Raw genomic sequence first — 43,352 nt, forward strand, 5'->3', positions numbered from 1 at the left:
GGCAATATTGGGTGACTTCATTACCGGCATTGTCAGAACCTTTTGCAACGACGGTCAGTTAGCCGTCCACGCGTCATTAGCCGGGGGGCGTAAGACCATGGGGTTTTCTCTGGGCTATGCAATGAGTCTTTTTGGCCGTCCTCAGGATTGTTTGACGCATGTTCTGGTGAGTGCCCCTTATGAAGAAGTGCCGGATTTTTATTATCCAACACCGGCGACGGTGATGCGTACCGATAGAAATAAAAATCGCCATTACGATTTATCCCGGGCTCAGGTTACCCTGGCTGAAATTCCTCTGGTATTAATGCGTGAGGAAATGCCGACCGACCTTATGCGGCGCCAGGACCTGAGCTATACCGAGACCATTGAACGGGTTAACCAGGCATTGCAACTCAATCAGAATACAGCTTCCATTAAGTTGAATTATGATCATCTGACGGTAATTTGTAATGAACGGCCCGTTGTGATGAAGCCAGATTGCTTTGCGTTTTATAGCTTTATCGCTCATGACACAGTTGCCTATCCGGAAGAGGGCATGGAGCCGCCACTCGAAGGTATGAGTATGGCGAATATTCAGCAATGGCTGCAACAATGGGCAAACTCATTGTTACCGCCAGCACAGCGTGCTCAGGCAGGGGATAATGCTGAAAGTGTTATCGAAACGGTGGATGATTATCTCAGCAGAATGCCGGATGTCTCAACCCCTGCCTCCTTACTTAAAAATACCTCGGATAACGGCATTTTAATTGCCGGAGATGCTGATGCCGCCAACTTATGTAAAAAACTGAAACATCTCTGGGATCGGTTATTGCGGGAAACCAATGACCAGTTGAAAGACGCTCTCGGGCAACGTCTGGCGGAGCATTATCAGATAAAAACAGTCAGTAAACTGAGAATTTCAGGCGGCAAACGACCCCTCGAATGTAAAGGTTTAATGTTATTACCGGAACATATTGATCTATAAATAGAATACAGCTTTATCGGGCTGTGCTGGCTCTTTAAAAATTAAGATTGGCATGAATACTGCTGTATTCAGCAAATTGCTCATTGTTTAAAACAACCGTTTTACATAATTTTTGACCCTATGAAATCAAACGGTTAAAATCGTCTCCTGTCTTCACAGACACGCCCTGCCAAAAGGGATTAAGACGAGTATATCATAGTGTATTGCGCTTTTAAAAGGGTCTTCACAGACACGCCCTGCCAAAAGGGATTAAGACGAAATCAGTCATACGATTACTCCTTTTTCTGATGTCTTCACAGACACGCCCTGCCAAAAGGGATTAAGACCTAAGTTAAATCAGACCATCAACGGGGCACTATAGTCTTCACAGACACGCCCTGCCAAAAGGGATTAAGACCTAAACCCGCTGTATCATTCTATGGCAATATGGTCTTCACAGACACGCCCTGCCAAAAGGGATTAAGACTTAGGAATGAGTTGATTACGCAGATAGTGATAAGGTCTTCACAGACACGCCCTGCCAAAAGGGATTAAGACACGCCCCGGTTGGCACTGCTGCCGACAAGGTGCGTCTTCACAGACACGCCCTGCCAAAAGGGATTAAGACATGCTCTTCTCTGCACGTACGTTCTCGTTGATTGGTCTTCACAGACACGCCCTGCCAAAAGGGATTAAGACTTTTCCCGGTTATTAACCACCTGATGACGCGTAAGTCTTCACAGACACGCCCTGCCAAAAGGGATTAAGACTCCCCAGCTGAGTTCTTCTTGGCGCTCTGCATACGTCTTCACAGACACGCCCTGCCAAAAGGGATTAAGACATCATTCCACACGTACAAATCCCATGCACAATACGTCTTCACAGACACGCCCTGCCAAAAGGGATTAAGACACAACAATTACACCAGTCGCCCCGGCGGCAATTGTCTTCACAGACACGCCCTGCCAAAAGGGATTAAGACTATTAGAATTTATCATTCTCCCAGACGTACCCAGGTCTTCACAGACACGCCCTGCCAAAAGGGATTAAGACGCAGTCAAAGGACTGTTGAGTAAACGCACTGACGTCTTCACAGACACGCCCTGCCAAAAGGGATTAAGACGTCAACTAAAAATAGTGGTTGACAGATTAAAAAGTCTTCACAGACACGCCCTGCCAAAAGGGATTAAGACAATACAAAGAGTACGCTGAAGATGAACTTAGTAAGTCTTCACAGACACGCCCTGCCAAAAGGGATTAAGACTTGTCCAAACCTTCGAATGCTGCGTCCAAGTCGGGTCTTCACAGACACGCCCTGCCAAAAGGGATGTCGCGACAAATTTGTCGGAACGGCGGTAGTTATCCAGCATGTTACTTTATGGTCATCGGGTCATTGATATTGTCAGTGACAATTTTTCTAGGAGGAATTTCCGGATGAAAGTTGGTGATCATCTTGTGGTAGACCAAGGGGGTTACAAGCATCACGGTATCTACGTTGGTGGTAAAGACGTTATTCATTACACCGGTGTTGGCAGTGAGTTGGGGGGTATGATTGACATAACCACAGTAGAGCAATTCTCTGATGGAAAACTAGTCAAGGTGGTTGAACACTGGCCGCGAGTATATGACGCTGCAGAAAGTGTCTATCGGGCCAGTAGCCGCATTGGGGAAAACCGTTACAACCTCATATGGAATAACTGTGAACATTTTGTTCTCTGGTGTATTCAGGGAGTACCAGTAAGCCACCAGGTAAATAAAGTGGTGGGCGCAGCCGTGGTTGCCGGGCGAATATTGTCTGTGGCAAAGAGCGCGGAAACCGTATCTACAGTAGCATCTGCAGCGGGTGGTGCGATTGGCTCGGGTACAGGAGTTGCCTCCTCAGGCTTGGCGGCGGGGCTGACAGCCGTAGGCAGTACCTCATTATTACCTGTAATTGGGGTTGCCGTTGCCTGTGGCGCTGCCGGTTATGGTGCCGTAAAACTCGTGCAATGGCTTTGGGGAGATTAAGTCGTGTCTGGATTAGAGTTTTGTGGGTTATTCACTCTTAGCTTGGTGTCTATCAAATCGGGGTAAAACTAATTCAAGGTGCATGCGGATAAGTGAATAATATTCCATATAAATAAAATTTATTCTTTTTAATTCAATCTATTATTTACTTGATAGTTTGTGTCAGACGACTTTCCCTCACCTTACCACAGGACTTCACTCCAATTCACCACAATCTGCACAGCCAAGCTGTTTTATTTACACTTTATCAATACACTAATAGTGTATAATATTGATGTATCTAAAGCGTACATGAAGACACGTTATGCAAGAGAAATATGACATCAATGAACTGGCAGTGCTGGTGGATCTCCCTATCAGAACCATCAGATTTTATCTGCAGAAAGGGGTGATAAGTGCGCCTCATGGTACTGGCCGGGGCGCGTGGTATGACGTGGAACACTTGGAACAGTTACTCAAGATCAAACGTTGGCAAAGTGCTGGTTTGTCTTTAGAGCGTATTCAGGAATTGCTTAAAGCTACAGATGAACCCGAATTACCAGAATTAAGAGTGAAAGCCGGTGATCTGCGTGTCATCAGTCATCTCTACCTGGGACAAGGGTTGACGTTAATGATTGACCCAAGTGCTGCCGGTGTGAGCAGTGAGCAATTAAGGCTGTTAGCGCAAGCGCTGATGAGTACCTACGAACAGGTAATGCAAATAGCATCAACTGACAAGAATGGTGGGTTGGAAAATGACTAATTATGCGATGAATCACATGATGGAAGATGATCGAAAGGGATTTGGCTTTGATTGTGATGTTGTTTTGAAGCGAAGCATCAGTTGATGCGCAATTGAATGGTGCCATCAGTGAAGTAAAGCTGATGCATGAATTTGTTAATCGTGAAACTTGCCCGATTGAAGCTGTGTTCTCCTTTGCATTACCAATGGATGCCGTCATTCTTGGGTTGACCATGACTGTGGGAGAACGGAAGCTTATTGGTGAGATTGTTCAGAAAAAAGCGGGTACCGATAAATACGAAGATGCCATCGCGCAAGGTGATAGTGCGGTGCTGCTGGAGCAGATAAACGATGGGCTATATAGCCTGAACGTCGGCAATCTGTTACCGGATGATGAAGTATCCGTAATTATCCAATATGCCCAGATATTAAATTGGCAAGATAGAAAACTGAGATTTTATTTCCCTTGTACCATCGGGCAGCGTTACGGCAATCAGTATGCGTCAGGATTTCAGCCGCATCAGCAAATTGAACATTCACTGGATAATGGCGCTCGTTTGAATTTTAACCTGACTATCCATGGCGAGTTAGCATCATCACTGGTTAAATGTCTCAGTCATTCTTTAGTTCGTTATAAGGATGCGCATTCCTTCAGTTTATCGGGGACCAACCTGATCCCCGACCGGGATATCATCATTACGTTGGAAGCAATGCAATCGTATATCGGTGAAGTCCTGTTTGAACACAGTGATTTTGGTATACAGTACTGTGCCAACCTGTTGCTGCCTGAACCGGAAAGTTGTAGCGATGCGCCTCAATGCTTTCAGTTTGTCATTGATTGCTCTGGCTCGATGGATGGAGATTCCATTGAACAGGTTCGTAAAGCATTAGTGGCTATCAAAACGCTGCTCAGGCCTTCAGACTGGTTTAACATCGTATCGTTTGGTTCTCATGCTCGCAGTCTGTTCCCCTCTCCGGTCCCCGCTGATGGTCGACATCTTGCGCAGCTGGATTCCTTCCTTAGGCAATTAAGTGCCAATATGGGCGGCACCGAAATTGGTGATGCGCTGACCCTTGCCAGAAAAGCCGGGCGTCATCCTGAACTGGCAACACAAATGCTGCTGATTACTGATGGCGAAGTGTGGAATACCGAGACGATAGTCGACGAGGCAAAAAAAGCACAGATAAGGCTGTTTAGTGTCGGGGTGGGGTCTTCTGTCAATGAAGCATTCTTAAGCAATTTATCACAGAGTACTGCGGCTACAGCGATCTTTGTCTCTCCGAACGAGTCAATGGCTGATGCGATTGTGGGTCACTTTAAACGTAGTCGCCAGACCGAAATAAAAAACATTAAAGTCAAATGGCCAATGCCAGTTGAAGAGCAAGCCAATCGAAATTTATGTTTTACCGGCGATGGCTATCAACGTTATGCAAAGCCTAAGATGTCAGCTAGTTCATTACAGAATGAATGTGTGACAATTGAAATCAACCATCTGCAGGATCGGAAATGCATATTGATCCCTGTCAGGGAGTTTCAGGGAATTGGCGCTGGAACTCTGTCCAGGTTAGCGGCATATCAACGGTTATCAACGAGTCAGTCCCCAGAACATGTCGCCATTGAGTTCGGTTTACTGTGTGAACAAACCAGTTGTGTATTGGTAGCCGTTCGTGACAACAAAGCTAAAGGGTTACCAGCGTTACGTCCCATCAGGCACACTCGCCCTGCAGGCGAGGCCGGGTTTGGTTCAGTCGCGGTACAACCCGCTTTATACTCCATATCACCTCAATATTTCTGCTCCGAATTAGATTGTGGTGAAGCGCCATCATGTATACCGAATGAACCATTATCTCGGGTGTTTGATCTTGTGGATACCGTCGATAGTGATGTTAATGAGGGTTTAGTAGCGATAGATGAATGGTTAGCGATATTGAACCAAGCGGCAATATCTAATTCCCTTCAACTGAATTTTGAATATCTGAAAAATCTCGGAATGGATTTTAAGGATATTCTGATGATTGATATGGACTTTTATCCCGAAATATCTGAGCACCGTTTGGTATTCGAAATTTTGCAGATATTTTTAGATGTGACCAATGCGGGAAGAGCAGGTCGAGCATTGAGGCATTGGCTGCAGCAGCAAGACATAACCGATGATATTTCTTCTGATATTGCTGAAGATATACGTCGAGTTCTGACAGATTGCTTGTCTGTTAGTTAACGGGTAAAGGGCCGCTAACTAAAACCATATTGCGATTGCTTATACCTATTGGGTGCTGTTTACGACAGGATTATTGGGATAACCCCACTGGATAACGGGGTTATCCAGCTTAAATTCGATTACCGTTGATACCGATTAGTTGTACTTGTACTTTGCTTAGTCGTATCACGCTGGCGTAACTGATTGCATATTTTTTATTGGAAGTCTTGAAATGTTATTCACTTTCAATGAGTTATACTGAGACTTCACCAATCTCAGTGTTTTTGAGAATGGCGGTGCTCTCATAGAGGTTAGTCGCAGCAATACAAACTGTTAGCCACACATCTGATGGTTTACAGTCTTCATCTAATTCTGCTGCAGTTTGAGCACGAGCTAATTCAAAATATTTCTCTGTTGCTTCTTCAGTTAAGGTAATGACCAGTTTCTGTCCCATTTTGTCTTCCTTTTCAATGGAAAATGTGGATGTTGTTGTGCTTAGTTAACTTAGGCCTACCACTGGATAAATTGGATCACCCCATAGGGTTTTGGGATTGTCCATCATAATGCCGATCACTGTGGGCACCAGACATGCCATCACTTCGGTGCAGTCTCGCATTGCATCGCGGTTGGTTGAACTTTGCCAGGTAGCGCCACCATGGATCAACTGATTGCGTAAGGTATAAAGGCGGTTGCAGATAATCGCCAGCACCTTGTCTGTTTCCCGGTTGGTCATCGCTGCATGAGCCGCAGTTTTGGCAGACTTAAATTTATCCCGCCAGTCGGCTTCATCAATGCGTTGGTTATGGAAGTCCCAGAATGGTTGAAACACATACTGATTATCCAATAATACGCGGATGGGACCGCTGAATTTCTGCCACACCAGCTTTTCCAGTTGCTTATTGGTGTCCAGCGCGACAATTTTTGACAAAAAATCCCGGAAAGACTGTTTTTCACCTTGGCGGTATTCGCTGTCCACATCAAAACCATAGGCAGAGTTAAACGCAATCCAGTAAAAAATAAACGCACTGTCAGCATCCGCTAGGCGATGCTGCTCGGCATTGTTGAGCCAACTGAGACTGCGATGTACACGTAACGACAGGTTGATAGGGTAGTTATCCCGCTCGGCACGATGACGGGTTTTCAGCGTTTGATACATATCCATATTTGATTATCCCTGTTGAGCCTATGGATAACGATACCCAAGGAAATTAGCCAAGTACAACTGCAAAATGAAATTTTAAAAAAATGTCAATTACGCGACGTAAGTTGTCGCATTGTGCTGTTATCTTGTTCACATCAAAGGAAGGTCGGCTGCATCAATTGTACTGCAGCGATAAATTGGATTAACCCTCTTACAGGAAACGCTATGTCGGCTGCGAATGTCACTAATACCCTTTATCGCCAATGGTTGTTACTGCAACACGTGCCCCAGATAGGTGAGGGTGCCAGTAATGCGGAGCTCAGGCAGTTCCTGATGGATGAAGGTCTGGATGTGACATTGAGAACTGTGCAGCGCGATATGGAGAGTATCTGCCAGCGTTTCCCCATTTATTCCACCATTGAAACCAAACCACTTCGTTGGCGTTGGATGGATAACCGCAAAATCGACATTCAGGGTGTCAGTATCAATGAAGCACTGTCGCTGATGCTGGTGGAAAGCACCATGCGGCAGTTACTGCCAGGCTCGGTGCTCAAATGTTTGCGCCCCAGCTTTGAGCATGCCCGTCAGGTATTGCAGGCGATGAAATCACAAAGTGATGTCGCCGGATGGTTTGAGAAGGTGGGCAGTGTGCCCCCAGGAATGAGCCAGAAACCGCCGCTAATTGATGAAACCGTGTTGTCGCTGGTGCAGGATGCGTTGTTAAAAGACCAGACTCTTCAGGTGCAATACCAGGCCGCCCACCAGCCCATAGCCAAAGTTTATCAACTGTTACCGTTAGCGTTGGTGCAGCGCGGGGTGATGCTATACCTGGTTGCCCAAGTGATGGGGGAAACCGCCATCAAGTTGTTTGCCATGCATCGTATTAAAGGTGTAACGACGAGTGAACTCCACCAGCAACGACCGGCCACATTTACTCTCAGCAGTTATCTGCAAAGTGGGGCGATGCAATTTTCTAACGGTCAGCAGGTGCAACTGCAAGCGAGAGTGTCCGCCATGTTGGCAGACCATCTAAGTGAAGCGCCCTTGTCTGACGATATGCAGCTAACCGTTATTGATGACGAACATTTTCACCTGCAGGCAACCGTTCATGACAGCTGGCAACTGAGCTGGTGGCTGTTGTCGTATTCAGACCAAATTGAAGTGCTGGCACCAGAAACACTGCGGCAAAGCACGAAAGCCAAACTCCAGGCCGCACTGGCGCAGTATCAGTAGCACGTCGGCATTACTTAATTTAAAAGGAAGTGACCCTATGAATTTTAAAATGGATAAAGCCCAAGGCGCATTAGTCGGGCTGGCGCTAGGGGATGCGTTAGGGACAACGTTGGAATTCCAATTGCGGCCAACATCACCGGTAGTTACTGATATCGTCGGCGGCGGCCCGTTTCGTCTCAAGGCGGGACAATGGACTGATGACACCTCTATGATGTTATGTCTGGCGGACAGCCTCATTAAGTTTGGTGCCAGTAACCCACAAGATCAGATGCAGCGTTATGTTGCCTGGCGAGATGAGGGCTATAACTCCTGCACTGGTAGTTGCTTTGATATTGGCGCTACCGTCTCAGGTGCTTTGCGCCGGTTTGAGGCGGATAGAATTGCACTGGCTGGCAGTGATGCACCTAACAGCGCGGGCAATGGCAGTCTGATGCGCATTGCGCCAGTGGCATTATTGAGTCATTACGACTCGTTGCAATCGGCACTAGAAATGGCAGCAGAAGTCAGCCGCACAACTCATGCCGAGCAGCGCTGCATTGATGCCTGTCAGTACATGACCTACTTGCTGCATGTCTTGCTCAATACTGAAGAGCCGGTGGATAAGAAAGAATTGCTGACAAGTGTTGACCCTGCCTTTAAGTCGCTGATGAGCGATATGCACCCCGAAACGCTTAAGGTGATCACTGGCAGTTACTTCGATAAAAGTCGGGACCAGATAAGCAGCTCAGGCTATGTCATCGATTCACTGGAAGCGGCCTTATGGTGCTTCTGGAATAGCGAGACGTTTGAATGCGGTGCCATCATGGCTGCCAATCTCGGGGATGATGCCGATACTGTCGCCGCTATCTACGGCCAGTTGGCGGGAGCATTTTACGGTTATAACAACCTGCCACGTGATTGGCTAAACAAGCTGGCCGGGCAGGAAGAGATTTGTCTGCGAGCCTACCTGTTAATTGCCCGTCAGAATAATCTGGTCATCAGGCGCTTTATCGCCGATTGCCAGACCGATACCGGTATAGCTGGCAACTTTTATCACGCAGCTTATGCAAACGGACTCATGCTGACGGGCTGGGACTGGCAACGCTGGATTGGGCAGCACCAACATCTTAAGGAACCACGTCATATCGCCACCAGCACCATCGAAGAGTGCTTGTGTCTTATCACCAGCATTAATCGAGCGGAACGGTTTAATGAGGGACTGCTGGAGCATTTTGCCAGTAACGGTGTGTTACCGGCGATTCTAAAGCGCTTAGGGGAACTGTGTTCCAATGATGACAAACGCCGCTATCTGTTTATCGGTGACATTCATGGTCAGGTCCAAAAGTTGGATGCTCTGTTGGAGCAACGTGGTGCCGATGATGAAGAGTGTGATGACACCTTTTACGTGTTTATTGGCGACCTTATTGACAACAACGTGGGGGACAACATCAACCAGTTACGCACGCTGGAACGGGTAAAAGCGCTGGTGGATGCGGGCAGAGCCGAGTGCCTGATGGGAAACCATGAGCTGAACGCCATTGGCTGGGCATTACGTCACCCAACTACCCATGAACCGCTACGGCCACATACTGAAGATAACCGCAAACAACATGGCGCATTTCTGGATGAGGTAGGTGAAGACTCTGCATTGCATCAGTCGTGGATAGCCTGGTTCAAACGGCGGCCACTGTTTGCTGATTTTGCAGAAATTCGCGCAATTCATGCCTGCTGGGATAATGACGCGATTGCCCGGTTAAAGCCCTATCTCAATCCAGATTACAGTCTTAAAGCGGAATACTGGCTGGACGCCTTTGATAAACAGCAAGAACTCTATCACCTGCTGGAAACCCTGCTGAAAGGACCGGAATTAGACTTGCCAGAAGGCAGTAGTTTCAAGGATAAAACCGGCAAAGAACGTCGGCAAATCCGGGTGCGCTGGTGGGCAGATAAAGCCGAAAACTACCGCCAGTTAGCCCAAGTGCCGAAAGGCGCGGAAAGCTGCGTATCAGACATTCCGCTACCCAGAGCTCATACCGCACACAAACTGACCGCGCCGGTAGTGGTGGGGCATTACACCTTGAGTGGTTACCCGGCCATTCTGTCCGATAACGTGGTATGTGTGGATTATAACGCTGCCAAAGGTGACGAACCGTTAGTGGCTTATGAGTGGGTATCCGGTGAGTCTACGGCATTAACTGACACCGATATCACCTTTGTGGGTCAGCAGTCATTGGAATTATTTCCGCTACAAGGGGCAAATGCGTTACTGCAAAGCCATCTGCAAGCCCTGCGACAATCGCTTGAAGTAAACGATGACCTTTTCATGCTGGTGGATGATTTCCTGTGGCAGAAATGGGATCCCATCGGTGTCAATATCATTCAGGAATGCAGAGACGAATATGAAGCGTATGTCGAAGAAACGGCCTTATTAGCCGCCGCTGGCAATGTGGAAATTCTGTCAGTCTGGATATGGACACTGGAACTGGAGTTGATGGGAAATTCATGGGACCACTATGAGCATAGGGCGCAAGCGGGGCGCTTGGCGTTACAGTTGGTAGATTTGGTTGCCCAGGTTAATCCATCGATACCTAGAGAGAAGTAATTCTGAGGCTTAAGTTATCAGAAGGAGTTCGCCATGTTTGATTTGAAAACGATTGAGCTGTCAGCGGAAGCGATAGCGAGTGCAGAGAATCAAGGGTCCAATGGAGGTAGAAAGCCATTGCTGTGGCTGGAGCGAGGGGCGGAAGATGATGCTTATGAATACGGGGTTTACTTGGTTAACAATACCGGTGAGACATTGGATTACGTCGATTTTGGCACCATCACTGCCGTAAAAGTAGATGATGATGCTTATGTCAGTGGCAATAGTGGGAGACGCTATGAGAATGTCCCGCAGGGGACCGGCGTTAAAGTGGAACAAATACACATCGTGTATGACAGTGATTATCTCATCACTATCGACCTGCGAGTTAAGTCGGCATTGCTCGGAGAGCGGGAGTTTCGGCACTTCGTTAGCCGCGCCAACATGCACTATAAAGCGCTGCTCAGAGAAGAGTAAATGCTGCGCGTCATCAAATGTTACTGAGCCTAAGGATAATGAGTAATGTTAGACCGTGACCGTAGTAATGAGAATTCAGATGTACTCGTGTTTCCACCTGCGACAGATTGCATTTTCTGTGAAAAGACAATTGCTCAGGTTGGTGGCTACCGTTTAACAGCGACACCATTTATCGGGTTATATGTCACAACAAAAGCAGGCAGATCATTTTCAAAAAACCGACAAAATCAGCTAATCGATATCAATGAGTGCTTTCAAGCTCAACTTCGAGGCGATACAACACGATGGTCGCCACAAGTTATTCAAAAAATAAAAGAGCAAGTGACTGCAGGCTATCACCCCTGGTTTTGTCAGCGTTGCTGTGGCAGCCATACCTGCAAGCTATGCGGCTCGCCAATTAACTACCCCATGGGCTGTGAGCGTTTAACTGATGATGGGAAGCACTTACACATTCCGATCATGCCTTTTAACCCAGGCTGCAGTAACCCTCAATGTGAGAATTACAAGGAATGGTCGTTTACGGCTTGAACGTTTGCGGGTTCAAAATTAATCCACAATCTGAAGGAGGTTAACAATGGTAAACCAAGACGTGATGTTGCCACCGGCTGATACCTGTGTCGTCTGTGAAAAGCATCTTTCAGAGATTGGCGGGTATCGCTTGACGGCAGGAGGCTCAAAAGGGATTTTTATTTGTCATAAAGCGGATATGACCAAGAGATTAGGTGATGGAGTACTATCACTTAATTGCAATGCCGCACTGGAATTACGTTACTTCGGTGACGATAAATTCTGGACCAAAGATGTTCTGAAAAGAGCGGTGATTCAAGCTGAATCCGGTAAATACCCCTGGTTTTGCCAATGCTGTGGCGGTTATGCCTGTAAGGACTGTGGCGCACCGCTGTTTTATCCGCCAGGGACAGACGTCATTCATGATGATGGTAAACATCTGCATTGCGCTATTTTCCCAGTTCCTCGGAAATGCATTAATGCTGAGTGTGATAATTATAAAGTGCCTGGATAATGGTTTGACACGCTGGTGGATTGTTGAACCTGCGATTCATTAAAATATCAATTATATCTGTTGGTTAAGCCAAATGTTTGGTGATGATAACAAGAAGGTATAGAGTACCCATGCATCGGCTTCAGTACATGGCATTTAAGCGATTGTACTCGCGACAACTGAAAAACATGTACATTAAAAAGTCAGCAACCTGTGGTGCAGATGACTTTGCCCTCAGATTTGTGTGGCTACAAGCCTTATAAATAAAAAATGCCATTACATCTAATGGCTGATGGCACGAACCAAAACTTATTAAAACAGGAAGTAAACCATGACAAGTAGTCAACAACGCGCCGCCCTGCAACGCCAAATCTGGGCGATTGCCAATGATGTGCGCGGCGCTGTAGACGGTTGGGATTTTAAGCAATATGTACTAGGCACCCTGTTTTACCGCTTTATCAGCGAAAATTTTGCCAACTACATTGAAGGCGGTGACCATACTGTTAACTACGCAAACCTGTCTGATAGTGTCATCACCCCGGAAATCAAAGACGACGCCATTAAGACCAAGGGTTACTTTATGTATCCCAGTGACTTGTTTGTTAACATCGCGGCAGATGCCAATACCAACGCCAGCTTAAATACCGATTTAGCAGAGATATTTTCGGCCATTGAATCGTCTGCCAACGGTTACCCATCAGAGAGTGATATCAAGGGCCTGTTTGCCGATTTTGATACCACCAGCAACCGTCTCGGTAATACCGTAAAAGACAAAAATAGCCGTCTGGCGGCAGTGCTTAAGGGGGTCGCCGCGTTGGATTTTGGTGATTTTCAAGGGAGCCAGATTGACCTGTTCGGCGATGCCTACGAATTCCTTATCTCCAACTATGCCGCCAATGCCGGCAAATCCGGGGGGGAATTTTTTACCCCGCAGCATGTCTCTCGTTTAATTGCACAGTTGGCCATGCATAAGCAAACCAGTGTGAATAAAATCTACGACCCCGCTTGTGGTTCCGGTTCGCTGTTGCTGCAAGCCAAAAAACATTTCGACGCCCATATTATTGAAGACGGCTTTTTTGGTCAGGAGATCAACCACACCACCTACAACCTGGCGCGGATGAACATGTTTTTGCACAACATCAACTATGACAAGTTCAATATCCAGTTGGGTGATACCTTGCGGGCTCCGCATTTTGGTGATGACAAACCCTTTGATGCTATTGTCTCCAACCCACCTTATTCAGTGAAGTGGATTGGTTCTGAAGACCCGACACTGATCAACGATGAACGCTTCGCACCTGCTGGTGTGCTCGCCCCCAAATCCAAAGCCGACTTTGCCTTTGTGCTGCATGCGCTCAGTTACCTGTCCAGCAAAGGCCGTGCTGCCATCGTGTGCTTCCCCGGTATTTTTTATCGCGGTGGTGCCGAGCAGAAAATTCGGCAGTATCTGGTGGATAACAACTATGTGGAAACGGTGATTTCCCTTGCCCCTAATCTGTTCTTCGGCACCACCATCGCGGTCAACATTCTGGTATTGTCCAAACACAAAACCGACACGGCTACTCAGTTTATCGACGCCAGTGGTTTGTTTAAAAAAGAAACCAATAACAACATCCTTACTGACGAACACATCAAACAGATCATGGCGGTATTCGATAGCAAAGCGAACCTTGATCATTTCGCCCAATCCGTACCCTTTGAACAAGTGGCCGCCAACGACTACAACCTGTCGGTCAGTAGCTATGTGGAAGCGAAAGATAATCGTGAAGTCGTGGATATCACCCAGCTCAATGCCGAACTGAAAACCACCGTTGCCAGGATCACCCAACTGCGCCAAGACATTGATGCGATCGTGGCGCAAATAGAAGGGGACGGTAGCGAAGGCGAGGAGCAGGACGCATGAGCAACATAAGCTTTATGGAAAAACTGCTGGATGGGTTTGAAGTGGAGTGGGTGAATCTAGGTGCTGTGGCAGATATTGGCACCGGAAGCTCAAATCGTCAGGATGAAAATGAAAACGGAATCTACCCGTTTTATGTTCGCTCAAAGAATATCCTGAAGTCAGACACCTTTGAATTTGATGAGGTGGCGATAGTCATTCCGGGCGAAGGTGGGATTGGTGATATTTTTCACTATGTAGAAGGGAAGTACGCTCTACATCAGAGGGCCTATAGGATTCATATCACATCACGCAAAGTGAATACGAAGTTCTTGTATCACTTCATGTCATCTAGCTTTAAACAGTACATTTTGATGAAAAGTGTGGGGGCAACTACAACCTCGATTAGAAGGCCCATGCTGGAAGAATTTCAAATTCCCATCCCTTGCCCAGAAAATCCAAAAAGGTCGCTGGAAATTCAAGCCGAAATCGTCCGCATTCTGGACGCATTTACCGCCATGACCGCCGAGCTGACCGCCGAGCTTAATCTACGCAAAAAACAATACAACCACTATCGCGACCAGTTGTTGAGTTTTGAGGATGGAGAAGTGGAATGGAAGACGTTACTTGAAGCTTGCGATTACGTAGATTATCGAGGGAAAACACCGACGAAAACTCAGAAAGGAATCTTCTTGGTCACAGCTAAAAATATTCGGATGGGTTACATCGATTATGGTGCTTCACAAGAGTTTATCTCAGAGGATGATTATGCTGTTGTGATGAGAAGAGGATTGCCAAAGAAAGGTGATGTTCTGATTACTACTGAAGCCCCTTGTGGTTTTGTGGCCCAAGTTGATAGGGAGAATATTGCGTTGGCTCAGAGGGTTATCAAATACAGAAGTAAAGATAAACGCCTATCAAATGCGTTTTTGAAGCACTATTTATTGGGTGGCCAGTTTCAAGAAAAATTAATGAGAACAGCTACAGGGTCAACGGTTAAAGGAATCAAAGGTAGCAAATTACATCAATTAACTATCCCCATCCCCAGTGATGCTGAACAAGCCCGGATTGTCGCTATCCTCGACAAATTCGACGCACTAACCAACTCAATCAGCGAAGGCTTGCCCCACGAAATCGAGCTGCGCCAGAAGCAATACGAATATTACCGCGATTTGCTGCTGAGCTTCCCTAAACCCAAGGATGCTGCATAGTACACAAGGACGAATATTATGGTTGATTACACCAAGACCATCGCCGAATTGAACAACTTTATCGTATTGGATAAATACAATAAGGAATGGCAGGTTAATGAAAATTACCAGAGTGAAGCCGATTTAGAGCGCGAACTGATCCAGGATTTGCAAAATCAAGGCTATGAATATCTGCCCAAACTGAATAACTCAGAGGCCATGCTGGCCAATGTGCGCACACAGTTGCAAGGCCTCAATGATGTAGTGTTTACCGAGCCTGAATGGCAACGCTTTGTGGAAACCTATCTGGATAAACCCAGTGACAGCATCATCGATAAAACCCGCAAGATCCACGATGACTATATCTATGATTTTGTGTTTGACGATGGCCGCATTAAAAACATCTATTTGCTGGATAAAAACAATGTTGCCCGCAATAAAGTGCAGGTGATCAAACAGTTTGAGCAAACCGGCAGTCACGCCAACCGTTATGATGTCACTCTGTTGGTGAACGGCCTGCCATTGGTGCAGATTGAGCTTAAAAAGCGTGGTGTGGCGATACGAGAAGCCTTTAACCAGGTGCACCGTTACAGTAAAGAGAGCTTTAACAGCGCGCACTCGTTGTACAAGTATTTGCAGTTGTTTGTGATTTCCAATGGTACTGACAGCCGCTATTTTGCCAATACGACCAAGCGCAATAAAAACAGCTTTGATTTCACCATGAACTGGGCAAAATCTGATAACAGCCTGATCAAAGACCTGAAAGACTTTACTGCTACCTTCTTCCAAAAAAATACTTTGCTCAAGGTGTTGCTGCATTATTCAGTGTTTGATGTCAGCAACACTTTGTTAGTGATGCGTCCTTACCAGATAGCCGCAACCGAGCGTATTTTGTGGAAAGTGAGAAGCTCTTTTGAAGCAAAAAACTGGAGCAGCCCGGAAAGCGGTGGCTATATCTGGCACACCACTGGCTCCGGGAAAACCCTGACCAGCTTTAAAGCTGCACGTCTGGCGACTGAACTGGAGTTTATCGACAAAGTCTTTTTTGTCGTAGACAGAAAAGACCTCGACTACCAGACCATGAAGGAATACCAGCGGTTTTCACCCGATAGCGTCAACGGCTCTGACAGTACTGCCGGGCTTAAACGTAACCTGGATAAAGACGACAATAAAATCATTGTTACCACGATTCAGAAGCTTAACAATCTGATGAAAACGGAAAGTGACTTGCCAATATTTAACCGGCAAGTGGTGTTTATTTTTGATGAATGCCACCGTAGTCAGTTTGGTGAAGCGCAGAAAAACCTGCAGAAAAAATTTAAAAAGTTCTACCAGTTTGGTTTTACCGGTACGCCCATCTTCCCGCAAAACGCCTTGGGTGCCGAAACGACGGCCAGTGTGTTTGGCCGGGAATTACATGCCTATGTCATTACCGATGCAATTCGTGATGAAAAGGTGCTTAAGTTCAAGGTGGACTACAACGATGTACGTCCGAAGTTTAAAGCCATTGAAACCGAACAGGATGAGAGGCAACTCACTGCTGCAGAGAACAACGAAGCATTATTGCACCCGGAGCGTATCAGGGAAATATCCCAATACATTCTGAACAGCTTCCGTCAAAAAACGCACCGCCTGCAAACCGGGGCTACGGGCTTTAATGCCATGTTTGCCGTGAGCAGTGTCGATGCGGCCAAACTCTACTATGAAGCGTTGAATAAGCTACAGGCCGATAATGAAAAACCGCTGAAAATCGCCACTATCTTCTCGTACGCTGCCAATGAAGAACAGGATGCAATCGGTGATATTCAGGATGAAAGTTTTGATGTATCGGCCATGAACAGTAGCGCCAAAGAGTTTTTAAGTGCTGCGTTAGATGACTATAACGCTTCTTTTAAGACCAGCTTCAGTGTGGATAGTAAGGGCTTCCAAGATTATTATCGCGACCTTGCCATGCGGGTAAAGGGCGAGGACCGTCATGGTAAAAAGCTTAAGCCTGAAGAGAAGGTGGATTTTTTAATTGTGGTAGGGATGTTTCTAACCGGCTTCGACGCACCAACGCTGAATACGCTGTATGTTGATAAAAACCTGCGATACCACGGGTTGATGCAGGCATTTTCTCGCACCAATCGTATATATGATGCCATCAAAACCTTCGGCAATATTGTTACTTTTCGCGATTTAGAGCAGGCAACGGTCGATGCCATTACCCTGTTTGGCGATCGCAACACTAAAAATGTGGTGCTGGAAAAAAGCTATCAAGAATACATGGATGGCTTTACAGACCTCGTAACTGGTGAAGCCAGACGTGGGTTTATGGCGGTAGTCAGCGAGCTTGAACAGCGTTTCCCAGATCCCGCAGCAATTGAGACTGAGTCTGATAAAAAGGCTTTTACCAAACTGTTTGGTGAATATTTACGTATAGAAAACGTGCTGCAGAATTATGATGAATTTGCCAGCCTGAAGGCCCTGCAAAACGTCGACATGAATGACGAGGCAGCCGTTGAAGCATTTAAAGCCGAGCATTATTTGGATGACGAAAAACTGGCACAATTACAGACTATTCGTTTGCCAGCTGAGCGCAAGATCCAGGATTATCGCTCCACTTACAACGATATCCGCGACTGGCTGCGCCAGCAAAAGTCGGCAGATAATAAAAACCAATCAACAGTCGACTGGGATGATGTTGTTTTTGAAGTGGACTTGCTGAAGTCGCAAGAAATCAATCTGGATTACATTCTTGAGCTTATTTTTGAACACAATAAACAGAATAAAAGTAAAGCTGGCTTAATTGAAGAAGTCAGACGGTTAATCCGCGCAAGTCTTGGCAATCGTGCCAAAGAGAGCTTACTTGTTGATTTTATTAACCAGACTAACCTGGATGAAATCAGCGACAAGGCCAGTATTATCGAAGCATTCTTTTCTTTTGCTCAGGCAGAACAACAGCGCGAGGCTCGGGAGCTAATTAGTACAGAGAGCCTGAATGATGAAGCAGCGAAACGCTATATAACGACATCGTTAAAGCATGAATATGCCAGTGACAACGGCACGGAACTTAATGCTATTTTGCCTAAAATGAGTCCGCTAAACCCGCAATACCTGACCAAAAAACAAAGTGTTTTCCAAAAAATTGCAACGTTTGTTGAGAAGTTTAAAGGCGTAGGTGGACAAATATAGCTTTTGCCACGCCAGGTCTTGGCTGTTGTTAGTACAACGTGTCCAATTGAGAGCGACAAGTCCTTTAAGGGCTTGTCTAATTTATTAGAAACACAATAATGACCTTTCGTTTCATTATGTGCCATCGCTATTTCGCTAAACATAGCGATCCACTACATTGTAAAAGAGCTGGTGATCCACGCTAGTTGATCGCTAAATTCCGATATTAAGCGATCAACTAGGCGATCCACTTTAGCGTTATGATATGACAGTTAGCGCCATATAAAGCCTTTAAATTCAATATGTTTATATCATCAGTTTTTCGCTGATTATCCACGGGGACTATGATTCCATCTGAACAAGGTTGAAAAATAGCCAAATTTAGTTGAAACGGTTAACAATTTTATAATATTCAACACTTTGAAACATCAAGGCTGATGCAGGATACTGTGTCATTCATCCGCTAGCAGACTGATATCTACTGGAGATATCCATGTGTTTATTTGCTGTAACTGCAGTGATTCCTTTATCAAAGAAAAGCTGATTTCTACAGATAATTTCATCTTTGTAACGGTAGAAAATAGAGGCACCCGAGCCGCTATCGACAGCATCGTCAGTTTGGGACTCTTCCTCTTTTACCTCTTCGTCCTTTTCAACAGCTTCAACATCCTCAACACCTAAGGATTTTTGATATGCACGCTCAGCATCCACCAGCAATAGGTACGAGAACTCAACGTTGGCATAGCGTTGTTCTTTAGGGAGTATTCCCGCACAAAGATATGACGTGGCTGGTGGATTGAGCTCTTTAGTGCGTGATTTAGCAAAGTAGCTTAAGCGGTATATTGCAGGCTCAATCGACGCTTTATCTCCTCGTTCCAATTTATAGAAGGAATTGTCAACAAAGCTGCGGGTGCCTTGTGTTTCATCTTCCCAACGTTGGCCGACTTGTTTAAGAATGCTGTCCGGATAGTTTACTTTGTGACCGCTAAGTAACAGAGCAAGATGGTAATGCTCCTTTTTTGAAATTGTCTGTTCCCTTGCACAAAAGTAGCCGACTGTGCAGCTGTACTGTTCTGAAAGGGCTATTCTTAGGCGATTCAGAAAGGATTCAATCATCGTGTTATCAGGATTGAATTGGCTAGGATGTAAATCAATTCTGCACATCATCACTTTTGAATAACGGGCCAACATGGATTCCACTAACTCAAAGGTTTTCTTCAGCATGAACTTGCTGGAAGGTGTTGCGTAACTATCGTTATAAATGAGCCAAGAGTGCTCATTGTATAAATGCGACTGTGAGTTATCAGGTGTGATAAAAAACTGCTTGTTCATCAAAAGATACCATTCTCTATATTATTTAATATCCGCCTGGGTACGGCTTGGTTAGATACGAAAACCCCTGCCAGTTCTGGGCTATAGCCTCATCCGATTAAGTGCTTATGATGTCGACGTGTGCCAAACCGTGTCACGAGTAGGCCCAAAAAAGCAGGGAGAATTTCCCTGCTTTGGGGTTAGGTGTTATCTGCGATGCTGCGCCATCCAGTCGTCATAGTCCTGTTTATGCCACAGGGCAATTCCACCTTGTTTGAATGCCGGTTTCGGGAATATTCCGCTTTTAATCCAGCGGTGCAGGGTAGAGCGACTTACACTCAGGAGTCTCATAATCTCCGGCCGACGCATTACCCGTTTGTTGTCGATGTAGATATCTAATGGGTCCCGGTTAAATTTGATATTGCTCATTTCTCATTCCCCAACACAATTTCTCTGTTTCTTACCCATGCTACCAACTCGGATAATAACCACCCGACAGCAGTGCTATTAGCGTGTAGTTTGCGGCGTCTAGGAAATAGACCTTGGCGTTCAAGACTCCAGGCTGTTGTGCGAGATACTGAAGTAATGGCTTTACGCTCCGCTTCGCGGACAAAACGGTCTTCAGGTTGAATTGTTAATGGTATTGCCATGTTTCACCTCTGTTCATGTCGTCTGATGTTGTTCGGTATTGAACGAGGTGAATTGTTGCGTAGACTGATGCATCTGATTACCCCCTCAACGGTGTTGAGAGGGGAAGTGTATTCTAATATATTGTTTTTAATCTGTTTTTAGTTTTTCCATAATAAAGGCATCAGTGAATCTATCCTGTAGCAGTTTAAGCACTTCATTGGCATTTTTAGGACGTTTATCTCGTTTAGTATTTGCGGGAACAGTGGCTACCCATTTCTCAATCGTTTTGGTAGAAGGGTATCTTCGTGGATAAGGTAGTAACGCAGGTAATTCTTTGTGCTCTGGCTGTTTGGAAAATGATTCTAGAATAAATTCGATGGCTTTCATTGCGTGACTTTTTTTTACCACCAAAGAATCACTTCTGATGAGTAAATATTCCGCCATTTCAATGACAAGATTTTTAATAGGTGTAAATTTAGCGCTTTTTTTCAAGCCAGCCGATAAAGTGTTTTCTACAGTTGTTTTGTATCCTGCATTTGCATATCTATCTGTAATAGCTAAAGCATCATTACTGCCAGCGTAGTAACCCGCATATATGAGCAATTCAAATGCTTTATCAAGATGACCGTACAGCTCTTGGTAGTCCTCATTATCTTCAGGATATCTGTGATTAAGCAGGCGTAGTTGACGCCAAAATAAGTCAATATTATCGCATGCCACTTTTAATTGGCAGCGGTGGGCCGATGACTCTCTGTCCTTATAGAGTGCACCAGATTTAACGATAGATTGCATTCGCTCAAGTAATAATTGTACTAGCGCCAGACCTTTTATTTGTTCTGATTGTGCTTGATGCAGCGTAGTACCCTCATGTATGGGTTCCTTAACTCCTAACAACTTCAACTGATCAGGGACCAATTCCGGAAGCAACACCTTGTGGATGTCTTCCAGCCGGTTTTCTTGAGCCTTTTTAGGTATCACAGTCATTACAGTATTCACACCACGACTAGTCATTAAAAACTCCAATGTATGTTTCATGAAAAGTTTAATGCCGGAATTGACGGCGCGACAAGGTCAACTAGGGCCAATGAAAGGCTCGTAGATCACTAATTTGAAAGAGGAAGAATTTCGGGTCTTCGGGGGAGGAGTAGAACGATATGTGTGTAGCATGGTGTGTAGCAAGTTATAAAAAAGCCCAAAAGATTTTCATCAATTGGGCTTAATTATCAATACGTTATGAATTTATATTAATTCATGCCGTATTTTTTCAGTTTCTTACGCAGGGTGCCGCGGTTGATACCCAGCATGTTGGCGGCGCGAGTCTGGTTGCCACGGGTGTGCTGCATAATGATATCAAGCAGAGGGGCTTCGACTTCGCAAAGCACCATTTCATATACTTCTTGAGCTTCCTGACCATCCAGCTGCGAGAAGAAGTTGCTAACAGCGCGTTTTACGGCGTCGCGCAGCAGCTGTGGCTTGATGGTGCCGTTTGCGGTTTCAATTTTGCCTACGGTAAGCGGATGAGCTTCTGTGTGAGTTGTCTGATCAAACATTCGTTTCTGCTCTTATTTATCTAGTACACATTCATCAAAATAGTGTTCCACCATGGAACACTGTTCGGCAGCGCTTTCTAGCTGATTAAACTCAGCCCGAAATTGGCGCTGTTCTTCCTGGTTCAGATACCAACCTATATGCTTCCTGGCGAAGCGAATGCCTTTATATTCGCCATATAAATCATATAGTTTGGACAAATGCTCCAGCATCACTTGACGCTTTTCAGCATTGTCTACAGGTGCCGGCAAACTGCCGGTGTCCAGGTAATGCTGGATCTCTTTAAAAATCCACGGTCTTCCCTGCGCGCCCCGGCCTACCATCAAGGCATCCACGCCGGTGTAGTCCAGCACAAAGCGGGCTTTTTCCGGTGAGGTAATATCCCCATTGGCGATAACAGGTATCGAGACATTCTGTTTGATTGCCTTGATGGTGTCGTACTCGGCTTCCCCTTTAAACAGGTCTTGCCTGGTACGGCCATGTACCGCTAAGGCAGTAATGCCACTCTCTTCAGCAATCCGGGCGATTTGAACACCGTTCCTGTGTTCTGGGTCCCAACCCGTGCGAATCTTCAGCGTTACAGGTACATCCACTGCTGCTACCACCGCATCTAGGATGCGCTGCACCAGTTCTGGTGATTGCAGCAAGGCTGAGCCCGCGAGCTTCTTATTCACTTTTTTTGCTGGGCAGCCCATATTGATATCGATGATCTGGGCACCTTGCTCTACGTTGTAGCGGGCGGCCCAAGCCATGTCATCGGGATCTGCCCCGGCAATTTGTACCGAGCGTAAGCCTTCCTCGCCGGAATGGCTCATGCGCTGGCGACTTTTGTCCGTATCCCATAACTCAGGATTAGACGAAAGCATCTCTGACACTGCCATGGCAGCACCATAACGGAGGCAGAGATTACGGAAGGCTTGATCGGTGACACCTGCCATTGGTGCCACGATCAGCTGGTTTGTCAGTTGATAGGGGCCAATTTGCATTTCGCGGTTTCACCTAGCGCTTCAAAGGGGCGCCATAGTACGCCTTTTTGCTAGCCATGAAAAGGTCAATAAATAACCTAAAGCAAAACTTTTTTTCTTGACTTTTAGAACCTTCGAAGTCAGTGCTGGCGTGCCTTGGCGGCCTATTACAGCGATTTGCGTACTCCTGTCAAGCGGCTCCAGTCTTCTTTGTGAGCAGCGGCGTCCATGGTAAACCACTCGCTGTAGATTTCGCGAAGCTCTTCGGCTTGTTCATTCAGCAAACCTGATAACGCTAGCTTGCCTCCGGGCTTAACTAGCGATGCAATTTGGGGGGCCAGTTCCCGCAGTGGCCCGGCAAGAATGTTGGCCACTAGCACATCGGCTTGAATGCCTTGTGGCTGATCTTGCGGCAAGTACAGGCTAAGCCGGTCGATGACCTGATTGCGGGTGGCATTGTCACGGGAGGCGTCGATAGCCTGGTAATCGATATCGATACCAATAGCGGATTTAGCGCCGAGTTTCAGGGCGGCAACGGCGAGAATGCCGGAGCCACAGCCAAAGTCGATCACTTCCTTATCTTGCAGTTCTAGGCTGTCGAGCCATTGCAGACACAAGGCGGTGGTAGGGTGGGTACCCGTGCCGAAAGCTAGCCCTGGGTCAAGGATCACATTGACCGCATCAGGGTCTGGGATATCGCGCCAACTGGGGCAGATCCACAACCGTTGACCAAACTGGATGGGGTGAAAGTTATCCATCCATTCCCGTACCCAGTCTTTGTCTTCGATCTGTTCGATTTTGTAGTTGAACTGTTGTTGCAGAAACGGCAGTTGTCGTAACTCGTCCACGACAGGATTGAGGTCAGTACCGGCATCAAACAAGGCAACAACAACGGTGTCGGCCCACAGTGGTGTTTCACCCAGTTTGGGTTCAAATATGGGGGTATCTTTACCATCTTCAAAGGTAATCGACACACTGCCGAGTTCCATCAGCAGGTCGCTCAGTGCTTCAGCATGTTCACTGTTGCTGTGGATACGTAACTGGATCCAGGGCATGTAAGGCTTCTCTTTGGCTAGAAATAAACCCGCATATTGTAAGGCAAGGGTTTGCTGCCTTGCTAGCCGATATCGCGCAAGTTGTGTAGGCGTAAACTGAAAGTGACTTTCCAACCCCTGCCTGAGAAATGCCTGATATCCGTATTTGGCTTACGTTTTTGTCTGATAAATTCAAATAAGCGTTTGATTATTATAGGTTAAATGGTCTTACCATTCACTGTGGTGATAATCCGTATTTGTGATGCATGTCAGATTGATATCGCAGAATTATTGAACACGATCACGAAAGCAACTGATCACAGTTGGCAGGTAGGTGGGTTGCGATATGTTGGTACGCTCACGGATCTGACCTTAAATAACTTTAATAACTATGTTAACTAAATATCGTATCGGTGAGGGATGGCTTGGGTACCCACAAAGTCATCGCTGGTCGGCAATTGCAGACGTACTGCAGAGCGGCTCTGGCTTTATCTTAGGGCTGTTTCTACTGGCTCACCTGCATTTTGAATCCTCTATCCTACTGGGCAAGGCGGCGTTTTATCGCGTGGCGAATGTGCTGGAGGGCGGTTGGTTTACCAGCAGTGGCCATGGCTCGTCGTTGCTGACGCAGACGTTTTCAGTGTTCATATTGCTGGTAGTGATGGTACATGCGGCGACCGCACTCAGACGTTTCCCGGCACAGCGGCGGCAGTGGCAGGCACTGCGTAATCATAATCTTTTGATTAATCATCAGGATACGCGCTTGTGGTTTTGGCAGATGGTGACTGGGTTTTTGATGTTTTTCCTGGTACCGATGCACTTGGTGACCATGATTACCAACCCAGAAATCGGCCCACATCTGTCTGCGGCGCGCGTCTGGCACGACAATTACTGGCTGGTTTATATCCTGTTGCTACCAGCGGTAGTGATCCACGCCATGCTCGGGCTTTATCGGCTGGCACTCAAATGGGGCGTGAATTTCCATCGTGACGGATTGCGGCTACTGGCGAAGATTCTGATCGGTTATCTGTTGGTGTTGGGGCTGTGCAGCCTTACCGCTTACCTGTTGATTGGTAGTGGTCTCACGACGCCGGTAACACCGTTTATTCCTTGAAGATTTGACAACATAACCGATGCCGTAGTGCTGCAAATAATTGCGGCTAGGAAGGTTTTTCCCAACATCAATAACCGTACCCTAGTTAGCAGGTGCTAATGGGTCTGAAAGTAAGTAGAGCTCGGGATTTCAATAATCCCGAAAGGAGAGAGTGTGAAACTCATTTATACCGATGCACTGGTGGTGGGTGCTGGACTGGCCGGGTTGCGAGTGGCGATTGAAGCCAAGCAGCGCGGACTGGATACGCTGGTGCTGTCGTTAATTCCGCCAAAGCGTTCGCACTCGGCTGCCGCACAAGGGGGCATGCAGGCGAGTCTGGGCAATACTGTTAAAGGCGATGGCGATAATGAAGACATTCATTTTCAGGACACGGTAAAGGGCTCTGATTGGGGCTGTGACCAAATCGTGGCCCGGATGTTCGCTCATTGTGCCCCCAAAGCGGTGCGGCAGATGGCGAACTGGGGCGTACCTTGGACGCGGGTCACAGCGGGGCCGCGGCAGGTGGTCGTGAACGCCGAGCGGGTAACGCTGGAAGAAGCCCAAGCAGCACATGGGTTAATCAACGCCCGTGACTTTGGCGGCACCAAAAAATGGCGCACCTGCTATACCGCCGATGGCACAGGCCATTCATTACTTTATGCGGTTGATAACAAAGCCATCTCGTTAGATGTGCCGGTGCATGAACGCATAGAGGCGCTGAAAATTATTCACGATGGCAAACGCTGTTATGGGGTGATTGCTCGTTGCCTGATCACCGGGGAACTGCGGGCTTATATTGCCAAATGTACTACCATAGCCACCGGTGGTTATGGCCGTATCTATGAGGTTTCTACCAATGCGGTTATTTGCGAAGGGATAGGTCAGGCGTTGGCACTGGAAACTGGTGTGGCCACGTTGGGCAATATGGAAGCGGTGCAGTTCCATCCCACCGCAATTGTACCGGTAGGCATTCTTACCACCGAAGGTTGTCGCGGTGATGGCGGTATTTTGCGCGACAAAAATGGTCATCGTTTTATGCCAGATTATGAGCCAGAGAAAAAAGAGCTGGCCTCACGCGATGTGGTATCGCGCCGTATGACTGAACATATGCGCAAAGGCTTTGGGGTCGATAGCCCGTACGGCCCGCATCTGTGGCTGGATATCACTTTGCTTGGGCGTAAGCATGTGGAAACTAACCTGCGTGAAGTCAAAGAGATCTGTGAAAACTTCCTTGGTATCGATCCCGCCGATGCATGGATCCCGGTGCGGCCAACGCAGCACTATTCCATGGGCGGCATTCGTACTAAAGCCAGCGGTGAAAGTCCACAACTCAAAGGGCTGTTCAGCGTAGGGGAAGCCGCTTGCTGGGATATGCACGGCTTTAACCGCCTAGGGGGCAATTCACTGGCAGAAACCGTGGTTGGCGGCATGATTATCGGTAGTTATGTGGCAGATTTCTGTGAGCAGGAAGAATTACAGCTGGACACCCGGTTGGTGGAACAGTTTGCTAGCGAACTGCAACAGGAGATCAACACGCTACTGGCCACCGACGAAGGCGAAGATGCCTTTGATTTGAAACTGCAAATGCAGCGCACCATGATGGATTATGTAGGCATCTTCCGTAATGGGCCTGAACTACAAAAAGCCGTGGATGAGCTGAAATCACTGCTGGAACGCTCGCGGCATATTCACCTCAAGTGCAAAAAACGTCACGCGAATCCTGAACTCGCAGAAGCGCTGCGGGTACGGCGTATGCTCAAGGTCGCGCTCACCGTTGCCTGTGGTGCCCTGGCGCGTACTGAAAGCCGTGGCGCCCATGCCCGCGAAGATTACCCGCAGCGTAACGATAAAGATTGGCTCTGTCGCACCCTCTCCAGTTGGCCGGATGCCAATGCACTGGAACCCAGCCTGAGCTATGAAGCGTTGGATGTGATGCAGATGGAGCTACCGCCCGGTTACCGCGGATATGGTGCCGATAACGCGATTGCTCACCCCGATACCGCCAAACGGCAGCAACAAATCGCCGAGATCTTGCAGCAATTGGGCGACGATGCGTCTAGGCAACAAAAACAGCAGGCGCTGATGCCGTTTGAGTTACCCGAGCATCTGCAGCCACAAAATCAGCGTTTACATGAGCTTTTAGCCCGCGGAGAAAAATCATGAGCCGTAGTCTGACTTTTAGGATCTTTCGTTACGATCCGCAACTGCCTGACGATGCCCCCAAAATGGTGGATTACCAGTTGGATGAAACCCCAGGGATGACAGTTTTTATTGCGCTGAATCGGCTGCGGGCGGAACAAGACCCGTCATTGCAGTTTGATTTTGTTTGCCGCGCTGGCATATGTGGCAGTTGCGCCATGGTGATTAATGGCTTACCTACGCTGGCGTGCCGTACCTTAACCGCCAAATACTCAGATGCGGTGATCACCTTGATGCCGTTGCCGGGGTTTGAACTGATTGGCGACTTGTCGGTTAATACCGGTAAATTCATGCGCGAGTTGGCGGAGCGCTTGAAACTATGGCTGCATCCTAAAGCGCAGCAAGCCGATATTCACCATCTGGAACAACCGATGGAACCGGACGAAGCCGCCAAGTTGTATGAGCTGGAACGCTGCGTTGAGTGCGGTGTCTGTGTTTCTGCCTGCGCCACCGCGCAGATGCGCGACACCTTTGTCGGTGCGGTGGGCATGATGAAAATTGCTCGCTTTGAACTGGATAGCCGTGATGCCCGTACGGCAGATGATTTCTATCATGTGATTGGCACTCAGGATGGCGTATTTGGTTGCATGACCTTGCTCGGTTGTCAGGACAACTGCCCCAAAGATCTGCCACACATGCAGCAGATTGCCTATCTGCGCCGCAAAATGGCGGGAACACTGATAGCCAAAGCTAAAGTTTCATGATGTGTTTAAGCCGGGATATTTCCCGGCTTTTCTTTCCATAGTTTTTTGTTATTCCGTTTGCTACACGTAGCTCTCATCGCCATTTTCTGCGGGTAGATAACGGCCTGCAAGCCTGATGAATAAGCAAGATCCTATAAGTCATGCGACCAGATAGCCTTATTTGCTATAATGCGCCCTCGTTTTGAGGGGAGAACGGTTAATGGATGTTTCATACCTGTTGGATGGTCTGAATGACCGGCAGCGCCAAGCGGTGGCCGCATCGCAATCAAGTATGCTGGTGCTGGCGGGGGCGGGCAGTGGCAAGACGCGGGTGTTGACCCACCGCATTGCTTGGCTGATGCAGGTAGAAAACCAAAGCCCCTATTCGATTATGGCCGTCACCTTTACCAATAAGGCTGCCACCGAGATGCGTGAGCGTGTCGAGCGGCTGATTGGTCACAATATGAACCGCATGTGGATTGGCACTTTCCATGGCCTGGCCCATCGGCTATTACGTACCCATTGGCAAGAGGCGGGTCTGCCACAGAACTTCCAGATCCTTGACAGTGAAGACCAGCACCGTTTGATCAAACGTATCATCAAAAGCCTGAATCTTGATGAAAAACAGTACCCTCCGCGCATGGTGCAAGGTTATATCAATGGCAAAAAAGATGAGGGATTAAGACCGTCGGCCATTGATGCCGGGCCGTTCCCTCTGGAACAAAAGCTGCTGGAGTTGTACCGCGTCTACCAAGAATCTTGCGACCGTGCGGGGTTGGTGGACTTTGCTGAAATTTTGCTGCGGGCACACGAGTTATGGCTCAATAAACCGCATTTGTTAGCGCATTATCAGGAGCGTTTCCGCAATATTCTGGTGGATGAGTTTCAAGATACTAACGCCATTCAATACGCTTGGATCCGTTTGCTGGCCGGCGACACGGGCCATGTGATGATTGTCGGCGATGACGACCAGTCGATTTATGGCTGGCGTGGGGCGCAGGTAGAAAACCTACATCGTTTTCTCAAGGATTTTCCACAGGCGGAAACCATTCGTCTGGAACAGAACTATCGCTCTACCGGCAATATTTTGAAAGCTGCCAATGAATTAATTGCCAATAATCCGGGGCGTCTTGGTAAAGACTTGTGGACCGAAGATGCTGAAGGCGAGCCTATCTCGGTCTATTGTGCGTTTAATGAGTTGGATGAAGCCCGTTTTATCGTTGGTCGTATTGCTGACTGGCAGGATAAAGGCGGCAGTTTGGCCGATTGCGCCATACTCTACCGTTCCAATGCACAATCGCGGGTGCTGGAAGAAGCGTTACTGCATAAAGGGTTGGCTTATCGTATTTATGGTGGTCTGCGTTTCTTCGAACGCCAGGAAATTAAGGATGCCATGGGCTATTTGCGTTTGATGGCCAACCATGATGATGATGCCGCTTTTGAGCGAGTGGTGAATACGCCAGCCCGGGGCATTGGTGATCGCACCTTGGATATTATGCGCAGCACCGCGCGCCAGCACCAACTGACCTTGTGGCAGGCTGCCGGGCAGTTGCTGGAGCAGAAAATTCTTAGCGGTCGCGCCGCTAGCGCTGTGCGTAGTTTTATGGATCTGATTGTCGGTTTGGCGCACGATACTGAGGAGATGGCCCTGTATCGCAAAACCGACCACGTGATCCAGACTTCAGGCCTGAAGACGATGTATGAACAGGAAAAAGGTGAAAAGGCCCAAAGCCGGGTAGAAAACCTAGAAGAATTGGTGACTGCTGCACGGACATTTGAAGTGCCGGAAGAACTCATGGACATGGGCGAACTCAACGCCTTTTTATCTCATGCAGCGTTGGAAGCAGGTGAAGGACAGGCCGATGAGCATACAGACGCCGTGCAGTTAATGACGTTGCACTCGGCTAAAGGTCTGGAGTTCCCGGTGGTATTTATGGCAGGGGTCGAAGAAGGCATTTTCCCCAGCCAACTCACCTTGGAAGAGGGCGATCGTCTCGAGGAGGAGCGGCGACTGTGTTATGTCGGCATGACTCGTGCCATGGCGCAGCTCTATATCACCTATGCTGAATCGCGGCGCATATACGGTCGTGAGAATTACGCCAGACCATCGCGTTTCATTAAAGAGATCCCGCCACAGTGTGTACAGGAAGTCCGGTTAAAGGCACAGGTGTCTACCCCAGCATTGAATACGCGTTTCAGTCGTAGCCAGCCGTTTGATGATAGCGGTTTTCATCATGGTCAACGGGTGCTGCATGCTAAGTTTGGTGAAGGCACAGTCACCAACAGCGAAGGCAGCGGCGCTCAGGCCAGGGTGCAAGTCAATTTTGATGATTTTGGCAGCAAGTGGCTGGTCGTGGCCTACGCTAAGTTACAGGTGGTGTAATTCCCGGTTAAAAAGTTTATTTTGTGGTGTAAATCACATTCTGACTGCGCCATAATGCACAACGGTAGTATCAGGGCTGAGGTAATTGGAGAGAGCAGACCCATGAATATTAGGGAAAAATTTGACGCATATGCACGTCTTGCTCGTATTGATCGTCCAATCGGAACATTTCTGCTGCTATGGCCATGTTTGATGGCGTTGTGGCTGGCTGCGGGGGGATTACCTGACTTAAAAGTGCTGGTGGTCTTTATCCTTGGCGTGTTCATCATGCGTGCCTGTGGCTGCATTATCAATGATTATGCCGACCGTCACCTTGATATCCGGGTGGAACGCACTAAGTTGCGGCCTCTGGCCAGCGGCGAGGTTACCGTTAAAGAAGCACTGCTGTTATTTGTGGTGCTGGGGCTGGTGGCGTTCTGTTTGGTACTGATGCTCAATCCGTTGGTGGTGAAACTGTCCTATATCGGCATGGTACTCACCATCATTTATCCGTTTACCAAACGTTTTACCAATATGCCGCAGATGTTTCTGGGGGTTGTTTGGAGCTGGTCTATCCCGATGGCATATGCCGCCCAGACGGGGGCCGTGCCTGCCGAAGCCTGGTGGCTGTTTGCTGCTAACTGGTGCTGGACTATTGCTTACGACACCATGTATGCCATGGTAGATCGTGATGATGACCTGAAAGTTGGCATTAAATCGACGGCAATTCTGTTTGGCAAATATGATCGGCAGATCATTGGGTTATTTCAGTTGGCAGCATTAACCTGTTTTATGACCGCCGGTTTTGTCGCTGACCGTGGCTTGATGTATCTCGTCGGTTTGTTGGCATTTATCGGCTTCAGTCTGTATCAGCAGCGACTGATTTTTGGCCGCGAACGCGCGCCATGTCTGCAAGCGTTTCTCAACAATAATTGGGCTGGAATGGCACTGTTTTTGGCGTTAGGTATGGATTATCTGTTGGGTGTTGCTATCTAGATGCCGACAGCCTGATATTGAACATTGCCCGTTAATCAGGAGGCAGGGATGCAGTTATTAGGGGTAAAGTGGCCGCTAATTCAGGCGCCCATGGCCGGTGCTCAAGGAATCGAACTGGCGCTCGCGGTGGCAAGTGCGGGTGCCTTGGGGTCTTTGCCCTGTGCCATGTTAAATGCAACGCAGATCCAGCAAGCCGTGGCGCAGTTCCGCCAGCAAACCAAGGCTCCCATCAATCTCAATTTCTTTTGCCATACGCCTCCCATTGCGCAACTACAAAAGTTGCAGCAGTGGCAGCAGCGATTGCAACCATACTATTGGGAGTTGTCAGCCACTGCGGTGAATGCGGTTGCGGAACGCCGTCCATTTGATACCGCGATGGCTGAGGCGATTGCACCATTGCAGCCAGAAGTGGTCAGTTTTCATTTTGGTTTACCTGAGCCGTCATTATTGCAGCAGGTGAAATCCTGGGGCAGCAAGGTGATTGCCAGTGCCACCACTGTTGCCGAAGGTCTGTGGCTACAGGCGCAGGGCGTGGATGCTGTCATCGCTCAAGGGCTGGAAGCCGGTGGACATCGCGGGCACTTCCTCAATGATGATCTGTCTCTTCAATTGGGCACTTTTGCCTTATTACCGCAATTGGTGGCGGCGCTAAATGTCCCGGTGATTGCCGCGGGGGGAATTGTTGATGCCAAGAGCATTGCGGCAGCGGTGACGCTGGGGGCATCTGCGGTACAAGTAGGAACGGCTTATCTACTGTGTCCCGAAACCACTATCAGTCAGTTGCACCGTCAGGCTTTGGCGGATCCTCAACGCAACTCGCATACCGCACTTACACGAGTCTTTAGTGGGCGACCAGCCAGAGGCATAGTAAATCGCTTGATGCAGGAGCAGGCTACTGCGACCATCCCGGATTTTCCGCTGGCAGCAGGTGCCATCGCGCCGTTACGCAGCGCCGCAGAGCAACAAGGTAGCAGCGATTTCAGTCCGTTATGGGGTGGTCAGAATGCCAGTGGCTGCCGGGCGATTCCGGCGGCTGAACTGACCCGTCAGTTGGTAACTGGATTTCAGCAGTAACCCGCAACAACGCCTAATTCACCAGCGCCCCTAAATCTGCCGGGCGATAGTACACAGATTTTAACACCTTGCCGCGCCGCACGGTTTTACCCGCCATCACCACATCTTGGGCGCATTTGGCGATCAGGTAATCACCATTACGACTGCCACTGATGACGATCCCTTGTTTGGCGTAATGGGCAATGGTCTCTTGTAGTTCCTGTTCGGTGCGACAAACCTTGCTCATATTGCTGCTGTGTACTTCATCCCAGCAGGGAACAAAGTCGATACCGCGGTTGCTAGCCACCTGTAGCAATAGATCTACTAGATAGCTGATCTCCAGCCGCTGTTCCAATCCGGTCGCCCCTAGATGAACCAGTCGCCCCATCAGCACATAAACACTGTCAACGATGGCGTCGGCTTGTTCCACTTTGTCTTTAGCTTCGGCCAACTCCGTCAGTTCTTCACTGATCAAGGATGTATGTAGTTGATCCTGTTTATCATCTAATGAGTCAGGCACCGCCACTGGCAGATCAAAGGTGATGCGAAATTCGCGGATATCGCGATAGAGTTTGTCATACAGGGATTGTGTTAACAGGGTCAACTTCATGGGCTTTTTCCAACGGATATTTTCAGGCGATCATAGAAAATTGCGTCAGCTAACGCAAAACTCTGCATAAAAGCCGCTGCAATGGTTCGGCTGTTGTCAGGATTTCCGCTACCATAGCTATTTTGCTTAATTGACGGAAAGAATCATGTCTATTCAACGAATTAATCCCGGTAAACGTTGGTCTGATGTCACAATTTACCACGGTATTGCCCATTTTGTGGAAGTGGCCGAGAGTGAACCTTTAGGCGATATCCGTGAACAAGTTAGCGCTATCCTGGCGCAAGCAGATAACAAATTGCAGCGCATTGGCAGTGACCGTAGCCGCGTGTTAGCGGTGACGATTTATCTCACCGATTTTGCCAATGCTGCGGTATTGAATGAACTGTGGGAAGCTTGGTTTCCAGAAGGCTGTGCTCCTAGCCGGGTTTGCGTTAAGGCGGAACTGGCCGATCCGCAATACCTGTTGGAAATGGCCTTTGTGGCTGTGGCTGAGTGAGCCTCATTGCGTTGGAGAACGTCATCAATGTTTGTTGTATTGTTAAGCTATACCTGTGATATCAGTAAAGTGGAACAACATCTGGCCGCCCATATCGCCTATCTTGAGCAGCAGTATGCGGCTGGGGTGTTTCTGGCCTCTGGTCGCAAAGTACCGCGTACTGGTGGCGTGATTTTGGCGCAAGCGGATAGCCGAGAGCAGTTGCTGCAGATCCTGGCACAGGATCCTTTTCAACAACAGCAACTCGCAGATTATGAAGTGATTGAATTTATTCCCAGTAAAACCGCCGCAGCACTGGCGTTTTTACAACAGTAATCAGCTACTGTTGCTGCGGGAATAGCAGTTTACAGGGACGACTCAGACAGGCAGGGAGAACAATGGCTAAATATCGTATTTTAAGTCTGGATGGTGGTGGGTTGCGCGGGGTGATCAGTGCGCAGTTACTGCAACGACTCAACGAACATCCACAGATAGCCGGTTGGTTAGCACAAGTCGATTTGCTGGCGGGCACTTCAACCGGTGGCATTTTGGCGTTAGGGCTGGCCGCTGGTCGCACCCCCAAACAGATTGCCGATTTATATCTGCAACATGGCGCAGAAATCTTTGATGACAGTATCTGGGATAATATCCGCGACCTTGGCAAGACGATTGGTGCCGAATATGCCACCAAACCCTTAAAAAAGGTGCTTGATCAGACGTTTGGAGAGTTACGACTGGCAGAGTTGTCCCGCAAAGTTGCCATACCCACCTTCGATCTGGATAACGGCGCAACGACAGCATCCCGTAGCTGGAAGCCAAAGATTTTTCATAATTTTGGTGGCAGTGATTGTGATGCCGAGGCGCGGGTGGCCGATGTCGCGTTATACACTAGCGCCGCCCCAACCTATTTCCCCTCAGCGGATGGTTATATAGATGGCGGTGTGTATGCTAATAACCCGGCCATTGTCGGGCTGGTACAAGCAATTTCGCAACGCAATTTGCCACAGGAGCGCGCCGCACTTGACGAGGTGGTATTGCTGTCGGTTGGCACAGGTATCAGCCTCACTTATATCAAAGGTAAAACCTTGGACTGGGGCTATGCCCAGTGGATCAAACCGCTGATTAACATCCTGATGGACGGTGTCTCGGGTATTGCTGACTATCAGGCGCAGCAACTGCTGGGCGTGCGATACCAAAGGTTGCAGTTAGTGTTTGGCAAAGGAGAAACCATAGCACTGGATGCGGTAGACAAATTACCGCGGATGTTACAACTGGCAGAAAGTGCCGATATAGACGCTACTGTAGAGTGGCTTAAGCAGTACTGGCTAACATAAAACTCGGGCGCTTGGTTCCGTATTATTCAAGGTAAACGCACAATATTCGCTAGGGCCAAGCTATTTGAATTTTAGGATAATATCGATGGCAACATTCAAGCTTTATGGTGACCGACTGTCCGGCAACTGTTACAAAGTACAATTGTTATGTGCCTTACTGCATGTGAATTATGCATGGGTGTCGGTGAATATTCTGGCCGGAGACACCCGTGTCGCATCCTTCCTAGAGAAAAATCCCAACGGCAAAATTCCATTACTGGAACTTGACGATGGCCGTACGCTGTCAGAGTCCAATGCCATCATTAATTATCTGGCCTATGGCTCGGTGCTGTTGCCTACTGAGCCATTTGCGCTGGCGAAAGTACAGCAGTGGCAGTTTTTTGAACAGTACAGTCACGAACCCTATATTGCGGTTGCGCGCTTCATTGCCAAGTATCTTGGTTTGCCAGCAGAGCGTCGGGCGGAATATGACGCTAAACAGAAGGGCGGTCATAAGGCACTCGCTGTGATGGAACAGCAGTTGCAGCGTAGCCGCTATATGGCTGGCGACAAGCTGACCACCGCAGATATTAGTTTATTCGCCTACACCCATGTCGCGGATGAGGGCGGGTTCTCACTGGAACATTATCCAGCCATTGGTGCTTGGATTGACCGGATCAAAGCGTTACCAGACTTTATCGCAATGGGGGCATAGCGCTAGGCGATAAAAGCAGCGCTTGTCTTTATCGCTGTTATCAACGGCATCGGCCTGCGTCAATGACGGCTTTCCCAACGTGCTAAAAACAGTAGAATAGCCACTTCGCTAACGCTGGAGTTGTTCTCATGTACCAAGACTTTGCGGCAGAGCTGGCCTGGGCCAGCCTGCATATGACCCGTACCCGCGCTGCAGTCGCGGCGTTACCAGACCTGCATGGCGTCAGGCTCGCCTGTAATATGCACCTCGACCTGAAAATGGCACCACTGGTTGCCGGACTGCTTGATAAAGGCGCAGATGTGTTCCTGACCACCTGCAATCCGACAACGGTGCAAGACGATGTCGTCAAATATCTGGTGGCTAAAGGCGCTGCGGCGCATGCCTGGCGGGATATGAGCGATGCTGACTGGTCGGATTCTTTTGATAAAGCACTGGCTTGGCAACCTACGCACCTATGTGAGATGGGCGCTGATCTAACTACCCGCCTGCACCAGTCAGCTACTGGTCCGAAGATTGTGGCTGGGTTGGAAGCGACCGGCTCCGGCATTAACCGTCTTGGCGGTGTCCATCCGCGTTATCCTATTTTCAACTGGGACGATTTGCCGGTGAAAGAGGGATTACACAACCGTCACATGGTTGGACTCACGGCTTGGCATACTTTCTTTCAAACGACGCATCTCACTTTGCACGAGAAAACCGTCATCGTGATCGGCTACGGCCTCGTTGGGCAAGGTGTGGCCGCGGCCGCCAAAGCCTACGGTGGTCAAGTGCAAGTGGCTGAGTTAAACCCGGCCAGAGCGCTGCAAGCCAAATATGATGGCTGGCCGGTGGTAGATTTGGCAGATGCGGTTATACAGGCCGATGTGGTTGCCACCGCTACCGGGGCTTATGGTGTGTTAAGTGCCAAACATTTGCAGGCGATGAAAGACGGGGCGTTTATTCTTAACGTCGGCCATGTTTCACAGGAAATTGACGTGCCCTTCTTGAAGCAACATGCCCGTCACAGTCTACCGATGCCTTATATCGATGCCTATGAATTTGGTGGCAAAACCTTGTACCTGCTGGCGGATGGTTCAATGTTTAACCTTACCGCCGGTTATGGCGATAGCCTGAATGCGTTTGATGTCACACTGGCGGTGATGGCGTCCGGTATTGGTCATATCGTTGGCGCAGGCGCTGAGCACGCGGCTGGTTTGTATCTGTTGCCTGAATCCGCCTGGATGCCTGTGCTGTAACTGATTGTTTAGCGGTGTGATCAGCAAACGTTGTGGATGTAAAAGTGCGTGACCTGCTGCTCGAGTTTTGCCAAACTGAGGCACTATTAATAAGCAGCGGTCAGCACTGTTTGCAGTAGTGCTGATGACGACGGTCTTTGGTTTTTCCAGCGGAGGAATCACGATGAAGTTTGCCCTGATAGCAGGTTTTACGCTCCTGTATACGAGTCTAGTGATTGCTGCCGAGCCGCCGCAGGATGATAACGCGCTGGATTCCAGTAATTGCGCCCGTATCGATCAGTTATGGCAACAGGATGGCAAAGTTGGCATCGGTCCGCTGTATCTTGGCATGTCGGCCATGGAAGCTGAGCAGAACGGCCATTTGCTCTATGACAAAACAGCCAGTAACCGTTGTGCGGCCTATAGCGCCCGCTTTATGCAGGACGACGGGATAATTTTTGTGATGCTGGATAGCAATCGACAGATCATCAGTTTGGGAACTGCCGCAGGCGATGAACAATGTGATGTTAAAAGCCAAGCGGAGCAGGCTCGGGCGATTTTCCCGCAGATACATTACTTGCCTTCTGCTGACCCTATAGCCACCAGTGAAGCAACTGATGCGGCACCACATTACCGTATTGGCGATGAACCGGGTATTGCCCAATTGTGGCTGAAGAATAACGCTATCCAACTGGATAACGGTCAGTGCAGTAACTGAGATGAAAAAGTAACAAGGCGCTGAATAGCGCCTTGTTACTTGATTGATCCGCCGCTTAGTCTATCAGTCCATAGCGAGTTTTGAGGATGTCAACAATCTCCGCCTTGGGATTCGCTGACAGCGTAATTGGCTTGCCGGTGACTTTTTCTGCAACGCCTATGTAAGTCTTAGAAACTGCCATCATCGCATCTAATGGTAACTCGTTATCACGCGCTAAGGCCTCACGTTCCGGCATGCGCTGTTTGTTCAGTAGAATGTCTGGGTCAGGGAAGTATTTGAGCAGAAACTGCCGGAAGCCTTCTTTAGAGTTTTCCAGAATTTTGCCTTCGCGATAAGCCGCACCATCCCAAATCCGTGAAGAGTCAGGCGTACCCACTTCATCCATATAGATTAACTTGGACTGGCCTTGGTTGTCGGTGACATAGCCAAATTCAAACTTGGTATCAACAAAGATCTGGTCAATATCGGCCAGCGCTTTGGATATCACCGCAAATCCCTGTTTTAACAATTGTTCGTACAGCGCGATATCTTCTCGTTTTTCAAAGCCAAAGGCCTGCCAGTTAGCTTCTAGGTCGGCACGGCTGACGTTGACATCATCCTGTTCTGGCACACCGGGGATGCCTTTAAGGATGCCCTTAGTGGATGGTGTCAGCAGCAGTTCTGGCAATTTTTGATCTTTTTGTAGACCTTCTGGCAGGGTGATGCCGCAGAATTCCCGCTCGCCTTTTTCATAAGCACGCCACATTGAGCCGGTGATGTACTGTCGGATAATGGCTTCGACTTTAATGGGGCGTGCTTTTTGTACAATCCACACCAGCGGATGCGGAATATCCAGAATATGGCTATCGGCCAGACCATGCTGCTTGAACAGCTTGAACCAGTGATTGGAGATGGCGTTCAGCGCCGCGCCTTTGCCAGGGATCCCCTGCAGGCCACCTTCACCATGAAAAATACAATCAAAGGCCGAGATACGGTCACTGATCACCATGATCGCTAATGGGGTATCGGCGGGAACCTGGTAACCCTGCTCGCGGATCAGCCGGGCACTGTCTGCCTCAGTCAACCAATACACACTGCGGACTTTTCCACTATGAACCGGCTTGTCGGTACGGATAGGCAAGTCGTTATTAACGGCTAAAACGGAATCAGCAAGACCCATGACAGGAGTTCCTTTGATGATAGGGATTGAGGTTACATCTGGCAGATAGGGTGATAGTTGTGGCCAGACAGGCACGGGCAGGCAGCCGATTTGGCATATATGAAATGCAGTGATGTGGCAAAAGGAGCTGTTCCACTGGCAAACTGGCCCGTGACAAAAGATGGCTTATTCTACCGCAGCCACCGCGATTTGCCACGACCGACAACTGTTGCAGATCACAACACAGCGTTCGCTGCTGCAAACATCGGGAACAGACTCCGTTGCGTGAGCAAAATTTTAGGTACGTACCTGCCCGGTGCCGTTTACCAGATACTTTTCAGTTGTCAACGACTCCAACCCCATTGGCCCATAGGCATGCAGCTTGGTGGTCGCGATACCGATTTCTGCACCGAGTCCCAGTTCCGCTCCATCGCTGAAACGCGAAGAAGCATTGGCCATCACCACCGAGGCGTCAACCTGTTGCTGAAACTTGGTGGCGGCCTGCAGGTCTTCGGTACAGATCACTTCGGTATGATGACTACCGAAACGTGCGATATGATCCATCGCGCCATCAAGAGAATCTACCTGTCTAATGGCGATCTCTAGACCGAGATATTCTTCACCGAACAGCTCATCAGTAAGCACTGTTGGTTGTTCAAAATATGCAGCAGAGGCGGCATCGCAATTGATCTTGACCCCTTTATCTGCCAGCGCTTGTGCGGCAATCGGTAGCCAGACGGGGGCGATATCTTTATGCACCAACAATCCTTCCAACGCATTACATACGCCAGTGCGTTGGGTTTTACCGTTAAGCAGCAGATTCAGCGCTTTTTCCACATCGGCGGAACGATCCACGTACAGATGGCAAACCCCTTTAAAATGTTGGATCACCGGGATTTTGCTATTGTCGGTGACAAAGTTAATCAAGCCTTCGCCGCCACGGGGAATAACTAAATCGATGGTTTGCCGTTGTTGCAGTAATTCCAGCATTAGCGCCCGGTCTGGATCGGGCACCACGGTAATCAAGGCTTCTGGCAGATTGAATAATCTGAGCACTTGATGCAGCACTTCGGCTATTGCCAGACTAGAGCGCAGCGCTTCTTTACCACCGCGCAGGATCACCGCGTTACCGGACTTAAAACATAAGGCTCCGGCATCGGCGGTCACATTTGGCCGCGCTTCATAAATCATGCAGATTACACCTAATGGCACGCGTAATTTGCTGATCTTGATACCGTTAGGGCGAGTGCCCAGTTCACGTCGCAGACCTACTGGGTCGGCGAGACCGACAATTGTGTCGATACCTTCTGCCATGGTGTTGATGCGCTCTGGTGTCAACGTCAGTCGATCCAGCATCGCTTCACTGATTTCTTGATCGCGGGCCGCCTGTAGGTCTTTTTGATTGGCCGCAAGAATATCATCCTGGTTGGCTCTGAGGGCGTTGCTCATGGCGCTTAACACCTGGTTTTTACTGTCGCTGTCCAACGCTGCCAATTGGCGCGATGCTTGGCGAGCGGCGTGAGCAAGTTCTGTTATCATACTCATGATTTTTCCTCCATCGGGGTGGCCTTTGGGGAAAGCAGGGCGATGTCCTGTGGCGCAATAAGGCTGCGCTCGTGGGTAAAGCTGTCGACCAGTTTGGAGTCGTCCTGCTTGGCGATAAATTTCAGTAACCGACTACTGTAGTTACTACGGGCTTTTGCCAGACGGGTACCATCATCACTGCGTAGCAAGATGGTGTCACCTTCAGAGAATGTGCCTTTAACATCTAACACTTCATCACTGGACAAATTAGCGCAGTCCTCGGCAGAGTGCACCTCTTCGGTCGTCGCCACAATGACTTCACCTTGAGCGCGTACTGTATGGGTAAACCAATGCAGGCGCTCCAACATTGGCGTATCGGAGCCGCGGAACAGGGTGCCAGGGCTCTTACCCAGCAACAGGTCATTGAAACTGGACTCTTTGAAGCCGTTAACAATATAGGTGTCGATGCCGTGAGAAACGGCTTTTTCTGCTGCCTGGATCTTAGTCAACATGCCGCCGGTACCGACATCGCTGTGACTGCCGCCAGCCATGGCGTAGATGCTGCCATCAATTTTTGTCACTTCGGGGAGCAACTTAGCATCGGCATTGAGATGCGGATTTTTATCATATAGACCATCGATGTCGGAGCAGATCACCAAACTGCGGGCATCGGCCGCCGCCGCTACCATGGCAGACAAATTATCATTGTCGCCCACTTTCAGGGCATCGGTGGTGACCGTGTCATTTTCGTTAACGATCGGCAATATATCGTGCTCCAGCAGGGTACTGATGGTGTCGCGAATACTGAGGTAACGTTCTCGATCCCTAAGATCGCCGTGGGTTAACAGGATTTGGGCAGTGGGAAAGTCGAAAAACTTGTCCCAGGTGGCCATCATTTCGGTTTGACCCGCAGCCGCCATCGCTTTTTTCAGTGCCAACAGTGCCTCAGGGCTGGTGCTGTTATCCCGAGCTCGCAGCGGAAAGCGGTGAGCACCGGCAGCGATGGAACCGGAGGAAACCAGAATGACCTGTAGCCCTTGGCCGCGACAGCGTACGATAAACTGGGCGATTGCCAGCAGATAACGAGAACTACAGCCCTGTCGATCAGGGGCGATCAAGGCACTGCCGACCTTGAGCACGATACGTTGTTTGCTTTTAGCGTTCATAACGTCCTTGAGTTGTCAGGCTTGAGTGAATTGTTGGGCAGTCGTTAACTGCCCTGATGAACGTGATGGAACTAACTGAGTTCCTGTAGCTTTTCATTGGTGGCATGAAAAGTCTTTTGTACGGCTCTGGAGGGATCCTTACCAAAATGGCTCACCAGAATAATGGTGGCGGAACTAACCAAGAAGCCCGGCACAATTTCATAAATTACACTGGAGAGGGTTTTGCCATCTGGTAAGACCGGCGCGTAAATCCAGAACAGCACGGTTACGGCTCCCGCGACAATGCTGGATACCGCTGCGGTGTGGTTCATTTTGTGCCAGAACAGGCTGAACAGCACCAATGGACCGAACGCGGCACCGAATCCCGCCCAAGCGTTGCTCACCAGATCCAGAATGCTGCTGGAACGATCCATTGCCAACAGCGTGGCCACTGCGGCTACCGCAAATACCCCAAAGCGGCCGATGTTAACCAGCTTTTTCTCATCAATATCTTGATGAAACAGTGCGCGATAAACATCTTCAGTCAAAGAACTGGACGACACCAGCAACTGGCTGGAAATCGTACTCATGACTGCCGCCAAAATCGCCGCCAGCAGGAAACCGGTGATCAGTGGATGGAATAAAATCTGTGAAAACACGATAAAAATGGTTTCTGGGTCTTTCAACTCCAGTCCGAATTTATGCACATAAGCGACACCTACCAACCCAGTTGCCAAGGCTCCAATAATGGTCACCAGCATCCAGCCCATGCCAATATTACGGGCAACTTTAATGTCCTTGACCGAACGGATCGCCATAAAGCGCACAATGATATGGGGTTGCCCAAAATAGCCCAGCCCCCACGCCAGACTTGAAACGATAGTTAGCAGACTGATGCGACTCATGGAGTCTGAGAGCGAATCGATGGTGCTGCGGGCATTGAGCAACATATCATGGGTGCTATCAAACTGTTCGTAGGCCACATAAGGCACCAGTACCAGCGCGACAAACATGATACAACCCTGCACAAAGTCGGTCATACTCACCGCCAGAAAGCCACCCAGTAGTGTATAAGCCACGACTACCCCAACGGTAACAAACAGTCCCATTTGATAATTCAGGTGGAAGGCCGTTTCAAATAGCTTGCCGCCCGCGACTAGACCGGAGGAGGTGTAAAGGGTGAAAAACAGAATAATGACGGCAGCAGATACCATCCTTACCGCGCCGTTGTTCAAACCGAAGCGTTTGCTGAAAAAGTCCGGTAAGGTGAGGGCATCATCGGCTTCTACGGTATATACCCGTAAGCGTGGCGCCACCAGCAGGTAGTTGCATAGCGCGCCAATCAGCAGTCCCAGTGCAATCCAGATAGTGTTGAAACCCTGCACAAACATGGCACCGGGTAAGCCCATCAGCATCCAGCCACTCATATCAGAAGCGCCCGCCGATAGCGCGGTCACCTGAGGACTGACTTTACGTCCCCCAAGAATGTAGCCGGAAATATCATCTGTGGAATTGCGATAGGCAAATAGACCTATCGCTAACATGACCAGAAAATAGATGGCCAAAGCAATATACGTTGAATTATCCATGTAGTGGGTGCCTGTGTTTATTTGCCAATAACTTGGTTGAATTTTTGTTTGCACATGGGGAATAGGTAGGTCGCCAGTATTAGCCAGAAACAACTGAGCTGTAGCAGGTAACTGGCATGCTCTTTCAGGCCGATATGGTGATGACTGTCAGCCTCCAGAGAGTTGTTGGCATTCATCGTAAGTTCTCCTTGCATTATTGTCGTTGCAACACTGTCGCGGAAAACTATTTGAGTACTAACCAAATAATTAATTAGTGTTCAAATAGTTTTTATTGGACGGTATTATTCAATATTTGACAACAATTATCAACTTTATCACGCTGTTAGACTCTTGCTGTGGTAGAGCCTTATAAATATAGTTTATTGAAATAATTAATTTTTAATAGAAATAAAAAGGTTTTTTGACAACAAGATTAGCGTTTTATTTTGGATGGCCACAACTTCTCTACATGATGTTTTTCTTATAAATTCCGTAAATATAATTTGAGCTAAAAACAATTTTTCAGCAATTATTCAATCATTGCTACAGATCACAT

The 43,352-nt window shown here is 48.4% G+C and carries 39 protein-coding genes, 1 pseudogene and 1 CRISPR repeat array (1 of these 41 only partly in view); of the genes and pseudogenes, 25 read left to right on the plus strand and 15 right to left on the minus strand.

What is annotated here, in order from left to right:
* The 5 genes and pseudogenes from csm6 to J3L11_RS04090 form a co-directional block, all read left to right on the plus strand.
* Positions 1-964, plus strand: the 3' portion of a protein-coding gene (gene csm6 / locus J3L11_RS04075) for a CRISPR-associated ring nuclease Csm6 (protein WP_207570192.1). It extends 290 nt beyond the left edge of the window; the window shows 964 of its 1,254 coding nt (coding positions 291-1,254); its start codon lies beyond the left edge, outside the window; its stop codon occupies positions 962-964.
* 149 nt (positions 965-1,113) lie between these two features.
* A CRISPR array of direct repeats spans positions 1,114-2,278; the repeat unit is 37 nt; unit sequence GTCTTCACAGACACGCCCTGCCAAAAGGGATTAAGAC.
* A 99-nt stretch (positions 2,279-2,377) separates the two neighbouring features.
* A complete protein-coding gene (locus J3L11_RS04080; RefSeq protein ID WP_207570193.1) occupies positions 2,378-2,950 on the plus strand; it encodes a lecithin retinol acyltransferase family protein in 573 nt (190 codons plus the stop codon).
* Positions 2,951-3,254: 304 nt separating this feature from the next.
* Complete coding sequence (locus J3L11_RS04085) at positions 3,255-3,692, plus strand: MerR family transcriptional regulator (RefSeq protein WP_207570194.1); 438 nt, start codon at positions 3,255-3,257, stop codon at positions 3,690-3,692.
* Between the two features lie 83 nt (positions 3,693-3,775).
* Positions 3,776-4,078, plus strand: a pseudogene (locus J3L11_RS19515) (VIT domain-containing protein); the annotation flags it as partial.
* 66 nt (positions 4,079-4,144) lie between these two features.
* Positions 4,145-5,890 (plus strand): VWA domain-containing protein, encoded by a 1,746-nt coding sequence (locus J3L11_RS04090; protein ID WP_347566494.1) that lies wholly within the window; start codon positions 4,145-4,147, stop codon positions 5,888-5,890.
* 232 nt (positions 5,891-6,122) lie between these two features.
* Here the strand turns inward: J3L11_RS04090 and J3L11_RS04095 are convergent, their stop codons facing one another.
* On the minus strand, positions 6,123-6,323 hold the full coding sequence (locus tag J3L11_RS04095) for a hypothetical protein (protein ID WP_207570196.1): 201 nt from the start codon (positions 6,321-6,323) through the stop codon (positions 6,123-6,125).
* A 45-nt stretch (positions 6,324-6,368) separates the two neighbouring features.
* A complete protein-coding gene (locus J3L11_RS04100; RefSeq protein ID WP_207570197.1) occupies positions 6,369-7,031 on the minus strand; it encodes a HEPN domain-containing protein in 663 nt (220 codons plus the stop codon).
* A 204-nt stretch (positions 7,032-7,235) separates the two neighbouring features.
* On the opposite strand from J3L11_RS04100, the gene J3L11_RS04105 reads away from it, so the two are divergent.
* The 8 genes from J3L11_RS04105 to J3L11_RS04140 all read left to right on the plus strand — a co-directional run bounded on the left by J3L11_RS04105 (position 7,236) and on the right by J3L11_RS04140 (position 18,523).
* Entirely contained in the window at positions 7,236-8,243 is a 1,008-nt protein-coding gene (locus J3L11_RS04105) for a WYL domain-containing protein (RefSeq protein ID WP_207570198.1), read from the plus strand.
* Positions 8,244-8,280: 37 nt separating this feature from the next.
* The gene (locus J3L11_RS04110) at positions 8,281-10,824 is read left to right on the plus strand and encodes an ADP-ribosylglycohydrolase family protein (protein WP_207570207.1); all 2,544 of its coding nucleotides are present in this window, start codon (positions 8,281-8,283) and stop codon (positions 10,822-10,824) included.
* Between the two features lie 33 nt (positions 10,825-10,857).
* Entirely contained in the window at positions 10,858-11,280 is a 423-nt protein-coding gene (locus J3L11_RS04115) for a hypothetical protein (protein ID WP_207570209.1), read from the plus strand.
* Between the two features lie 45 nt (positions 11,281-11,325).
* A complete protein-coding gene (locus J3L11_RS04120; RefSeq protein ID WP_207570211.1) occupies positions 11,326-11,808 on the plus strand; it encodes a hypothetical protein in 483 nt (160 codons plus the stop codon).
* A gap of 46 nt (positions 11,809-11,854) precedes the next feature.
* Positions 11,855-12,301, plus strand: a complete 447-nt coding sequence (locus tag J3L11_RS04125) for a hypothetical protein (protein WP_207570212.1) — start codon at positions 11,855-11,857, stop codon at positions 12,299-12,301.
* Positions 12,302-12,611: 310 nt separating this feature from the next.
* On the plus strand, positions 12,612-14,183 hold the full coding sequence (locus tag J3L11_RS04130; protein WP_207570213.1) for a type I restriction-modification system subunit M: 1,572 nt from the start codon (positions 12,612-12,614) through the stop codon (positions 14,181-14,183).
* Entirely contained in the window at positions 14,180-15,370 is a 1,191-nt protein-coding gene (locus tag J3L11_RS04135) for a restriction endonuclease subunit S (protein WP_207570214.1), read from the plus strand. Before J3L11_RS04130 ends, J3L11_RS04135 begins: the two co-directional genes overlap by 4 nt.
* Before the next feature lie 18 nt (positions 15,371-15,388).
* Positions 15,389-18,523, plus strand: a complete 3,135-nt coding sequence (locus tag J3L11_RS04140) for a type I restriction endonuclease subunit R (RefSeq protein ID WP_207570215.1) — start codon at positions 15,389-15,391, stop codon at positions 18,521-18,523.
* 435 nt (positions 18,524-18,958) lie between these two features.
* On the opposite strand, the gene J3L11_RS04145 is transcribed toward J3L11_RS04140, so the two are convergent.
* The 7 genes from J3L11_RS04145 to prmA all read right to left on the minus strand — a co-directional run bounded on the left by J3L11_RS04145 (position 18,959) and on the right by prmA (position 24,011).
* Positions 18,959-19,834 carry an inovirus-type Gp2 protein gene (locus J3L11_RS04145; RefSeq protein WP_207570216.1) on the minus strand — a complete coding sequence of 292 codons (876 nt, stop codon included), beginning with the start codon at positions 19,832-19,834 and terminating at the stop codon, positions 18,959-18,961.
* Between the two features lie 186 nt (positions 19,835-20,020).
* Positions 20,021-20,242 (minus strand): helix-turn-helix domain-containing protein, encoded by a 222-nt coding sequence (locus J3L11_RS04150; RefSeq protein WP_207570217.1) that lies wholly within the window; start codon positions 20,240-20,242, stop codon positions 20,021-20,023.
* The gene (locus tag J3L11_RS04155) at positions 20,239-20,463 is read right to left on the minus strand and encodes an AlpA family phage regulatory protein (protein WP_207570218.1); all 225 of its coding nucleotides are present in this window, start codon (positions 20,461-20,463) and stop codon (positions 20,239-20,241) included. Before J3L11_RS04155 ends, J3L11_RS04150 begins: the two co-directional genes overlap by 4 nt.
* Positions 20,464-20,590: 127 nt before the next feature.
* Positions 20,591-21,454 carry a hypothetical protein gene (locus J3L11_RS04160; protein ID WP_207570219.1) on the minus strand — a complete coding sequence of 288 codons (864 nt, stop codon included), beginning with the start codon at positions 21,452-21,454 and terminating at the stop codon, positions 20,591-20,593.
* 233 nt (positions 21,455-21,687) lie between these two features.
* Complete coding sequence (gene fis, locus J3L11_RS04165; protein ID WP_037441607.1) at positions 21,688-21,993, minus strand: DNA-binding transcriptional regulator Fis; 306 nt, start codon at positions 21,991-21,993, stop codon at positions 21,688-21,690.
* A 12-nt stretch (positions 21,994-22,005) separates the two neighbouring features.
* A complete protein-coding gene (gene dusB, locus J3L11_RS04170; protein WP_133037406.1) occupies positions 22,006-22,977 on the minus strand; it encodes a tRNA dihydrouridine synthase DusB in 972 nt (323 codons plus the stop codon).
* Positions 22,978-23,123: 146 nt separating this feature from the next.
* Positions 23,124-24,011 (minus strand): 50S ribosomal protein L11 methyltransferase, encoded by an 888-nt coding sequence (gene prmA / locus J3L11_RS04175; RefSeq protein ID WP_207570220.1) that lies wholly within the window; start codon positions 24,009-24,011, stop codon positions 23,124-23,126.
* A gap of 370 nt (positions 24,012-24,381) precedes the next feature.
* Between prmA and J3L11_RS04180 the strand changes: the two genes are divergently transcribed.
* The 6 genes from J3L11_RS04180 (at position 24,382) to J3L11_RS04205 (ending at position 32,397) form a co-directional block, all read left to right on the plus strand.
* Complete coding sequence (locus J3L11_RS04180) at positions 24,382-25,104, plus strand: fumarate reductase cytochrome b subunit (protein ID WP_207570221.1); 723 nt, start codon at positions 24,382-24,384, stop codon at positions 25,102-25,104.
* A 153-nt stretch (positions 25,105-25,257) separates the two neighbouring features.
* Positions 25,258-27,246 (plus strand): fumarate reductase flavoprotein subunit, encoded by a 1,989-nt coding sequence (locus tag J3L11_RS04185; RefSeq protein WP_207570222.1) that lies wholly within the window; start codon positions 25,258-25,260, stop codon positions 27,244-27,246.
* A complete protein-coding gene (locus tag J3L11_RS04190; protein ID WP_207570223.1) occupies positions 27,243-27,986 on the plus strand; it encodes a fumarate reductase iron-sulfur subunit in 744 nt (247 codons plus the stop codon). Before J3L11_RS04185 ends, J3L11_RS04190 begins: the two co-directional genes overlap by 4 nt.
* 199 nt (positions 27,987-28,185) lie before the next feature.
* Complete coding sequence (gene uvrD, locus J3L11_RS04195; protein WP_207570224.1) at positions 28,186-30,348, plus strand: DNA helicase II; 2,163 nt, start codon at positions 28,186-28,188, stop codon at positions 30,346-30,348.
* Positions 30,349-30,450: 102 nt separating this feature from the next.
* Positions 30,451-31,323 carry a 4-hydroxybenzoate octaprenyltransferase gene (gene ubiA, locus J3L11_RS04200; RefSeq protein ID WP_207570225.1) on the plus strand — a complete coding sequence of 291 codons (873 nt, stop codon included), beginning with the start codon at positions 30,451-30,453 and terminating at the stop codon, positions 31,321-31,323.
* A 48-nt stretch (positions 31,324-31,371) separates the two neighbouring features.
* Entirely contained in the window at positions 31,372-32,397 is a 1,026-nt protein-coding gene (locus J3L11_RS04205) for a nitronate monooxygenase (protein WP_207570226.1), read from the plus strand.
* 13 nt (positions 32,398-32,410) lie between these two features.
* On the opposite strand, the gene J3L11_RS04210 is transcribed toward J3L11_RS04205, so the two are convergent.
* Positions 32,411-32,986, minus strand: coding sequence for a nucleoside triphosphate pyrophosphohydrolase family protein (locus J3L11_RS04210; protein WP_189618349.1), 576 nt, complete (start codon positions 32,984-32,986; stop codon positions 32,411-32,413).
* A 145-nt stretch (positions 32,987-33,131) separates the two neighbouring features.
* Between J3L11_RS04210 and J3L11_RS04215 the strand changes: the two genes are divergently transcribed.
* The 6 genes from J3L11_RS04215 to J3L11_RS19310 all read left to right on the plus strand — a co-directional run bounded on the left by J3L11_RS04215 (position 33,132) and on the right by J3L11_RS19310 (position 37,421).
* The gene (locus J3L11_RS04215) at positions 33,132-33,482 is read left to right on the plus strand and encodes a RidA family protein (RefSeq protein ID WP_189618348.1); all 351 of its coding nucleotides are present in this window, start codon (positions 33,132-33,134) and stop codon (positions 33,480-33,482) included.
* Positions 33,483-33,509: 27 nt separating this feature from the next.
* Positions 33,510-33,797, plus strand: coding sequence for a YciI family protein (locus J3L11_RS04220; protein WP_189618346.1), 288 nt, complete (start codon positions 33,510-33,512; stop codon positions 33,795-33,797).
* 62 nt (positions 33,798-33,859) lie between these two features.
* Complete coding sequence (locus tag J3L11_RS04225; RefSeq protein WP_207570227.1) at positions 33,860-34,795, plus strand: patatin-like phospholipase family protein; 936 nt, start codon at positions 33,860-33,862, stop codon at positions 34,793-34,795.
* A gap of 85 nt (positions 34,796-34,880) precedes the next feature.
* Positions 34,881-35,489 carry a glutathione S-transferase family protein gene (locus tag J3L11_RS04230; RefSeq protein ID WP_207570228.1) on the plus strand — a complete coding sequence of 203 codons (609 nt, stop codon included), beginning with the start codon at positions 34,881-34,883 and terminating at the stop codon, positions 35,487-35,489.
* Positions 35,490-35,617: 128 nt separating this feature from the next.
* The gene (locus J3L11_RS04235) at positions 35,618-36,724 is read left to right on the plus strand and encodes an adenosylhomocysteinase (protein ID WP_189618341.1); all 1,107 of its coding nucleotides are present in this window, start codon (positions 35,618-35,620) and stop codon (positions 36,722-36,724) included.
* 163 nt (positions 36,725-36,887) lie between these two features.
* Positions 36,888-37,421 carry a hypothetical protein gene (locus tag J3L11_RS19310; protein ID WP_242695083.1) on the plus strand — a complete coding sequence of 178 codons (534 nt, stop codon included), beginning with the start codon at positions 36,888-36,890 and terminating at the stop codon, positions 37,419-37,421.
* 55 nt (positions 37,422-37,476) lie between these two features.
* On the opposite strand, the gene J3L11_RS04245 is transcribed toward J3L11_RS19310, so the two are convergent.
* From J3L11_RS04245 to J3L11_RS04265, 5 genes are all read right to left on the minus strand, one after another.
* Positions 37,477-38,580, minus strand: coding sequence for a phosphoribosylaminoimidazolesuccinocarboxamide synthase (locus J3L11_RS04245; RefSeq protein WP_207570229.1), 1,104 nt, complete (start codon positions 38,578-38,580; stop codon positions 37,477-37,479).
* Positions 38,581-38,856: 276 nt separating this feature from the next.
* Positions 38,857-40,104: a glutamate-5-semialdehyde dehydrogenase gene (locus J3L11_RS04250; protein ID WP_207570230.1), complete on the minus strand. Its 1,248-nt coding sequence runs from the start codon at positions 40,102-40,104 to the stop codon at positions 38,857-38,859.
* A complete protein-coding gene (gene proB, locus J3L11_RS04255; RefSeq protein WP_133037389.1) occupies positions 40,101-41,249 on the minus strand; it encodes a glutamate 5-kinase in 1,149 nt (382 codons plus the stop codon). The genes J3L11_RS04250 and proB overlap by 4 nt, the downstream gene beginning before the upstream one ends.
* A gap of 71 nt (positions 41,250-41,320) precedes the next feature.
* Entirely contained in the window at positions 41,321-42,817 is a 1,497-nt protein-coding gene (gene putP / locus J3L11_RS04260) for a sodium/proline symporter PutP (RefSeq protein WP_189618334.1), read from the minus strand.
* A 17-nt stretch (positions 42,818-42,834) separates the two neighbouring features.
* The gene (locus J3L11_RS04265) at positions 42,835-42,993 is read right to left on the minus strand and encodes a hypothetical protein (RefSeq protein ID WP_207570231.1); all 159 of its coding nucleotides are present in this window, start codon (positions 42,991-42,993) and stop codon (positions 42,835-42,837) included.
* Positions 42,994-43,352 lie beyond the last annotated feature (359 nt).

The organism is Shewanella sp. 4t3-1-2LB (assembly GCF_017368415.1).
In the GTDB taxonomy this organism is placed as follows: domain Bacteria; phylum Pseudomonadota; class Gammaproteobacteria; order Enterobacterales; family Shewanellaceae; genus Shewanella; species Shewanella fodinae.

Coding starts and splice junctions, on each gene's coding strand:
- J3L11_RS04080 (WP_207570193.1), top strand. CDS start 2,378: ATGAAAGTTGGTGATCATCTTGTGGTAGACCAAGGGGGTTACAAGCAT.
- J3L11_RS04085 (WP_207570194.1), top strand. CDS start 3,255: ATGCAAGAGAAATATGACATCAATGAACTGGCAGTGCTGGTGGATCTC.
- J3L11_RS04095 (WP_207570196.1), bottom strand. CDS start 6,323: ATGGGACAGAAACTGGTCATTACCTTAACTGAAGAAGCAACAGAGAAA.
- J3L11_RS04100 (WP_207570197.1), bottom strand. CDS start 7,031: ATGGATATGTATCAAACGCTGAAAACCCGTCATCGTGCCGAGCGGGAT.
- J3L11_RS04105 (WP_207570198.1), top strand. CDS start 7,236: ATGTCGGCTGCGAATGTCACTAATACCCTTTATCGCCAATGGTTGTTA.
- J3L11_RS04110 (WP_207570207.1), top strand. CDS start 8,281: ATGAATTTTAAAATGGATAAAGCCCAAGGCGCATTAGTCGGGCTGGCG.
- J3L11_RS04115 (WP_207570209.1), top strand. CDS start 10,858: ATGTTTGATTTGAAAACGATTGAGCTGTCAGCGGAAGCGATAGCGAGT.
- J3L11_RS04120 (WP_207570211.1), top strand. CDS start 11,326: ATGTTAGACCGTGACCGTAGTAATGAGAATTCAGATGTACTCGTGTTT.
- J3L11_RS04125 (WP_207570212.1), top strand. CDS start 11,855: ATGGTAAACCAAGACGTGATGTTGCCACCGGCTGATACCTGTGTCGTC.
- J3L11_RS04130 (WP_207570213.1), top strand. CDS start 12,612: ATGACAAGTAGTCAACAACGCGCCGCCCTGCAACGCCAAATCTGGGCG.
- J3L11_RS04135 (WP_207570214.1), top strand. CDS start 14,180: ATGAGCAACATAAGCTTTATGGAAAAACTGCTGGATGGGTTTGAAGTG.
- J3L11_RS04140 (WP_207570215.1), top strand. CDS start 15,389: ATGGTTGATTACACCAAGACCATCGCCGAATTGAACAACTTTATCGTA.
- J3L11_RS04145 (WP_207570216.1), bottom strand. CDS start 19,834: ATGAACAAGCAGTTTTTTATCACACCTGATAACTCACAGTCGCATTTA.
- J3L11_RS04150 (WP_207570217.1), bottom strand. CDS start 20,242: ATGAGCAATATCAAATTTAACCGGGACCCATTAGATATCTACATCGAC.
- J3L11_RS04155 (WP_207570218.1), bottom strand. CDS start 20,463: ATGGCAATACCATTAACAATTCAACCTGAAGACCGTTTTGTCCGCGAA.
- J3L11_RS04160 (WP_207570219.1), bottom strand. CDS start 21,454: ATGACTAGTCGTGGTGTGAATACTGTAATGACTGTGATACCTAAAAAG.
- fis (WP_037441607.1), bottom strand. CDS start 21,993: ATGTTTGATCAGACAACTCACACAGAAGCTCATCCGCTTACCGTAGGC.
- dusB (WP_133037406.1), bottom strand. CDS start 22,977: ATGCAAATTGGCCCCTATCAACTGACAAACCAGCTGATCGTGGCACCA.
- prmA (WP_207570220.1), bottom strand. CDS start 24,011: ATGCCCTGGATCCAGTTACGTATCCACAGCAACAGTGAACATGCTGAA.
- J3L11_RS04180 (WP_207570221.1), top strand. CDS start 24,382: ATGTTAACTAAATATCGTATCGGTGAGGGATGGCTTGGGTACCCACAA.
- J3L11_RS04190 (WP_207570223.1), top strand. CDS start 27,243: ATGAGCCGTAGTCTGACTTTTAGGATCTTTCGTTACGATCCGCAACTG.
- uvrD (WP_207570224.1), top strand. CDS start 28,186: ATGGATGTTTCATACCTGTTGGATGGTCTGAATGACCGGCAGCGCCAA.
- ubiA (WP_207570225.1), top strand. CDS start 30,451: ATGAATATTAGGGAAAAATTTGACGCATATGCACGTCTTGCTCGTATT.
- J3L11_RS04205 (WP_207570226.1), top strand. CDS start 31,372: ATGCAGTTATTAGGGGTAAAGTGGCCGCTAATTCAGGCGCCCATGGCC.
- J3L11_RS04210 (WP_189618349.1), bottom strand. CDS start 32,986: ATGAAGTTGACCCTGTTAACACAATCCCTGTATGACAAACTCTATCGC.
- J3L11_RS04215 (WP_189618348.1), top strand. CDS start 33,132: ATGTCTATTCAACGAATTAATCCCGGTAAACGTTGGTCTGATGTCACA.
- J3L11_RS04220 (WP_189618346.1), top strand. CDS start 33,510: ATGTTTGTTGTATTGTTAAGCTATACCTGTGATATCAGTAAAGTGGAA.
- J3L11_RS04225 (WP_207570227.1), top strand. CDS start 33,860: ATGGCTAAATATCGTATTTTAAGTCTGGATGGTGGTGGGTTGCGCGGG.
- J3L11_RS04230 (WP_207570228.1), top strand. CDS start 34,881: ATGGCAACATTCAAGCTTTATGGTGACCGACTGTCCGGCAACTGTTAC.
- J3L11_RS04235 (WP_189618341.1), top strand. CDS start 35,618: ATGTACCAAGACTTTGCGGCAGAGCTGGCCTGGGCCAGCCTGCATATG.
- J3L11_RS19310 (WP_242695083.1), top strand. CDS start 36,888: ATGAAGTTTGCCCTGATAGCAGGTTTTACGCTCCTGTATACGAGTCTA.
- J3L11_RS04245 (WP_207570229.1), bottom strand. CDS start 38,580: ATGGGTCTTGCTGATTCCGTTTTAGCCGTTAATAACGACTTGCCTATC.
- J3L11_RS04250 (WP_207570230.1), bottom strand. CDS start 40,104: ATGAGTATGATAACAGAACTTGCTCACGCCGCTCGCCAAGCATCGCGC.
- proB (WP_133037389.1), bottom strand. CDS start 41,249: ATGAACGCTAAAAGCAAACAACGTATCGTGCTCAAGGTCGGCAGTGCC.
- putP (WP_189618334.1), bottom strand. CDS start 42,817: ATGGATAATTCAACGTATATTGCTTTGGCCATCTATTTTCTGGTCATG.
- J3L11_RS04265 (WP_207570231.1), bottom strand. CDS start 42,993: ATGAATGCCAACAACTCTCTGGAGGCTGACAGTCATCACCATATCGGC.